At 58.4% G+C, this 55283-nt stretch carries 58 protein-coding genes and 1 other RNA gene (2 of these 59 cut by a window edge); 32 read left to right on the forward strand and 27 right to left on the reverse strand.

The genetic code is table 11. The features are described 5' to 3' along the window. The 3 genes from rnr to F3I47_RS19620 form a co-directional block, all read left to right on the forward strand. Positions 1–2269, forward strand: the 3' portion of a protein-coding gene (gene rnr, locus F3I47_RS19610; RefSeq protein WP_009087461.1) for a ribonuclease R. The gene continues 224 nt to the left of window position 1, outside the view; the window shows 2269 of its 2493 coding nt (coding positions 225–2493); the start codon falls outside the window, past its left edge; the stop codon is at positions 2267–2269. A gap of 71 nt (positions 2270–2340) precedes the next feature. Continuing rightward, positions 2341–3075, forward strand: coding sequence for a 23S rRNA (guanosine(2251)-2'-O)-methyltransferase RlmB (gene rlmB / locus F3I47_RS19615; RefSeq protein WP_009087460.1), 735 nt, complete (start codon positions 2341–2343; stop codon positions 3073–3075). 95 nt (positions 3076–3170) lie between these two features. Next, complete coding sequence (locus F3I47_RS19620) at positions 3171–4799, forward strand: isovaleryl-CoA dehydrogenase (RefSeq protein WP_150030244.1); 1629 nt, start codon at positions 3171–3173, stop codon at positions 4797–4799. Here F3I47_RS19620 and bsmA read toward each other — a convergent pair. Next, complete coding sequence (bsmA, locus tag F3I47_RS19625) at positions 4773–5099, reverse strand: biofilm peroxide resistance protein BsmA (protein ID WP_009087458.1); 327 nt, start codon at positions 5097–5099, stop codon at positions 4773–4775. The two genes, F3I47_RS19620 and bsmA, sit on opposite strands and share 27 nt — an antisense overlap. 56 nt (positions 5100–5155) lie before the next feature. Beyond that, positions 5156–7087 carry a methyl-accepting chemotaxis protein gene (locus tag F3I47_RS19630; protein WP_150030243.1) on the reverse strand — a complete coding sequence of 644 codons (1932 nt, stop codon included), beginning with the start codon at positions 7085–7087 and terminating at the stop codon, positions 5156–5158. A 158-nt stretch (positions 7088–7245) separates the two neighbouring features. On the opposite strand from F3I47_RS19630, the gene yjfP reads away from it, so the two are divergent. Further along, entirely contained in the window at positions 7246–7995 is a 750-nt protein-coding gene (gene yjfP / locus F3I47_RS19635; RefSeq protein ID WP_150030242.1) for an esterase, read from the forward strand. A gap of 49 nt (positions 7996–8044) precedes the next feature. Here the strand turns inward: yjfP and F3I47_RS19640 are convergent, their stop codons facing one another. Further along, positions 8045–8251 carry a hypothetical protein gene (locus tag F3I47_RS19640; protein WP_140029567.1) on the reverse strand — a complete coding sequence of 69 codons (207 nt, stop codon included), beginning with the start codon at positions 8249–8251 and terminating at the stop codon, positions 8045–8047. Positions 8252–8655: 404 nt separating this feature from the next. On the opposite strand from F3I47_RS19640, the gene rpsF reads away from it, so the two are divergent. From rpsF to rplI, 4 genes are read left to right on the forward strand one after another with little or no spacing between them, the layout of a single operon-like run. Beyond that, on the forward strand, positions 8656–9051 hold the full coding sequence (rpsF, locus tag F3I47_RS19645) for a 30S ribosomal protein S6 (RefSeq protein WP_009087450.1): 396 nt from the start codon (positions 8656–8658) through the stop codon (positions 9049–9051). 6 nt (positions 9052–9057) lie between these two features. Continuing rightward, positions 9058–9375 carry a primosomal replication protein N gene (priB, locus tag F3I47_RS19650; protein WP_009087448.1) on the forward strand — a complete coding sequence of 106 codons (318 nt, stop codon included), beginning with the start codon at positions 9058–9060 and terminating at the stop codon, positions 9373–9375. 4 nt (positions 9376–9379) lie between these two features. Beyond that, entirely contained in the window at positions 9380–9607 is a 228-nt protein-coding gene (rpsR, locus tag F3I47_RS19655; protein WP_002210155.1) for a 30S ribosomal protein S18, read from the forward strand. Between the two features lie 39 nt (positions 9608–9646). Then, positions 9647–10096, forward strand: a complete 450-nt coding sequence (rplI, locus tag F3I47_RS19660; protein ID WP_058956512.1) for a 50S ribosomal protein L9 — start codon at positions 9647–9649, stop codon at positions 10094–10096. Between the two features lie 67 nt (positions 10097–10163). Here the strand turns inward: rplI and F3I47_RS19665 are convergent, their stop codons facing one another. Next, positions 10164–10835 (reverse strand): LysM-like peptidoglycan-binding domain-containing protein, encoded by a 672-nt coding sequence (locus F3I47_RS19665; protein WP_150030241.1) that lies wholly within the window; start codon positions 10833–10835, stop codon positions 10164–10166. Between the two features lie 220 nt (positions 10836–11055). Between F3I47_RS19665 and fklB the strand changes: the two genes are divergently transcribed. Then, positions 11056–11676, forward strand: a complete 621-nt coding sequence (gene fklB / locus F3I47_RS19670; protein ID WP_009087442.1) for an FKBP-type peptidyl-prolyl cis-trans isomerase — start codon at positions 11056–11058, stop codon at positions 11674–11676. A 44-nt stretch (positions 11677–11720) separates the two neighbouring features. Here the strand turns inward: fklB and F3I47_RS19675 are convergent, their stop codons facing one another. After that, positions 11721–13664 (reverse strand): bifunctional 2',3'-cyclic-nucleotide 2'-phosphodiesterase/3'-nucleotidase, encoded by a 1944-nt coding sequence (locus F3I47_RS19675; RefSeq protein WP_150030240.1) that lies wholly within the window; start codon positions 13662–13664, stop codon positions 11721–11723. A gap of 292 nt (positions 13665–13956) precedes the next feature. Between F3I47_RS19675 and cysQ the strand changes: the two genes are divergently transcribed. Continuing rightward, positions 13957–14700 carry a 3'(2'),5'-bisphosphate nucleotidase CysQ gene (gene cysQ, locus F3I47_RS19680; protein WP_046102601.1) on the forward strand — a complete coding sequence of 248 codons (744 nt, stop codon included), beginning with the start codon at positions 13957–13959 and terminating at the stop codon, positions 14698–14700. A gap of 60 nt (positions 14701–14760) precedes the next feature. Here cysQ and F3I47_RS19685 read toward each other — a convergent pair whose 3' ends face one another. After that, complete coding sequence (locus F3I47_RS19685) at positions 14761–15321, reverse strand: YtfJ family protein (protein ID WP_150030239.1); 561 nt, start codon at positions 15319–15321, stop codon at positions 14761–14763. A 315-nt stretch (positions 15322–15636) separates the two neighbouring features. Between F3I47_RS19685 and F3I47_RS19690 the strand changes: the two genes are divergently transcribed. Continuing rightward, positions 15637–15843 (forward strand): DUF1107 domain-containing protein, encoded by a 207-nt coding sequence (locus F3I47_RS19690; RefSeq protein ID WP_003855513.1) that lies wholly within the window; start codon positions 15637–15639, stop codon positions 15841–15843. Between the two features lie 50 nt (positions 15844–15893). Here F3I47_RS19690 and F3I47_RS19695 read toward each other — a convergent pair whose 3' ends face one another. Then, complete coding sequence (locus F3I47_RS19695) at positions 15894–17222, reverse strand: hemolysin family protein (protein WP_009087434.1); 1329 nt, start codon at positions 17220–17222, stop codon at positions 15894–15896. A gap of 516 nt (positions 17223–17738) precedes the next feature. Between F3I47_RS19695 and F3I47_RS19700 the strand changes: the two genes are divergently transcribed. From F3I47_RS19700 to F3I47_RS19710, 3 genes are read left to right on the forward strand one after another with little or no spacing between them, the layout of a single operon-like run. Beyond that, positions 17739–19454, forward strand: coding sequence for an autotransporter assembly complex family protein (locus F3I47_RS19700; RefSeq protein ID WP_181161960.1), 1716 nt, complete (start codon positions 17739–17741; stop codon positions 19452–19454). Then, positions 19451–23218: a translocation/assembly module TamB domain-containing protein gene (locus tag F3I47_RS19705; RefSeq protein WP_150030238.1), complete on the forward strand. Its 3768-nt coding sequence runs from the start codon at positions 19451–19453 to the stop codon at positions 23216–23218. The genes F3I47_RS19700 and F3I47_RS19705 overlap by 4 nt, the downstream gene beginning before the upstream one ends. Before the next feature lie 2 nt (positions 23219–23220). Further along, on the forward strand, positions 23221–23574 hold the full coding sequence (locus tag F3I47_RS19710) for a gamma-glutamylcyclotransferase (protein ID WP_009087429.1): 354 nt from the start codon (positions 23221–23223) through the stop codon (positions 23572–23574). Between the two features lie 60 nt (positions 23575–23634). On the opposite strand, the gene ppa is transcribed toward F3I47_RS19710, so the two are convergent. The 3 genes from ppa to F3I47_RS19725 form a co-directional block, all read right to left on the reverse strand. Then, positions 23635–24165, reverse strand: a complete 531-nt coding sequence (ppa, locus tag F3I47_RS19715; RefSeq protein ID WP_009087427.1) for an inorganic diphosphatase — start codon at positions 24163–24165, stop codon at positions 23635–23637. A 100-nt stretch (positions 24166–24265) separates the two neighbouring features. Further along, entirely contained in the window at positions 24266–24715 is a 450-nt protein-coding gene (locus tag F3I47_RS19720) for a DUF441 domain-containing protein (RefSeq protein WP_046102597.1), read from the reverse strand. Between the two features lie 59 nt (positions 24716–24774). Then, positions 24775–25185, reverse strand: coding sequence for a lysozyme inhibitor LprI family protein (locus F3I47_RS19725; protein WP_150030237.1), 411 nt, complete (start codon positions 25183–25185; stop codon positions 24775–24777). A 171-nt stretch (positions 25186–25356) separates the two neighbouring features. Here F3I47_RS19725 and F3I47_RS19730 point away from each other — a divergent pair, with 171 nt between their 5' ends. Next, positions 25357–26916 carry a methyl-accepting chemotaxis protein gene (locus tag F3I47_RS19730; RefSeq protein WP_009087420.1) on the forward strand — a complete coding sequence of 520 codons (1560 nt, stop codon included), beginning with the start codon at positions 25357–25359 and terminating at the stop codon, positions 26914–26916. A gap of 45 nt (positions 26917–26961) precedes the next feature. On the opposite strand, the gene fbp is transcribed toward F3I47_RS19730, so the two are convergent. Next, positions 26962–27969 carry a class 1 fructose-bisphosphatase gene (gene fbp / locus F3I47_RS19735; protein WP_009087416.1) on the reverse strand — a complete coding sequence of 336 codons (1008 nt, stop codon included), beginning with the start codon at positions 27967–27969 and terminating at the stop codon, positions 26962–26964. Positions 27970–28137: 168 nt separating this feature from the next. Here fbp and mpl point away from each other — a divergent pair, with 168 nt between their 5' ends. After that, positions 28138–29490: a UDP-N-acetylmuramate:L-alanyl-gamma-D-glutamyl-meso-diaminopimelate ligase gene (gene mpl, locus F3I47_RS19740; RefSeq protein ID WP_009087414.1), complete on the forward strand. Its 1353-nt coding sequence runs from the start codon at positions 28138–28140 to the stop codon at positions 29488–29490. Positions 29491–29581: 91 nt separating this feature from the next. On the opposite strand, the gene yjgA is transcribed toward mpl, so the two are convergent. Next, entirely contained in the window at positions 29582–30124 is a 543-nt protein-coding gene (gene yjgA, locus F3I47_RS19745; RefSeq protein ID WP_009087413.1) for a ribosome biogenesis factor YjgA, read from the reverse strand. 115 nt (positions 30125–30239) lie between these two features. Between yjgA and pmbA the strand changes: the two genes are divergently transcribed. From pmbA to F3I47_RS19800, 11 genes are all read left to right on the forward strand, one after another. Continuing rightward, positions 30240–31580, forward strand: coding sequence for a metalloprotease PmbA (gene pmbA / locus F3I47_RS19750; protein ID WP_150030236.1), 1341 nt, complete (start codon positions 30240–30242; stop codon positions 31578–31580). Between the two features lie 63 nt (positions 31581–31643). After that, on the forward strand, positions 31644–32030 hold the full coding sequence (cybC, locus tag F3I47_RS19755) for a cytochrome b562 (RefSeq protein WP_046102594.1): 387 nt from the start codon (positions 31644–31646) through the stop codon (positions 32028–32030). A 294-nt stretch (positions 32031–32324) separates the two neighbouring features. Next, positions 32325–32660, forward strand: coding sequence for a glycine dehydrogenase (locus F3I47_RS19760; RefSeq protein ID WP_009087405.1), 336 nt, complete (start codon positions 32325–32327; stop codon positions 32658–32660). Positions 32661–32673: 13 nt separating this feature from the next. After that, positions 32674–33030 carry an SFCGS family glycine-rich protein gene (locus F3I47_RS19765; RefSeq protein ID WP_009087404.1) on the forward strand — a complete coding sequence of 119 codons (357 nt, stop codon included), beginning with the start codon at positions 32674–32676 and terminating at the stop codon, positions 33028–33030. Between the two features lie 2 nt (positions 33031–33032). Continuing rightward, on the forward strand, positions 33033–33332 hold the full coding sequence (locus tag F3I47_RS19770) for a DUF4312 family protein (protein WP_009087401.1): 300 nt from the start codon (positions 33033–33035) through the stop codon (positions 33330–33332). Positions 33333–33466: 134 nt separating this feature from the next. Beyond that, a complete protein-coding gene (locus F3I47_RS19775; protein WP_009087399.1) occupies positions 33467–34243 on the forward strand; it encodes a DUF4311 domain-containing protein in 777 nt (258 codons plus the stop codon). An 11-nt stretch (positions 34244–34254) separates the two neighbouring features. Next, positions 34255–34896, forward strand: a complete 642-nt coding sequence (locus F3I47_RS19780; RefSeq protein WP_009087397.1) for a DUF4310 family protein — start codon at positions 34255–34257, stop codon at positions 34894–34896. 43 nt (positions 34897–34939) lie between these two features. Next, the gene (locus F3I47_RS19785) at positions 34940–36070 is read left to right on the forward strand and encodes an amidohydrolase/deacetylase family metallohydrolase (RefSeq protein ID WP_150030235.1); all 1131 of its coding nucleotides are present in this window, start codon (positions 34940–34942) and stop codon (positions 36068–36070) included. Then, complete coding sequence (locus F3I47_RS19790; RefSeq protein ID WP_150030234.1) at positions 36054–37175, forward strand: DgaE family pyridoxal phosphate-dependent ammonia lyase; 1122 nt, start codon at positions 36054–36056, stop codon at positions 37173–37175. Before F3I47_RS19785 ends, F3I47_RS19790 begins: the two co-directional genes overlap by 17 nt. Next, positions 37172–37912 (forward strand): KDGP aldolase family protein, encoded by a 741-nt coding sequence (locus F3I47_RS19795; protein ID WP_009087391.1) that lies wholly within the window; start codon positions 37172–37174, stop codon positions 37910–37912. The genes F3I47_RS19790 and F3I47_RS19795 overlap by 4 nt, the downstream gene beginning before the upstream one ends. A 122-nt stretch (positions 37913–38034) precedes the next feature. Next, the gene (locus F3I47_RS19800; RefSeq protein ID WP_150030233.1) at positions 38035–39945 is read left to right on the forward strand and encodes a transcription antiterminator; all 1911 of its coding nucleotides are present in this window, start codon (positions 38035–38037) and stop codon (positions 39943–39945) included. An 18-nt stretch (positions 39946–39963) separates the two neighbouring features. On the opposite strand, the gene F3I47_RS19805 is transcribed toward F3I47_RS19800, so the two are convergent. Beyond that, positions 39964–40863 carry a LysR family transcriptional regulator gene (locus F3I47_RS19805; RefSeq protein ID WP_009087386.1) on the reverse strand — a complete coding sequence of 300 codons (900 nt, stop codon included), beginning with the start codon at positions 40861–40863 and terminating at the stop codon, positions 39964–39966. A gap of 129 nt (positions 40864–40992) precedes the next feature. Between F3I47_RS19805 and F3I47_RS19810 the strand changes: the two genes are divergently transcribed. Further along, positions 40993–41697: a pirin family protein gene (locus F3I47_RS19810; protein ID WP_046102590.1), complete on the forward strand. Its 705-nt coding sequence runs from the start codon at positions 40993–40995 to the stop codon at positions 41695–41697. A 52-nt stretch (positions 41698–41749) separates the two neighbouring features. Here the strand turns inward: F3I47_RS19810 and dolP are convergent, their stop codons facing one another. Genes dolP through F3I47_RS19830 form a run of 4 tightly spaced genes read right to left on the reverse strand, consistent with a single transcriptional unit; the run spans position 41750 to position 45325 of the window. After that, the gene (dolP, locus tag F3I47_RS19815) at positions 41750–42322 is read right to left on the reverse strand and encodes a division/outer membrane stress-associated lipid-binding lipoprotein (RefSeq protein WP_009087383.1); all 573 of its coding nucleotides are present in this window, start codon (positions 42320–42322) and stop codon (positions 41750–41752) included. Positions 42323–42336: 14 nt separating this feature from the next. Continuing rightward, positions 42337–42924, reverse strand: coding sequence for a DnaA initiator-associating protein DiaA (gene diaA, locus F3I47_RS19820; protein ID WP_003855538.1), 588 nt, complete (start codon positions 42922–42924; stop codon positions 42337–42339). A gap of 14 nt (positions 42925–42938) precedes the next feature. Then, positions 42939–43334: a YraN family protein gene (locus F3I47_RS19825; protein ID WP_150030232.1), complete on the reverse strand. Its 396-nt coding sequence runs from the start codon at positions 43332–43334 to the stop codon at positions 42939–42941. Beyond that, on the reverse strand, positions 43292–45325 hold the full coding sequence (locus tag F3I47_RS19830; protein WP_150030231.1) for a penicillin-binding protein activator: 2034 nt from the start codon (positions 45323–45325) through the stop codon (positions 43292–43294). The genes F3I47_RS19825 and F3I47_RS19830 overlap by 43 nt, the downstream gene beginning before the upstream one ends. A gap of 62 nt (positions 45326–45387) precedes the next feature. On the opposite strand from F3I47_RS19830, the gene rsmI reads away from it, so the two are divergent. From rsmI to F3I47_RS19845, 3 genes are all read left to right on the forward strand, one after another. After that, positions 45388–46254, forward strand: a complete 867-nt coding sequence (rsmI, locus tag F3I47_RS19835; protein ID WP_150030230.1) for a 16S rRNA (cytidine(1402)-2'-O)-methyltransferase — start codon at positions 45388–45390, stop codon at positions 46252–46254. 33 nt (positions 46255–46287) lie between these two features. Next, positions 46288–46666, forward strand: an RNA gene (gene rnpB / locus F3I47_RS19840) — RNase P RNA component class A. Positions 46667–46972: 306 nt separating this feature from the next. After that, the gene (locus F3I47_RS19845; protein WP_370462025.1) at positions 46973–47203 is read left to right on the forward strand and encodes a flagellar biosynthetic protein FliR; all 231 of its coding nucleotides are present in this window, start codon (positions 46973–46975) and stop codon (positions 47201–47203) included. A 61-nt stretch (positions 47204–47264) separates the two neighbouring features. On the opposite strand, the gene F3I47_RS19850 is transcribed toward F3I47_RS19845, so the two are convergent. From F3I47_RS19850 to F3I47_RS19895, 10 genes are all read right to left on the reverse strand, one after another. Next, complete coding sequence (locus F3I47_RS19850) at positions 47265–48239, reverse strand: glutathione S-transferase family protein (protein ID WP_140029554.1); 975 nt, start codon at positions 48237–48239, stop codon at positions 47265–47267. A 76-nt stretch (positions 48240–48315) separates the two neighbouring features. After that, on the reverse strand, positions 48316–48726 hold the full coding sequence (locus tag F3I47_RS19855) for a DoxX family protein (RefSeq protein WP_009087370.1): 411 nt from the start codon (positions 48724–48726) through the stop codon (positions 48316–48318). A 202-nt stretch (positions 48727–48928) separates the two neighbouring features. Next, positions 48929–49213: a YqjK-like family protein gene (locus F3I47_RS19860; protein WP_009087368.1), complete on the reverse strand. Its 285-nt coding sequence runs from the start codon at positions 49211–49213 to the stop codon at positions 48929–48931. After that, positions 49213–49608: a phage holin family protein gene (locus tag F3I47_RS19865; protein WP_009087366.1), complete on the reverse strand. Its 396-nt coding sequence runs from the start codon at positions 49606–49608 to the stop codon at positions 49213–49215. The genes F3I47_RS19860 and F3I47_RS19865 overlap by 1 nt, the downstream gene beginning before the upstream one ends. A 2-nt stretch (positions 49609–49610) precedes the next feature. Further along, positions 49611–49916 (reverse strand): YqjD family protein, encoded by a 306-nt coding sequence (locus tag F3I47_RS19870; protein ID WP_009087364.1) that lies wholly within the window; start codon positions 49914–49916, stop codon positions 49611–49613. A 35-nt stretch (positions 49917–49951) separates the two neighbouring features. Further along, positions 49952–50326, reverse strand: coding sequence for a DUF1090 domain-containing protein (locus F3I47_RS19875; RefSeq protein WP_009087362.1), 375 nt, complete (start codon positions 50324–50326; stop codon positions 49952–49954). Positions 50327–50517: 191 nt separating this feature from the next. Next, positions 50518–50865 carry an EnvZ/OmpR regulon moderator MzrA gene (gene mzrA / locus F3I47_RS19880; RefSeq protein WP_150030229.1) on the reverse strand — a complete coding sequence of 116 codons (348 nt, stop codon included), beginning with the start codon at positions 50863–50865 and terminating at the stop codon, positions 50518–50520. Then, complete coding sequence (locus F3I47_RS19885) at positions 50865–51539, reverse strand: DedA family protein (protein ID WP_009087358.1); 675 nt, start codon at positions 51537–51539, stop codon at positions 50865–50867. Before F3I47_RS19885 ends, mzrA begins: the two co-directional genes overlap by 1 nt. 321 nt (positions 51540–51860) lie before the next feature. After that, complete coding sequence (gene exuR / locus F3I47_RS19890; protein ID WP_009087356.1) at positions 51861–52637, reverse strand: transcriptional regulator ExuR; 777 nt, start codon at positions 52635–52637, stop codon at positions 51861–51863. An 87-nt stretch (positions 52638–52724) separates the two neighbouring features. Then, the gene (locus F3I47_RS19895) at positions 52725–54029 is read right to left on the reverse strand and encodes an MFS transporter (RefSeq protein ID WP_046102587.1); all 1305 of its coding nucleotides are present in this window, start codon (positions 54027–54029) and stop codon (positions 52725–52727) included. 399 nt (positions 54030–54428) lie between these two features. Between F3I47_RS19895 and uxaC the strand changes: the two genes are divergently transcribed. Continuing rightward, positions 54429–55283, forward strand: partial view of a glucuronate isomerase gene (uxaC, locus tag F3I47_RS19900; RefSeq protein ID WP_009087351.1) — the 5' portion only. It continues 561 nt past the right edge of the window; 855 of the gene's 1416 nt are visible here — the first part of the coding sequence; its start codon is at positions 54429–54431; the stop codon falls past the right edge of the window.

Raw genomic sequence — 55283 nt, forward strand, 5'->3', positions numbered from 1 at the left:
TTATGCCCTGCCAGAACGCCTCGATCTCCTGCGCGGTAAAGTTATCGGCCATCGTGATGGCTACGGTTTCCTGCGGGCGGAAGGTCAGAAAGATGACCTCTATCTTTCCGCTGAACAGATGAAATTCTGCATGCACGGTGACGTGATCCTGGCGCAGCCGCTGGGTGCCGATCGCAAAGGCCGTCGCGAAGCGCGCGTGGTCCGGGTGCAGGAACCCCGCAACAATCAGATCGTTGGCCGCTACTTTACCGATGCCGGTGCCGGCTTCGTGGTGCCGGATGACAGTCGCCTGAGTTTCGATATTCTCATCCCCCCAGAAGAGACGATGCAGGCCCGTATGGGTTCCGTGGTGGTGGTGGAGCTGGTGCAGCGCCCGAACCGTCGCAGCAAAGCGATCGGTAAAGTGATTGAAATCCTCGGCGAAGATATGGGCACCAGCCTGGCCGTGGATATGGCGCTGCGCACCCATGAAATTCCGCACACCTGGCCGCCGCAGGTAGAAGCCCAGATCAGCCAGCTGAAAGAAGAGGTGCCGGAAGAGGCGAAAAAAGGCCGCGTCGATCTGCGCAAACTGCCGCTGGTCACCATTGATGGTGAAGATGCCCGTGACTTCGATGATGCCGTCTACTGTGAGAAAAAGCGCGGGGGTGGCTGGCGTCTGTGGGTAGCGATTGCCGATGTGAGCTACTACGTTCGTCCGGGCACGCCACTGGATGATGAGGCGCATCAGCGCGGCACCTCGGTCTACTTCCCGTCACAGGTGGTGCCGATGCTGCCGGAAGTGCTGTCGAATGGCCTCTGTTCGCTTAACCCGCAGGTGGATCGCCTGTGTATGGTGTGCGAGATGACCATTTCGACCAAGGGTAAACTGACCGGCTTCAAACATTATGAAGCGGTGATGAACTCCCATGCGCGTCTGACCTATAACAAGGTCTGGAATATCCTGCAGGGCGACAAAGAGCTGCGTCAGCAATACGCGCCGCTGGTTAAAGATCTTGAAGAGCTGCATAACCTCTATCAGGCGCTGGATGCTGCACGCGAAGAGCGCGGCGGTATCTCGTTTGAGACGGAAGAGGCGAAGTTTATTTTCAACGCCGAGCGCCGTATTGAGCGGGTGGAACGCGTCTCCCGTAATGACGCCCACAAGCTGATCGAAGAGTGCATGATCCTGGCGAACATCGCCTCGGCACGCTTTGTGGAGAAAAATCAGGAACCGGCGCTGTTCCGCGATCACGATCGTCCGACCGACGAGAGCATTAAGAGCTTCCGTACCGTGCTCAATGAGCTGGGACTGAGCCTGCCAGGCGGCAACAAACCGCAGCCTGTTGACTATGCGGCGCTGCTGAAGCAGGTGGCCGATCGTCCGGATGCGGAAATGCTGCAGACCATGCTGCTGCGTTCCATGAAACAGGCGGTGTACGATCCGGAGAACCGCGGCCACTTCGGTCTGGCCCTCTCCTCCTATGCTCACTTTACCTCGCCGATCCGTCGCTACCCGGATCTGACGCTGCACCGCGCCATCAAATATCTGCTGGCAAAAGAGCAGGATGAAGGCAAAGGGCTGGTTCAGCGCGCCATTAAGTACCTGATGCCGAAAGATCGCAGCGTTGCCAAAGATCTGACGACCGCGACCGGGGGCTATCACTATGACATGCCGCAGATGCTGCAACTGGGCCTGCACTGTTCCCTGACTGAGCGCCGCGCAGATGAAGCGACGCGCGACGTGGCGGACTGGCTCAAGTGTGACTTCATGCAGGATCAGGTCGGTAACGTGTTCAACGGCGTCATCTCCAGCGTCACCGGATTTGGCTTCTTTGTGCGCTTAAACGATCTCTTCATTGATGGTCTGGTGCATGTCTCCTCACTCGACAATGACTACTACCGTTTTGACCCGGTAGGGCAGCGTCTGATTGGTGAATCGGGCGGGCGCACCTATCGCCTGGGTGACACCGTGGAAGTGCGGGTGGAAGCCGTGCATATGGACGAGCGTAAAATCGACTTTGCCCTGATCTCCAGTCAGCGGCAGGTGCGTGGCGAAGGAAAAACCGCGCGCGACCGCGCAAAACGTGACGATAAAGCGCCAGCGAAGCGCCGTCGCGATGCGAGCCGTAAGTCTAACTTCGAGCCGGACGCCGCCTTCCGGGGAGGCAAAGGCAAATCTGCCGGGGCAAATAGCGAGAAAAAAAGTAAAAACGTCTCGGAAAAAACCCGTAAAATCGCCGCCGCCACAAAGGCGAAGCGCGCCAGAAGAAAGGCCGAGTCTGACTGAGGCGCGTCACCGCCTTTTCTCTCCGGAGAAAGGGCGGTTATTCTTTTCATTTCCAACCACTGAGCAGATTGATGAGCGAAATTATTTTTGGTATCCATGCCGTGCAGGCGCTGCTGGAACGTGCTCCACAACGTTTTCAGGAAGTCTTTATCCTCAAAGGCCGCGACGATCGTCGCCTGCAACCCGTGGTCGCCGCGCTGGAAGCTCAGGGGATCGTCATTCAGCTGGCGGAGCGTAAATGGCTCGACAGTCAGGTCGAAGGCGGGGTGCATCAGGGCATCGTGGCACGGGTGAAACCCGGCCGTCAGTATCAGGAGGGCGATCTGCCGGATCTGCTGCAGAGCCTGGACAAACCGTTCCTGCTGGTGCTGGATGGCGTCACCGACCCGCACAATCTGGGCGCCTGTCTGCGCAGCGCGGATGCGGCCGGTGTGCACGCGATTATCGTGCCGAAAGATCGTTCTGCCCCTCTGAACGCCACCGCCAAAAAAGTGGCCAGCGGCGCGGCGGAAAATGTGCCGTTGATCCGCGTCACCAACCTGGCGCGTACGCTGCGTCTGCTGCAGGAGTACAACATCTGGGTTGTCGGCACCGCAGGTGAAGCTGACCATACCGTCTTCCAGAGCAAAATGACTGGCCCGATGGCGCTGGTGATGGGCGCAGAGGGTGAGGGCATGCGTCGCCTGACCCGTGAACATTGCGATGAGCTGATCAGCATTCCGATGGCGGGCAGCGTTTCGTCGCTCAACGTCTCGGTGGCCACCGGCGTCTGCCTGTTTGAAGCGGTGCGCCAGCGCAACGCCTGATCCCCGATGTGATCCTCGCCACAAATTAGTTTCTGTACCAGGCATAACCCTGCGTCCTTCGCATACTTACGGAGTGACATCCGCGAGGAGTGGTTATGACCTGGACAACACACACCGTTTTTAATCAGCCCCATCCTCTCAGCAACAGTAATCTGTTTCTTTCCGATACGCCGCTCAGCGAAGCCCTTTCCCGTGAGGGGGCCGGATGGGATCGGGAATGGCTGACCTCCGTTGGCTCACAGCTCGGCGGGGCCGAGTCGCTGGAGCTTGGCCGGCTTGCCAATACTGAACCCCCTGAGCTGCAGCGCTATGATGCCCGTGGCGTGCGGCTGGATGAGGTCCGTTTTCACCCCGCCTGGCACCTGCTGATGCAGGGCGTCTGCGCCAGCCGCCTGCACAACCTCAGCTGGCAGCCTGCGGTTCGGGAACAGGCGAGCGTGGCGCGCGCCGCGCGCTTTATCCTGCATGCACAGGTTGAAGCGGGCACGCTCTGCCCGATGACCATGACACACGCCGCCATTCCGCTGCTGCAGACCTGTCTGCCCGCCGCATTTGAGGGCTGGCTCGATCCGCTGCTCAGCGACCGCTACGATACCCATGCGCAGCCTGGCGACCAGAAACGCGGCCTGCTGATCGGCATGGGAATGACAGAGAAGCAGGGGGGCAGCGATCTGCTTACCAGCACCACCTTTGCAGAACCGCTTGAGGCGCGCGGCCCCGGCGAAGCCTGGCGGCTGACCGGCCATAAATGGTTTTTCTCCGTGCCGCAGAGTGATGCGCATCTGGTGCTGGCGCAGACGCCCGCCGGATTAAGCTGCTTCTTCCTGCCGCGACTGCTGCCCGACGGCACCCGCAATGCCATTCAGCTTGAACGGCTCAAAGAGAAGCTGGGCAATCGCTCGAACGCCAGTTGCGAAGTGGAGTTTCGCGAGGCGACGGGCTGGCTGCTGGGAGAAGAGGGTGAAGGGGTGCGGCTGATCCTGAAGATGGCCGGGATGACGCGCTTCGACTGCGCACTCGGCAGTCACGGGCAGATGCGGCGGGCCTTCTCGGTGGCACTCTGGCATGCCCACCAGCGTCAGGTGCAGGGGAAAAATCTGGTGGATCTGCCGCTGATGCGGCAGGTGCTGGCTCAGCAGGCGCTGCAGCTGGAGGGGCAGACTGCGCTGCTGATGCGCCTGGCGCGCGCCTGGTCCCAGCCGGCGAAACCGCATGAGGTCACCTTTGCCCGCTTATTTACCCCGGCCGCTAAGTATCAGATCTGCAAAGCGGGCGCGCCGTTTGTGGCGGAGTCGATGGAGGTGCTGGGCGGGATTGGCTACTGCGAAGCGAGTGAGCTGCCGCGTCTCTATCGTGACATGCCGGTCAACAGTATCTGGGAGGGGGCGGGCAACGTGATGTGTCTGGACGTCCTGCGCGTGCTCGCCCGCCAGGCGGAGGTGACTGAGATGCTGAATCAGGAGTTTGAGGCGGTAAAAGGATGTAACCGGCATTTTGATGCGCGCTGGCGTCAGCTGCGGCTGAGACTCAGCCACATCCCTGAAGAGCAGGCGCGCGAGGTCACCCGCACGCTGCTGCTGCTGGCGACGGGCGCTCAGCTGCTGAAATATGCCGAGCCGCCGCTGGCCGATGCCTGGTGCCAGCAGTGGCTCGACCCGCGCGGTTCACGCCCGCTGGAAGCCGCAGTGACCGATCGTTTACTGGCCCGCGCCTGTGGCCGGTGACGCACCATAAAGAATCGCACTGGCGTACCACAAGCCAGGCATCACCGTTTCACTTAGCGCCACGATCTGATAGTAAACCGCTCCGGCCTGATTGGCCCGGGCGGCCACCGCCCGCTGGGCGTCATCCGGCGAGCCATGCACGTTCACGGTGATATTACCCAGCTTCGGTAAGCCGCCACTCTGCGACCGTGAAATCTCCTGTGCCTGCTGCGTTGGGGCAGGCGGCGCTTCTGGCGTTGTCTGAAGGGCGGAACAGCCTGCCAGAAGCAGGCTCAGGATCAGTAAGTAAGCGGAACGCATAGCAAAACCCTTTTTCAGGACGAGACAGTAAGTGTATGTCATCGTGCTGAAGGCGGTCAGGCTTTAAGGCTGAATACGCTGACCAGTTGGGTGAGATGATGACCTTTATCACTCAGCGTCTGCGCACTGTTTTCCGCCTGCGCCACCAGCTCGCTGTTCTGATGGGTCGCCTGACTGATCTGATTCATCGCCAGATTAACCTGACCAATGCCCGCCGCCTGCTGCTGCGCCGCCACGTTGATCTCGCCCATCAGCGCCTGCACCTGCTCGATGTGCGTCACAATGTCACTCATCGCATCGCGCGTCTGTTCAGAGAGCTGATGTCCCTGTGCCACGTTGCCGATGGAGGTGGCAATCAGCCCATCGATCTCTTTGGCCGCCTGCGCTGACCGCTGTGCCAGTGCCCGCACTTCTGCCGCGACCACGGCAAAACCGCGACCCTGTTCACCGGCTCGCGCCGCTTCAACGGCGGCATTCAGCGCCAGGATGTTGGTCTGGAAGGCAATCGACTCAATCACATGGGTAATGTCCGCAATGCTTTGTGACGACACTTTAATCGCTGACATGGTGTTCACCGAGCGCTCCACCGTCTGGCTGCCGTGGCTGACGATTCCGCTGGCTTCCGCCACCAGGGACATCGCCTGACGCAGGCTGTCGGCGGTGTGTTCCACCGTTGCGCCAAACTGCTCCATGCTGGCGGAGGTCTGCTCGACGCTGCTGGCCTGACGTCCAATCTGCTCGCTGATGTTATGGCTGCTGACGGCGATGGTATCCGTACCGTCACTGATCTCCTGTGCGGCAACGCGCACCTGGCTGACGATTTTTTCCAGACCGTTTCCAATGCCGTTAATTGCCACGATCAGCTGGCCTACCTCATCAGAGCGGGTGGTCTTCAGGTTGACCTGCAGATTACCGGCGGCATACTGCTCCGCCAGATGGATCACCTGCTGCAGCGGATGGGTAATGGCCCGGCGGCTGTACCATACAAACCCCAGCGCAAAGATCACCACCAGAATCAGTCCGGTCATCAGGAACAGGTTACGGCTGTGGGTAATCGGAGCCAGCAGGCTGGCACGGTTAACTTCGCCGGTGATCACCCAGTTCCAGCCCGGCAGCTGCTGCCAGGCCAGGATTTTCTGCTCACCGTCAATTTCCACCTGCTGCATGCCCTGTGGCTGCGTCAATAGCGGCTGCAGGATAGCGCTATCCCAGCCGGGCTGTTTTCCTTCGTTGTGCTGGTCAAACAGATAGTTGCCCTGCGTCTTACCGGGCGTGCCGTTGAGCACAAAGAAATGACCGCTGTCACCCAGCCGGCGAGCCAGGATTTTTTCGCGCATCAGCGCATACTGCTTGTCAATGCCGACGCCGACGAAGAGGATGGCAACGACCCTGCCACTCTCATCCTTTACCGGCTGGTACTGCGTGATATAGCGGTGGCCGAACAGCGTGGCCAGGCCCTGATATGTCCTGCCTTCGTGAACGCTTTTCCAGGCGGCGCCGGTGCGATCAAGCTGAGTACCGATAGCCCGACTGCCATCCTCCTTTTTCAGCGAGGTGGAGATGCGGATAAAATTATCGCCATCGCGCACAAAAATCGTCGCCACCGCCGCGGTGCGGTCAGTGAAATCGTCGACGGCGACCTGATCGAGGTTCAGCGTTTTTAATCCGGCGCGCAGCACGGGCGTTGAAAATGCGCCTACCTGAATTCTGGCGCTGTCATCAAGGCTGAAACGCCTGGGTAAAAAGCTGATAAACAGATTGGTATAGTGGCTCACCTCTTCGGTGAGGGTGGCGTTGAACATGGAGGCCATTTCATTAATGCCCTGCACCTGATTGTGCATGTCATCGATGGCGAGATTTTCCAGCTGGCGTGAGGCGTTGTGGCTTTGAGTCAGGGTGAGTACCAGCAACAGCAGCGCAACGCTGAGAGACGTCAGTACAGACAGCTTAACTCCAAGACTCAGGCCGCTGAGAGAGAGACGCGTCATAAATTACCTTTGAACAAGTTATGGGGGTACACCATCAACGGCAGGGAGGGGGAAAAGTTTAGGGCGAAATCCGGCCGCTAAGCGCAGCGGCACGTTTCGTTAAATCATCCACAGCACGTACACTGAAGCGGCACGCTTTCACCCCATCAGGAGAGACGATGATCGAACTCATGACAGAAACGCTGGCCGGTATTGAATGCCTGCACGCCACGCCTGCCGGACAGCGCCAGGCACCGCTGCCCACGGTGCTGTTTTATCACGGCTTTACCTCGTCGAAAGAGGTCTACGCCTACTTTGCGGTGGCGCTGGCGCAGGCAGGTTTTCGCGCGGTGATGCCCGATGCGGCGCGACACGGCGCGCGCTATGACGGTGATGCCGGGACACGCCTGGACCGCTTCTGGGAGATCCTGAAGCAGAACATTGATGAGCTGCCGCAGCTGGAAGCGGCGCTGCGAGATGAAAATCTGATCGCCGGTTCGCGTTTTGCGGTGGCGGGGGCCTCAATGGGCGGCATGACCGCCCTGGGGGCCATGGCGCGCTACCCACAGATTCACAGCGTCGCCTGCATGATGGGATCGGGCTATTTTATGCAGCTCAGTCACTCACTGTTTCCGCCGCGGCTCCCCGATACGCCCGACCGGCAGGCGAAATTTGCTGCCCGTATGGCGCCTCTGGCGGAGTATGACCCCTGCAACCGGCTCACGGCACTGGCAGACCGGCCGCTGCTGCTGTGGCATGGCGAGGCGGATGAGGTGGTGCCCTGGGCGGAAACCGAGCGGCTGGAGAGGGCCCTGCGTGACAATGGCCTGGATCAGCATCTGACGTCGCTGTCGGAAAAGGGGATTGGGCATAAGATCACCCCCTCCGCCCTGACGGCGCTGGTCAGCTTCTTTCGTCATCAGCTGTAAACGATGAACGGGCGGAGCAGGATGCCGCCGCCCGTGACGCGACCGGTACTTACCAGCGCGCAGCCGATTTCTCAGCTGGACTGGCAGGCGCGCTGACCGGGTTTCGTTCCGGCCTGTCCAGCCGGTTAACGTAGACATAACCGGATGCCGCTTCACTGCTGTGACTTCTTATCTGCTGCGCACAGTCAGCATGGCTGGCAAGGGCGGGTGGAGACAGGAAGAGACCCAGGAAAGTGGCGATGACGAACGTTTTCATGCCCGACTCCTCACTTCAGGGAAGACACTCTGTGTGACGCCAGCGACCCTGTCGTGACGTCTGCTTTAATTTTAGCCACTGCCCCTGCGAACGCCAGATCGTCCCGCTGAACCTCTCTGTCAGCGTTTTTGAACGATTCCGCGTTAACCCGCTGTTTTTACACTGTTCCCTGCCTGACCCACCGACACCGCGTCCCCAGCCGCATTTTATTGAAATGTGTGCTTGAGTTTAGCCACGGTCGCCAGTATGATTACGCGTCAATTTTTCAGCCGCATTCTCAGGCTGTGTCCCACAAAGGCTCGTTACGGCGAACGGTTGTGGGACACAGCCTATAACGTTCCTTGCTTCCATGGGCCGCGGCTGACCCCGACAGGAGGCTGAATAATCCGTAAGGAGCAATTTCGATGCGTCATTACGAAATCGTATTTATGGTTCATCCTGACCAGAGCGAACAGGTTCCTGGCATGATCGAGCGTTACACTGGTGCTATCACTGGTGCACAGGGCACGATTCACCGTCTGGAAGACTGGGGCCGCCGTCAGCTGGCTTACCCGATCAACAAACTGCACAAAGCTCACTACGTTCTGATGAACGTTGAAGCGCCGCAGGAAGCGATCGATGAGCTGGAAACGAACTTCCGCTTCAACGACGCCGTTATCCGTAGCATGGTTATGCGCGTTAAACACGCGGTAACTGAAGCATCACCGATGGTTAAAGCGAAAGATGAGCGTCGTGATCGTCGCGAAGATTTTGCTAACGAATCCGCTGATGAGTCAGATGCTGGGGATTCTGAAGAGTAATCCATCGTGACGGTTAATCGACTGCGCTTGTCCGGCACTGTGTGCAGGACGCCGGTTCGAAAAATTAGCCCGTCAGGAATTCCTCACTGTCAGTTTGTGCTAGAGCACCGCTCAGTGCAGGAGGAGGCCGGGTTTCACCGGCAAGCCTGGTGTCGTATGCCGGTAATTATCAGCGGCAGCACCCATCAGGTGATTACTCAACATATAACGGTCGGCACGCAACTCACACTGGACGGTTTCATTAGTTGCCATCAGGCACGCAATGGCCAGAGCAAAGTGGTGTTCCATGCCGAGCAGATTGAATTGATAGATTCTGGAGACTAGCCTAATGGCACGTTATTTCCGTCGTCGCAAGTTCTGCCGTTTCACCGCGGAAGGCGTTGTTGAGATCGATTACAAAGACATCGCAACGTTGAAAAACTACATTACCGAAAGCGGTAAAATTGTCCCGAGCCGTATCACCGGTACTCGTGCAAAATACCAGCGTCAGTTGGCTCGCTGCATCAAGCGCGCGCGTTATCTGTCTCTGCTGCCGTACACTGATCGTCATCAGTAATCGGCAACTGTCCATTAACGACTTTAAGAGGATAAGGTAATGCAAGTTATTCTGCTTGATAAAGTAGCAAACCTGGGCAGCCTGGGTGATCAGGTTAACGTTAAAGCGGGCTACGCTCGTAACTTCCTGGTTCCACAGGGCAAAGCTGTTCCTGCTACAAAGAAAAACGTTGAGTATTTCGAAGCACGCCGTGCTGAACTGGAAGCCAAACTGGCTGACGTTCAGTCTGCAGCGACTGCACGCGCTGAGAAAATCAATGCACTGGGCACCGTGACCATCACGTCTAAAGCAGGCGATGAAGGTAAGCTGTTCGGTTCAATCGGTACCCGCGACATCGCTGATGCAGTTACTGCTGCTGGCGTTGACGTAGCGAAGAGCGAAGTTCGTCTGCCGAACGGCGTTCTGCGTACTACCGGTGAGCATGAAGTAGACTTCCAGGTCCACAGCGATGTATTCGCTAAACTGACCGTGAAGGTTGTTGCTGGTTAATTTTATTAACTGAGCACAACAAAATCGCCGGCCCTGTGCCGGCGTTTTTGTTTTTATGCTTGCTCAGCTACTGCGCGCGGATAAAGCTGCCGTCTGTCTGACGGGTAAACAGCACCGGGCCCTCTGCGCCCTCCACCGTCAGTCCCGTTACCACACCCTGTGCATCCTGTCGGATTTTGACCTGCTGACCACTTTTCAGTGAGCTGAGGGGCTGATCGTTGCCTTCCACCCGCGCCATCGCAAACACATCATTGACCGGCAGGCTGTTGTCACGAAACAGCTGCGCCAGCGTCTGGCCGGATGCGATGGTCAGACTGCGCCACGCGCCCTGAGAGTCTGCTTTTGGCGTCTGCTGTGATGAGGAGGCCTGCCCGGAGCGGGTGTTATCGTAGATATCCGCCTGCATCGGCACCTCTTTCTCTGCGGAAGGCGTAACCGGCTGCTCGACCGGATAGCGCGGCGTCGTGGCAGGCCAGAGAAACGCTACCAGCATAACCAGCAGCGCCGCCACAATGCCGCGACGGTGCGGTGCGGGCAGCGGTGCCATCCAGCGGATGTCGTCGGTAAAATGCCAGATTCGCTGAAGCCATGTCGGCAGGCGGGATGACGTCTCAGAAGCCATGCGGGGTTCCTCCTCTCCGGCAGGCTGCGCTGGCCTGCGTGCGGCCAGCCAGGTCTGCAGCCGGGATATCATATGTGTTGCGCGCGTCCGGCGGCGTCGTGGGGCGATCTGGCCCATAGTTGCTCTCTTCTTCGTGTGCCACAGACGGGGGGGATTCCGTCGTTAGTTATAGTATGGGCAATACTGGCGCGAAGTGCCTGCCAGCATTGATAAATCTGACGGCTCTATTGTTTCTCTTTCGCCGGGAAAAGTCATCTGCGATGCAGGGCATTTTACGCCAGCGGCCTGCGCTGCTATGCTGCCGGTTCGAATTTATCCGAGAGTGAAAGGAACGAAGATGACTACCCCTTCTTTCGACAGCGTCGAAGCACAAGCAAGTTACGGTATTGGTTTACAGGTTGGCCAGCAGTTGCTGGAATCTGGTCTGCAGGGGCTGCAGCCAGAAGCACTGCTCGCGGGCCTGCGCGACGCGCTGGAAGGGAACTCGCCTGCCGTACCGGTTGATGTCGTTCATCGCGCACTGCGTGAAGTTCATGAACGCGCTGAAGGCGTACGTCGTGAGCGCACCGAAGCCATGGCAGCAGAAGGTCAGGCGTTCCTGCAGGAACATGCGCAGCGTGAAGGCGTGAACAGCACCGAATCCGGTCTGCAGTTCAGCGTGATTACTCAGGGCGAAGGTCCTATCCCATCGCGTCAGGATCGCGTACGCGTGCACTACACCGGCAAACTGATCGACGGCAGCGTGTTCGACAGCTCGGTGGCGCGTGGCGAACCGGCAGAGTTCCCGGTGAGCGGTGTGATCCCAGGCTGGATCGAAGCCCTGACCCTGATGCCGGTTGGCTCAAAATGGGAACTGGTGATCCCACAGAACCTCGCGTATGGCGAGCGCGGTGCGGGTGCCTCCATCCCACCATTCAGCACCCTGATTTTCGAAGTGGAACTGCTGGAAATTCTGTAATTGCCAGACGCTGCAACCGCCCGGTTGCAGCGTTTTCTCCTGCCTTACTTCTGCTGTAAATTCACCTGCCACAACGCGAAGCCAGTCGCATCGGTCCCTTTGGGCTGAAGCGGATATTGCGCATGCTGCTTAATAAACCCGGTGGCTTTCTCACCCGGTGCTGTCTCAAACCGGATGTCCAGCGGCGTGGATGCGTTAATCGGGGCCAGCCGCCAGTTATTGTCCGCTTTTGGCTGGACTTCCCCGTGCGCCTTAGTCTCTGCACTGATATAGGCTGCCACCACCGAACGGTTCTCATCCGGCGAGGCAAAGGCGACATAGTTATCGCCGGTGCCGGCAAATTTGCCGCCATAAGCACGATAGTTGTTCGTCGCCACCAGGAAGGTCGCCTGCGGGTCGATCGGCTTACCCTGCCAGCTCAGCTGACGGATACGGGAGGCATCAGGATGGATCAGCTGGCACTCGCTGTCGTAGCGCGCTGGCTGGGTGACATCGATCTGATAGGTGACCCCGTCGATCACATCAAAGTTATAGGTGCGGAAATCCCAGTTAATCAGCGACTGTGTTTTCGTACTGTGCGGATCGATCTGGTTAAACTGGCCTGCAGAGCACTCCAGCCACTCTTTAACCTGCGCCCCGCTGACCTTCATGACCACCAGCGTGTTGGGGTAGAGATAAAGATCGGCGGCGTTGCGGAAGGTCAGCGGCCCTTTCTCCACTTCGACATAGCTGGCCGGATCGTTTTTACGCCCGCCCGCCTTGAAAGGCGCCGCCGCTGAGAGTACCGGCAGACGGCCCAGATCGGGATCGCCCTGAATGAAGTGCTCGACATAGGCGCGCTGAGCGTTGTTGACGATCTGCACGGTGGGATCGTCCTGTACCAGCGACAGGTAGCTATACATCACGTCGGCGGACTTGCCGATGGGTTTCGCCACAAAGTCCCGCGTGGCGCGGTGATCCTCAGCCAGGACCTTCACCAGCGCGGGATCTTCTGCGGCGAGAGACTTTTTCGCTGCGATGTCATAGATCGGGCGCGCCTCAGCTTTGCCGCTCGTGACCTGCCACCTGCCGTTGTCATTGTTCAGCACCAGGTCGACCACGCCCAGGTGATCGCCCCACATGCCGGGCATCACTGCAGGCACACCGTTCAGGGTGCCGTTCTTAATGTCTGCGCCTTTAATCGCGGCAAAATCTTTACCGGGGAAGACGGCGTGGGCATGGCCAAACAGGATGGCGTTGATGCCTTCAACCTGACTGAGATAGTAAACCGAGTTCTCCGCCAGGGTGTGATACGGCTCGCTGCTCAGACCGGAGTGCGGAATCGCGATGACCAGATCCGCGCCCTGCGCACGCATCTCCGGCACATAGCGGCGCGCCGTTTCCGTGATGTCATCGACCCGCACCTTGCCCTGCAGATTGGCTTTATCCCACACCATGATCTGCGGCGGCACAAAGCCGATATAGCCAATCTTCAGGGTCCGGGTTTTGCCTTCACGATCAACCAGCGTGGTGGATTTGATGAGGTAAGGCGTAAACAGCGGCTTGCCACTCTTCACGTCAATGACGTTGGCATTGACGTAGGGAAAGCGGGCACCGGCCAGCGCTTTCTTCAGGTAGGGCAGGCCATAATTAAATTCATGATTGCCGAGGTTGCCGACGCTGTAATCCAGGGTGTTGAGCGCCTTGTAGACCGGGTGGATCTCCCCCTCACGCAATCCCTTTGCCGCCATGTAGTCGCCCAGCGGACTGCCCTGAATGATATCGCCGTTGTCGACCAGCAGGCTGTTTTTCACCTCCTGACGCGCGGCGTGGATCAGCGTGGCGGTGCGCACCAGGCCAAACTTTTCGGTTGGGGTGTCTTTGTAGTAGTCGAAATCCATCATGTTGCTATGAAGATCGGTGGTTTCCAGTATGCGTAGATCGACCGTTGCGGCCTGTGCGGCGGCGGAAACGCCAAGTGCCAGTAAGACTATGCCGGGCTTAAACATGCCTGCTCCTGCTGCAAAATAATTGGGGATCTCAAAATAATGTAAAAGCCTGCCGGTGGGTCATTTTAAATCGTGATGGATATAACGTTTTGGCGCATCGGAGGCGGCACCGGATTCCGGCGGGCGCGCAAAGTGGCGCAGGCGTGGCGATAAACGGGTAACTATGATATTGATATATCTATAAATTGGCGCGCTGGTCAGCCTGTAAATGGGCAGGTCAGGCGAAACTGCTAAAATGTCACTGTCTGACGGAAAGCTGATCCTGCAGCAGAAAGACACAACGAGGTGAAAAATGTTAGAGCAAATCTGCCAACTGGCACGCGAAGCAGGCGACGCGATTATGCAGGTCTATAACGGTGCCGCGCCGCTTGACGTTTCTCACAAATCGGATGATTCGCCGGTGACCGCCGCGGATATCGCTGCGCACGAGGTCATCCTCTCTGGCCTGAAGCAGTTAACCCCCGATCTGCCGGTGCTGTCAGAAGAAGATCCGCCCGCCTGGACAGAGCGTCAGCACTGGCAGCGCTACTGGCTGGTCGATCCCCTGGATGGCACCAAAGAGTTCATCAAACGCAACGGCGAATTTACGGTGAACATTGCGCTGATTGAGGCGGGCAAGCCGATTCTGGGCGTGGTTTATGCCCCCGCGCTGGGTGTGATGTACTCTGCGGCGGAGGGGAAGGCGTGGAAAGAGGAGGGCGGTCATCGTGAACAGATTCATGTGCGTGACGCACGACCTCCGCTGGTGGTGGTGAGCCGTTCCCATGGCGACGATGAGGAGATGAAAGAGTACCTGAAGCAGCTGGGCGAGCATCAGACCGTTGCAACCGGCTCCTCACTGAAATTCTGCCTGGTAGCGGAAGGGAAAGCTCAGCTCTATCCCCGTTTCGGACCCACCAATATCTGGGACACCGGTGCAGGTCATGCGGTGGCGATGGCTGCAGGTGCGCATGTGCATGACTGGCAGGGTAAAACCCTGGATTACGCGCCGCGCGAATCTTTCCTGAACCCCGGCTTCCGCGTGTCGCTGTTTTAACGCGGGCTGAGCGTCTGCCTTCTGACGCCCCGGCGAGCTTCGCGCCCGCCGGGGCGTCTGCTATTCCGCCTTCAGCAGTGAGGTGACCAGAGCAATCACGTCTGTCACTTCATCCTGCGTCAGCGGGCCATCCTTCACAAATTTCACCGTGCCCTGTTTATCCAGCACGACGATGGCGGAGCTGCCCGGCTGCAGCTGCCAGGCGTGCTGCACATTGCCCTTGCTGTCGACGATAAACTGCGACCAGGGATACTGCTGCTTATTGGTTTCAATGCTGCTGCGCACAAACATGCCGGTGCCGGGGATCGCATCATCGGTGTTAACGATGGTAGTGGTCTGATAGCGGTCATGCGGCAGCTTCGCGGCCTTAATCGCCTCTATCAGCGCGGCGTTCATCTCTTTGGCGGAGGAGCGCCCGGCAATGTGCTGAATCACGCGAACTTTTCCACTCAGCTGCGCGCTATTCCAGTTTTTATAGCTAAACTTCTCCTGCTGCAGTATCAGCTCGCCTTTGTCGTTGACGCCCGTGGCGGGCACTCGGGAATCGAGCCTGAGGTCGTGGGCCATGACGCCCGCCAGCATGAGTAATGACAACGCCACGGCTGCCAGAATATTTCGCATCGCACTTTCCTTAAGTGATCAGACCAGTCAGTCATTTTACTGCAATAGTAAGCAGGGATGATGCGCCTGTCGTGGAAAGGTGTCAGGTTTGTTATGCCCGCCACAATTCCTTAACCAACGAAGGTTTATACTGTGTCATATGAGAGTCATAACAGACTGTTCTGTAATGATGTGTCAACTCAGTAAAAAAATTCATTTTTCGGAACACCAGTAGTGTTCGGTGTTCTATAGTTATCGCGAATTCGCGCTTCATGGGCTGGTACCTACTTTGGAAACGGCGAAGCGTGCTTTAAAAATGTACAGGAGTCAGTCAGTATGAAAATCTTCCAGCGCTATAATCCGCTGCAAATAGCGAAATATGTCAAAACGCTGTTCAAAGGAAGGTTGTATATCAAGGACGTTGGCGCGTTCGAGTTCGATAAAGGGAAGGTGTTAATCCCGCGCGTCAAAGACAAACAGCACCTGAGCGTGATGTCAGAAATTAACCGCCAGGTCGTTCGTCTCAAGCTTGAGTTCAACTAATCAAAAGGGCGCCGATGGCGCCCTGAGTGTTTTGTAAGCCAGACCCTTCGCTATCCCTGCTCGTCTTCGCTTTTTGTCATGCTCAGCACCGGCGGTCGTTCATCGATGCGGGTGACCAGCAGCTGATCGATGCGGTAGCTGTCAATATCCACCACCTCGAACTTGTAGCCGGCAAACTTCACAAAGTCGGTTCGCTTCGGGATCTTGCGCAGCATATACATCATAAAGCCGCCGATGGTTTCGTAGTTGCCTGACTGCGGGAAATCGTCGATGTCCAGCACGCGCATCACGTCATCAATCGGCGTGCCGCCTTCGACCAGCCACGAGTTCTCATCACGCGCGACGATCTGCTCTTCCATGCCCTGACCGACCAGATCTCCCATCAGCGTGGTCATCACGTCGTTCAGGGTAATGATGCCCACCACCAGCGCATATTCGTTCATGATTACCGCAAAATCTTCACCGGCGGTTTTGAAACTTTCCAGCGCTTCGGAGAGGGTCAGCGTATCCGGCACAATCAGCGCAGAACGAATCTGCAGGCCGCTGTTCAGCGCCATACTCTGGTTGCCCAGCACGCGCAGCAGCAGCTCTTTGGAGTCGACATAGCCGACGATATGGTCGATATCCCCGCTGCAGACTAAAAACTTGGAGTGCGGATGTTCGGCGATTTTGCTCTTAAGGCTGGCCTCATCTTCATGCAGATCAAACCAGACGATGTTCTCACGCGAGGTCATGGAAGAGGGAACGGTTCGTGACTCCAGCTCAAACACGTTTTCAATCAGCTCATGCTCCTGCTTACGCAGCACGCCCGCCAGCGCACCGGCTTCCACCACCGCGTAGATATCATCGGAGGTGATGTCATCTTTACGCACCATTGGCAGCTTGAAGAGGCGGAAGAAGACGTTAGCCAGACCGTTAAACAGCCAGACCAGCGGACGCATCACCAGCAGGCAGAAACGCATCGGGTTGATGATGCGCAGCGCGATGGTTTCGGGGGCGACCATTCCAACCCGCTTTGGGGTCAAGTCGGCGAACAGGATAAACAGGCTGGTCACGATGGTGAAGGAGCAGATAAAGCTGAGCTGCTCAGCCAGTTCCGGCGGGACGAAGCGGCTGAAGAGGCCGCTGAAGACCGGTGAAAAGGCAGCGTCACCGACGATACCGCCGAGGATGGCGACGGCGTTAAGGCCAATCTGGACGACGGTAAAAAACATACCCGGCGTTTCCTGCATTTTCAGGACGCGCTGCGCGTTAACGTTGCCTTCATCGGCGAGCAGTTTCAGTTTGATCTTGCGGGCGGCTGCCAGCGAGATCTCCGACAGAGAGAAAAAAGCACTGACGACAATCAGTAAAAGAATGACAAGTAAGCTATCTAACATAAGTGATCCAAAGGGTTATCCACTTGTCATTTTTGGCCTGGGCAGCGTGAGCAAGCGCGAACGGGGCGATTACTCGTTAAACAGGGCTATCCGTGCCAAAAATGTCTGCGCCAGTTCGACAGGCTGAACGCTGCCGGGGCAGAAATGAAAACAGGCGGGATGCCTGTGGCTGCAGATTATAGCAGGAGCGCTTATCAGCCCGCCAGAGGGCAAACCGCCGGTTCGGGCGGCATTCACGGTCAGGGCGGTCAGTAGCCCGCTCAGATTTCTCTGAGTGACTCCATCAGGCAGGGTCATTCCCCGCCGCAGGAGTTGTATCGATCTTCTCATTTACCGACAATAGCCCGGATATTTGACTTAGATGTTACTGCTACGCCGCCATTTGGCATAAAGTGCGGCTATGATAGGGGTGTTGCCGTTGCGGTAGTGCGGGCAAAGATGATTAATAAGCGCCCCGCGGAAAAGGGGCCGGCATGATTAACAGGAGTACAGGTGCCACGATTTCATATTTATTGCATGGCTGGCCTGCTGCTTGCTGCGCCTGCCCTTGAGGCGGCGACTGTGCGATTACAGGTAGACGGCTTAACCGGGGATCTGCAGCGAAATGTCAGAGCACGCCTCTCCACCATCGGCAGCGATGAAGTCTCAAATGATGGTCGCTTTCGTGCACGCGTCTCTGTCGCGATAAAAGAAGGCCTGCGCGCGCTGGGTTACTACGAACCTGAGATCGACTTTGAATCCCGTCCTGCCCCCGCGCAGGGGGGACGGCCGGTGCTGATCGCGCACGTGAAACCGGGTCCGCCGGTTAAAATCGGCGGCAGCACCATCGTGCTGGAAGGGGATGCCCGCAATGATGCCGACTACAAAGAGTGGATAGCCCAGGGGCGTCCCAAAGTCGGCACGCAGCTTAACCACGGGCAGTACGATCGCTTTAAAAGCGGCTTCTCGAATCTCGCGCTGCGCAACGGCTATTTCGATGGCACCTTTAAAAAAAGCCAGCTGGGGGTGTCGGTCGAGCGGCATGAAGCGTTCTGGGATATCGACTACGACAGCGGCGAGCGTTACCGTTTTGGCGACGTGACGTTTCAGGGCTCGCAGATTCGTGAAGCGTACCTGCAGAACCTGGTGCCCTTTGAAAAGGGCGACTACTACAGCTCGCGCGATCTGGCTGAACTGAACCGTCGCCTCTCCGCCACCGGCTGGTTTAACTCCGTGGTCGTTGCACCGGAGTTCAGCAAAGGCCGGAAAACAAAAGTGCTGCCGCTGAATGCCGTGATGTCGCCGCGCACCGAAAACACCATCGAAACCGGGGTCGGCTACTCCACCGACGTCGGCCCGCGCCTGAAAGGCACCTGGAAAAAGCCGTGGGTTAACGACAGAGGCCACAGCCTGGCGGCCAGCGCCTACATTTCCGCGCCGGAACAGCAGGTCGATCTCAGCTACAAAGTGCCCCTGCTGAAAAGCCCGCTGGAGCAGTACTACACCTTCTCCGGCGGCCTGAAGCGCACCGACCTCAATGACACCAAAGCCGACACCACGACGCTGGCGATGTCGCGCAACTGGGACAGCAGCAGCGGCTGGCAGAAAGCGGTCAACCTGCGCTGGAGCCTGGATCACTTTACTCAGGGCAGCGTGACCAATACCACCATGCTGCTCTATCCCGGCGTCAGCGTAAACCGCACCCGCTCGCGTGGCGGCCTGATGCCAACCTGGGGCGATTCTCAGCGCTACTCAGCGGACGTCTCCGATACCACCTGGGGTTCAGACGTTGACTTCCTGATTCTGCAGGCGCAGAACGTCTGGATCCGTACCCTCGGCGACAGCCACCGCTTTGTGGCGCGCGGCAATCTTGGCTGGATCGAAACCAACGACTTTGAAAAAGTCCCGCCGGATCTGCGCTTCTTTGCCGGTGGTGACCGCAGTATTCGTGGCTACAAATATAAGAACATCTCACCGCGTGATGAGGATGGCAAACTCACCGGTGCGTCAAAACTGGCCACCGGCTCGCTGGAGTATCAGTACAACGTCAGCGGCAAATGGTGGGGAGCGGTATTTGTCGACTCCGGTGAAGCGGTCAACGACATCAAACAGAGTAACGTGAAAACCGGTGCGGGCGTCGGCGTGCGCTGGTCGTCACCGGTGGGTCCCATCAAATTAGACATCGCCAGACCTATCGGAGATGACGATGCACATGGACTGCAATTTTATATAGGACTGGGGCCAGAACTATGAAGCTGTGGAAAAAGGTCCTCATCGGCATCCTGATCTTTCTGGTGCTGCTGCTGGGTGGGGTGGCATTTTTAATCGGCACCACGCCGGGGCTGCATCTGGTGCTGAATGGCGCGTCGCGCTGGGTACCGGGCCTGTCAATCAAACAGGTCGAGGGCGGCTGGCGTAACCTGACCCTGAGCGGTCTGCGTTACGAAATGCCTGGCGTCAGTGTGGATGCCGGACAGATCCATCTGGCGGTGAACCTTAACTGCCTGCTGCATTCGTCGGTCTGCGTGAATGATATCTCCCTGCGTGATATCAGCGTGGTGGTCGACAGTAAAAAGATGACGCCTGCCGCGCCAGCGCCGGAAGAGGAGAGCGGCTCGACCAACCTCAGCACGCCCTATCCGATTACGCTGCGCCATCTTGGCCTGCACAATATCAATGTCAAAGTGGATGACACCGCGATTTCGCTGCTCGACTTTACCACCGGTCTGCAGTGGCAGGATCGTGCGCTGACGCTCAATCCTACCCATATTCAAAGCCTGCTGATTGCGCTGCCGAAAGCAGCCAAAGTCGTGAACGAACAGGTGGTGGAGCCGAAAGTTCAGCAGCCGCATCCGGCTGAGAAACCCTTGGGTGAAACGCTGCAGGCGATGTTTGCACAACCGCTGCTGCCTGCGCTGCCCGATTTCCGTCTGCCGCTGGATATCGACATTCAGCAGATCCTGGGAGAACAGCTGCGCATCACCGGCGACACCGATATTTCGGTCAGCCGCCTGCTGATGAAAGCGAAAACTGCCGACCGGCAGATGCAGCTGACCACGCTGGAGGTTGACTCTGACCTCGGCAATCTCAGAGGCAGCGGGCAGGCGACGCTGGCCGATAACTGGCCGGTCGATTTTGCCCTGAATGGCACGGTCAACACCGATCCGGTCAAAGGCGAAAAGATTGCGCTGAAACTTAACGGCGCGATGCGCGACGAGCTGAAGCTGGCGCTGAACCTCTCCGGCCCGGTGGATGCACAGCTCAGCGCCGCGACCCAGCTGGCGGTGGCGGGGCTGCCGCTGTCGCTGCAGCTGACCAGCCCGAAACTGCGCTGGCCGCTGACAGGCCCGGTCGCCTATCAGGCCGATAATCTGGACTATCAGTTCAAAGGCAAAGCCACCGACTATGTGATGTCACTGCAGACCGCCGTGAAGGGGGAGTCGGTGCCACCGGCGACCGTCTCACTGACCGGTAAAGGCAACGTTGAGCAGTTCAGTCTCGATCGCCTGCGCGTGGCTGCGCTGCAGGGCAACATCGACCTTACCGCGCTGGTGGACTGGAGCAAGGCGATCAGCTGGCGCAGCGAACTGACGCTGGCGGGGATCAATACGGCTAAACAGTATCCCGACTGGCCGGCGCGACTGGATGGCAAAATCACCACCCGCGGCAGTCTCTATGGCGGCAGCTGGCAGCTGAGCGTGCCGCAGCTGCAGCTGAAAGGGAATGTGAAACAGAACGCCGTCACCGCAGATGGCTCCCTGACCGGCAACAGCTACAACCAGTGGACGGTGCCGGGCATTAAGCTGGCACTGGGACGCAACCAGCTGGATGTCAAAGGGTCGCTGGGCGACCGTCTGGATCTGGATGCCAGCATCAATGCGCCGCAACTCGACAATGAGCTTCCCGGTCTGGGCGGCGTCGTCAACGGGGCCATCAAAGCGCGCGGCACCCTGAAGGCACCGCAGCTGCTGGCCGATCTCAATGGCCGGGGCCTGCGCTGGCAGCAGATGCGGATTAATCGCGTTACGCTCAAGGGCGACGTGCGCTCTGACGAACAGGTGGCGGGCAAACTGCAGCTGCGCGTCGAACAGCTGCAGCAGGATGCGCTGAACATCAGCCTGCTGACCCTGAATGCTGACGGCAATGAGCAGCAGCATCAGCTGAAACTCAACGTGCAGGGCAAACCGGTCTCCGGCCAGCTGGCGCTCAACGGCAGCTTTGATCGCCAGACGCAGCGCTGGCGAGGGTCACTGAACGACACCCACTTCGATACGCCGGTGGGCGAATGGCGACTGACCCGTGCGATGGCCATCGACTATCTCAACAGCCGTCAGACGGCGACCATCGGACCGCACTGCTGGCAGAACCCCAATGCCCGCCTCTGCGTACCGGAACCGGTTGAAGCGGGCCCGGAGGGGCATGCCCATGTGGTGCTGAACCGCTTTGACCTGGCGATGGTGAAACCCTTTATGCCGGATGCCACCCAGCTCAGCGGCCTGTTCAGCGGCGACGTGCGCGTCAACTGGACGGCTGACGGGGCGCTGCCGACCGGAACGGTCGCGCTGAAGGGCAACGGCGTCAAGGTGGTGCAGGATGTGCAGGGCAATAACCTGCCGATCGCCTTTGATACGCTGAACCTCAATGCCGCACTGCGAAACGGTCGCGCGCAGCTCGACTGGCTGATCCGCATTGCCGGTAACGGGCAGCTGGATGGCAACGTGCAGATCGACGATCCGCAAAGCCGCCGCACGCTGGGCGGTAACGTCAACATCCGCAACGTCTCACTGGCGATGCTCAACCCGGCGCTGATGCAGGGCGAGAAGATCAAAGGCAGCCTCAACAGCAGCCTGCGTCTTGGCGGCAGCGTGCAGCAGCCGCAGGTCTATGGCCAGCTTGGCCTGACCGGGGTGGATGTGGATGGCAACTTTATGCCGGTTGACCTCACGGCCGCCAGCCTCAACCTGGTGTTCAATGGCATGAGCTCCACCCTGAACGGGCTGGTGCAGACCAGCCAGGGCAACATCAACCTCAGCGGTAATGCGGACTGGAGCCAGCTCGACAACTGGCGCGCCCGCGTCGCCGCGCAGGGCAGCCGGGTTCGCGTCACGGTGCCGCCGATGGTGCGCATGGATGTCTCGCCGGATCTGGTCTTTGAAGCGACGCCTGCCGCCTTTAACCTCGATGGACGGGTCGATATTCCGTGGGCGCGCATCACGGTGCAGGAAGTACCGGAGAGCGCCACGGGCGTTTCGTCGGATGAGGTGATGCTGGATAAACAGCTGAAGCCGATTGCGCCACAGACCGCGGCGATTCCGATCAACAGTAATCTGGTGATCCATGTCGGCAACGATGTGCGCCTCTCCGCCTTTGGTCTGAAAGCGCGACTGAATGGCGACCTGAAGCTGGTGCAGGATCGGTCGGGCCTCGGCTTGAACGGTCAGATCAACATCCCGTCCGGCCGCTTCCACGCTTACGGTCAGGATCTGATCGTGCGTAAAGGTGAACTGCAGTTCGCCGGCCCGCCGGATCAGCCCTACATCAACCTGGAGGCGATTCGTAACCCGGATGCCACCGAAGATGGCGTCACCGCGGGTCTGCGCGTCACCGGCCTGGCGGATGAGCCGAAAGCGGAAGTCTTCTCCGACCCGGCGATGTCGCAGCAGGAGGCGCTTTCTTACCTGCTGCGCGGTCAGGGACTCGGCAAAGATGGCGACAGTAATGCCCTCACTTCTGCGCTTGTGGGCTTAGGGGTTGCACAAAGTGGGCAGGTTGTGGGTAAAATCGGGGAGACTTTCGGTGTCAGTAATCTGGCTCTTGATACTGCGGGTGTTGGCGACAGCCAGCAGGTGCAGGTCAGCGGCTATGTACTGCCGGGTCTGCAGGTAAAATACGGTGTTGGCATATTTGATTCACTGGCGACGTTAACCTTGCGTTACCGCCTGATGCCCAAACTCTATCTGGAAGCCGTGTCCGGTGTGGATCAGGCTCTCGATTTGCTCTATCAGTTTGAGTTTTAGCAATGCGAATAATTGTCTACGGCAGTTTACGGCGCAAACAGGGAAACAGTCACTGGATGACGAATGCGCAGTGGCTGGGTGATCACCAGATTGAAGGCTTTGAGCTTTACAGTCTGGGCCATTATCCCGGCGTTATTGAGGGCAACGGCGCGGTACAGTGTGAAGTGTACCGCATTGATGCCTCAACCCTTGCGGAGCTGGATGCGCTTCGCACCAAAGGGGGAGAGTACAAACGTTTTCTGACTCAGACGCCGTTTGGCAGTGCATGGCTTTATGTCTATCAACGCTCAGTGGCAGGACGCCAGCGCATTACGAGCGGCGACTGGCTGAAGCGCGATGCGGAGCCAGAGGCCTGAACAAAAACACCGTCCTGATGGACGGTGTTTTTTTTTTCGACTCACAAACGGGCAGCAGGCTTATTTCTTCTGTGCGCGCTCGAAAGAGGAGATGATTTCGGCTTTCGCGGCTTCGGCGTTGTCCCAGCCATCCACTTTCACCCATTTGCCTTTTTCCAGATCTTTGTAGTGCTCAAAGAAGTGGGTGATCTGCGCACGCAGCAGCTCTGGCAGGTCGTTCACATCTTTGATGTGATCGTACTCTTTAGAGAGTTTGGTGTGCGGCACGGCAACCAGTTTGGCATCTTCGCCAGACTCGTCGGTCATTTTCAGTACGCCAACCGGACGGCAGCGGATCACGGAGCCCGGTACCAGTGGGTACGGGGTCGGAACCAGTACGTCAACCGGGTCACCATCCAGAGAGAGGGTGTGGTTGATATAGCCGTAGTTGCACGGATAGAACATCGCGGTAGACATGAAACGGTCTACAAACAGGGCACCAGACTCTTTATCAACTTCATATTTGATCGGATCAGCATTCGCTGGGATCTCAATGACAACGTAGATATCTTCTGGCAGGTCTTTACCTGCTGGCACCTGGTTCAAACTCATCGGGTATTCCTTCAGTAGTCGTATGTTGAGTGTCGGCTATTATAGCCAACTGACTCTGAAAGTATGCCCTCTTTTTGGCGTTTCGGAATGCGCCCTAAGGCTACTTCGCCGACACAAACAGCGAAACGATTCCTGCGGCTATCAGTGGCCCTACCGGCACGCCACGGAAGAACGCCACGCCAATCACCGTACCAATCAGCAGGCCCCCGATAACCGACGGCTGAACGCTCATAAAACTGACGCCACGACCGCCGAGCCAGGCCACAAAAATGCCCACCAGGATAGCCACAATCGACTTCCAGCTGGCAAAGGATTTGATCAGCGCAGCGGCCGGCAGAGAGCCGCTGGCCAGCGGGGCCATCACGGCCACCGTCAGGATAATGATGCCTAAGGTAATGCCCTGTTTTTCCACGTAGGGAAAGAACTGTGCCAGCGGGGTTACTTTGATTGCCAGCAGCACCAGAATCGACAGGGTGACCGCGTTGTTGTGCACGAAATAGCTCAGCACGGCGAGGCCAATCAGAATAAGCGTTGAAGCGTAAGCGGCCATGGTTTCTCCCTGAAGGTCATTGAACGCGCCAGCCTCAGCCAGCGCAAAATCGGGTCAGATCAGCAGTCGTCGGGGTTAGCGCAACTGCCCCTTGCCATCGCCTGCAGCATCTGCGCCTGATTGCGCACCAGGCTCAGACGCTGGGCGCTCAGCGCCACACTGCCCAGAGAGCCCTGTGAACTGAGCTGGCTGTAGCCCGCCTCAAGCCAGCTGTCCCGATAGCTCAGCCAGGCGCGCTGAGCAGCACGCAGTTTATCCCGGGGTTCGCCGGTGAGGGTTTTCATCAGCCTGCCGTACTCCTTATTCATCGCCTGATCCCAGGCCTGAGTGGCGGCAGCGTAACACTGGTTCATGTCCAGCGTGGTCCGGGCGTTATTCAGGCAGCGGTCGAGCGAGGCATCTGACGGCAGATCCCCCGCTATCGTCACCGTGCTGGTCAGCAGCAGCGTCAGAAACAGGCCTGCTTTCATCGTGTTTCTCCGGGTCGGGGGTAAGCGGCGATTAGCTTGATTGATGTTTCCGTGATGATCAAGCTGTTAACACTCAATCAGGGTTAAAGTTTCGGTCCGTTACTGCCGATATCTGTTCCGTTTTAGGGCCGCTGGACATTTCGCCTATTCTCATAAACGGAAACGATCAAGATGAAACAGTTATCACTTCGCACGGGGTTGCTGGCACTGCTGGCATTTATGACACTGCTGCTGTTGGCGGTGAGTTTTATGGGTATTGTGGCAATTAACAAAGGGAACCGCTCGCTGGATGTTATCAACCGCATTCAGGGGATCGAGCTGAACAGTCTTTATCAGAGCAATGCAGATTTAATGCGGGCCCGCGCGAACGCGGCGCTGGCGGTACGAAAAATTGAAATCGGCATGCTGGAAGAGGGCGCCGCCGTCACCCGACTGTCGCAGGCGGATGTCGACTCCTCCCAGCAACAGCTCAAGCGCTTTATCGATGCCGGAACGGTGACGGCACACGGTAAAATGCTGGCGGATGCGATTTCAGCCAGCTACAAGGCCTATCTCGACCAGGGCATCAAGCCGATGATGAGCGCCCTGGACAAGCAATACACCGACGAGTATTACCAGCTGCTGGAAGGCAACCTGGCGACGCTGGCGGCCAGCTACAACAAGGCGGTCACGGACTTCAGCCAGTTCGCCGATCAGGTCACGGCGGCGCAGCTGGTGCAGGCGGCCCATAACGAAACCAAAATGAAAATCCTGATCGCCGTGGCGGTGGCCTTAACCCTGCTGCTGCTGGTGCTCGCCTGGCAACTGCTGCGCCGGATGCTGCTGCAGCCGCTGGATAGCGCGATTGTGCATCTTGAGCAGATCGCAGCGGGCGATCTCTCTCAGGTGCTGCCGCCGTCCAGCAACAACGAGCTGGGACGCCTTAACCATGCGCTGACCGGGATGCAGCAGTCGCTGCGTCACTCCGTCAGTCAGGTGCGTGAGGCGAGTATGCAGATCGACCTCGGCAGCCGTGAACTGGCCGCCGGCAACGTCAACCTGTCACAGCGTACGGAAGAGTCTGCCGCTTCGCTTGAGCAGACGGCGGCCAGCATGGAGCAGCTGACGGCAACGGTGCGGCTTAACGCCAGCAACGCCCAGCAGGCCCATCAGCTGGCGAATGCGGTCTCCGATACCGCCGACCGCGGCGCAGAGGTAGTCTGCTATGTGATGGAAAAAATGCATGAGATTACCGACAGCGCCAATCGCATCGGCGATATTCTCAGCGTGATCGACGGCATCGCGTTCCAGACCAACATCCTGGCGCTCAACGCTGCCGTTGAAGCGGCACGTGCGGGCGAGCAGGGCCGTGGCTTTGCGGTGGTGGCGAATGAAGTGCGTACGCTGGCGCAGCGCAGTGCTAATGCAGCCAAAGAGATCCGCACGCTGATCAGCGATTCACAGTCGCGGGTCAAAGAGGGCAGTGAGATGGCGACGCGTGCCGGGGAAACCATGGATGAGATTTCCGGTGAGGTGATGCGCGTGACCTCACTGATGAAGGAGATCTCCATGGCGTCTGACGAGCAGAGTCGTGGCATCGAGCAGGTGAATCTGGCGGTCACGCAGATGGACGTGGCGGCGCAGCAGAATGCGGCGCTGGTGGAGCAGGCGAAGGCCGCGACCGAGTCGCTGGAAGCGCAGTCCGATCAGCTTCAGGCAACCATGGCGCAGTTCAGACTGCAGCCAGCGTGATAAAAAAAGGGCGCGATGATCGCGCCCTTTTTTATCTCTGCCGGATTAGCCCTGACGGCAATCCGGGAACTCAGCCAGGAAACGCTCAACGTCGTTGACCATCGCCTCGTTGCCGCAGTAGAACGGGCAGCGCTGATGCAGCGTGACCGGTGGAATGTCCAGAATACGTCTCTGACCGTCGCTGGCTTTACCGCCTGCCTGCTCCGCCAGGAACGCCATCGGGTTGCACTCATAGAGCAGACGCAGCTTGCCCTGAGGATGGCTGGCGGTGCTGGGATAGAGGTAGATGCCGCCTTTCAGCAGATTACGATGGAAATCCGCGACCAGCGATCCGATGTAACGTGAGGTGTAAGGACGGTGCGTTGGCAGATCCTCTTCCTGACAGAACTTCAGATATTTCTTCACGCCCTGCGGGAAACGAATGTAGTTACCTTCGTTGATGGAGTAGGTGTAACCGGTCTCCGGGTAGGTCATACGTTCATGGCTGAGGCAGAAGACACCCAGCGACGGATCGTAGGTAAAGGCATGCACGCCTGCACCGGTGGTGTAAACCATCATGGTGGAGGAGCCGTAAACCACGTAACCGGCCGCGACCTGTTTGTTGCCGGGCTGCATGAAATCCGCTTCAACCACCGGGGTGCCCGGTTCGCTGACGCGATGATAGATAGAGAAAATGGTGCCGACAGAGACGTTAACGTCGATGTTAGACGACCCATCCAGCGGGTCCATTAACACCACATACTTGCCGTTCTCCTCACCTTCGAAGATGACGAACTCGTCTTCTTCCTCAGACGCGATACCGGCGACAATGCCACGCGCTTTCAGTGCGGCCTTCAGTTTTTCGTTGGCAAACAGATCGAGCTTCATCTGCTGTTCACCCTGAACATTTTCCACACCACTGGCACCGAGGATATCCACCAGACCGGCTTTATTGATGTCGCGGTGGATAATTTTGGCACCCAGCTTGATAGCTGAGATCAGCGCCGTCAGTTCCCCTGTGGCGTGCGGAAAGTCGTGCTGCTTCTCGACGATAAATTCGCCCAACGTTTTCATAACACATTCCCTGAATCTGCGATGGAGTGGCAGCACGCGTAACAGTCTGCCAACGGATGCGTACGCAGTTTAGCCGATTGAACTTCAAAAACCATAGTCCTAATCCGTTTCTTCCGTCTGCGAGCAGGGTTACACTGTGCGCCGAACTTTAGAGTAATGGATCACGTTATGCGCATTCACATCCTCGGGATTTGTGGCACTTTTATGGGCGGTCTGGCCGTGCTGGCCCGTTCACTTGGTCATCAGGTGACCGGTTCAGACGCCAACGTTTACCCGCCAATGAGCACATTGCTCGAACAGCAAGGCATTGAATTAACAGAAGGTTACGATGCGAGCCAGCTCGACCCGGCCCCTGACCTGGTGATTATCGGTAATGCGATGACGCGCGGTAATCCCTGTGTGGAAGCGGTGCTGGAACGCAACATTCCTTACCTCTCCGGCCCGCAGTGGCTGCACGATTTCGTGTTACGCGACCGCTGGGTGCTGGCGGTGGCGGGAACCCACGGGAAAACCACCACAGCCGGCATGGCAGCGTGGATTCTCGAGGCCTGCGGCCTGGAACCCGGCTTCATTATTGGTGGGGTGCCAGGAAACTTCGATGTCTCGGCAAAATTAGGAAAAAGTCCATTCTTCGTCATTGAGGCGGATGAGTATGACTGCGCCTTTTTCGACAAGCGTTCCAAGTTTGTCCATTACTGCCCGCGTACCCTGATCCTCAACAACCTTGAGTTCGATCACGCCGATATCTTTGACGACCTGCGGGCGATCCAGAAGCAGTTCCACCATCTGGTCCGGATCGTGCCGGGCCAGGGCAAAATCCTGCTGCCGGAGCATGACGCCAACATCAGGCAGGTGATGGCGATGGGCTGCTGGAGCGAGCAGGAGAGCGTGGGCGACCACGGGCGCTGGCAGGCGAAGAAGCTGACGCCCGATGCCTCGCACTGGGAAATCTGGCTCGACGGCGAGAAGGTCGGCGAGGTGAACTGGGCGCTGGTCGGCGAACACAATATGCATAACGGGTTGATGGCGATCGCCGCCGCGCGTCATGTAGGTGTGAAACCGGAAGATGCAGGCCAGGCGCTGAACAGCTTTATCAATGCGCGTCGCCGGCTGGAGCTGCGTGGCGAAGTGAACAGCATCAAAGTGTATGATGACTTTGCGCACCATCCGACCGCGATTCTGGCAACGCTGGCGGCCCTGCGCAGCAAGGTTGGCGGCAGAGCGCGCATTCTGGCCGTTCTGGAGCCGCGCTCGAATACCATGAAGATGGGCGTCAGCAAAAACGATCTGGCGCCGTCACTGGCGCGGGCGGATGAGGTCTTTTTGTTCCAGCCGCACCACATTCCGTGGCAGGTTTCTGACGTCGCCGAAGCGTGCATTCCGCCTGCGCACTGGAGCGCAGATATCGATACGCTGGTCGAGATGGTGGCGAAAGCCGCACAGCCAGGCGACTCGATTCTGGTGATGAGCAACGGCGGGTTTGGCGGCATTCACCAGAAGCTGCTGGACAGACTGGCCTGAGATGACGGGCGCCCGTAACGGGCGCTCATTTTCCGGTGACGTTCTGACGTGCTTCCTGCTACCGGCCACAACAGACCGGCTATCCGGGCTATCAGGCTTCGGCCAGTTCGCGCAGGTACTGGAAAATCTGACGGGCTGACTTCGGCGGCTTGTTGCCCGCTTTCTCTTTCTGCGCGTTGCGGATCATACTGCGCAGCTGCTGACGGTCGGCGTCAGGATAGAGCGCAATCACGTCGCTGATCGCCTCATCGCCCTGTTCAATCAGACGATCGCGCAGCATTTCCAGTTTATGGAACAGCGCAACCTGCTGGTTGTGGCGGTTCTTGAGCTTGTCCAGCGCAACGCGGATCGGCTCGACATCAATACTGCGCAGCAGTTTACCGATCAGCTGCAGCTGACGGCGACGGCCCTCTTTCTTAATACGCTGCGCCAGTTCGATCTCGGTGCGCAGGCGCTCATCCAGCGGGATCTTATCCAGCGAGTTTTTACCCAGTTCTACCAGTTCGGCGCCCAGGCGTTTTAACTCTTCGGCATCGCGTTTAATTTCACTCTTACTGACCCAGATAATCTCTTCATCTTCCTGTTCGTCATTATCTGGCACATCGTCGAGCCACTCATCGGGCTGTCTGGTCATTTCCGGGCTCCCAAAAAAAAGAGGCTAATCCTACCAGTTTATCGGGTGACTGCGAAATTGTTCTCTGACTCTGATAGACTCAAATCATTCACACATAAGATTAGACGGCAGGTCGATGAACGTATCTACTCAGGTTGCAGAACAGCGAAAAGTACTGGAGCAGGCGATTGCGCAGGCACTTGAACTGGCTAAAGCAAGCACTGACAGCGCGGAAGTAGCGGTCAGTAAAACCACCGGCATCGGGGTCAGCACCCGCTATGGCGAAGTGGAAAACGTCGAATTCAACAGCGACGGTGCGCTGGGCATCACCGTCTATCATCAGAACCGTAAAGGCAGCGCCTCATCGACCGACCTCAGCCCGGACGCGATCAAACGTACCGTGCAGGCGGCGATCGATATTGCGCGCTACACCTCGCCCGATCCCTTTGCCGGCCCGGCGGATGCGGCGCTGCTGGCCTATGATGCGCCAGATCTGGATCTCTACCACCCGTGGGAGATTGATGCCGACCGCGCCATTGAACTGGCCGCGCAGGCCGAAGAGGCTTCACTGCGCGCAGACAAGCGTATCACCAACACCGAAGGCGGCAGCTTTAATAGTCATGTCGGCATTAAGGTGTTCGGTAACAGCCATGGCATGCTGCAGAGCTACTGCTCAAGCCGTCACTCGCTCTCCAGCTGCGTGATCGCCGAGCTGGATGGCAACATGGAGCGCGACTACGCCTACACCATCGGCCGCGCGTTTGAGGATCTGAAAAGCCCGGAGTGGGTCGGCGCAGAGTGCGCGCGTCGCACGCTCTCCCGTCTTGCCCCACGCAAACTTCCGACCATGAAAGCGCCGGTGATTTTCGCCTCTGAAGTGGCGACCGGCCTGTTTGGTCATCTGGTCGGGGCGATCAGCGGCAGCAGCGTTTACCGGAAATCAACCTTCCTGCTGGACGCGATGGGTCAGCAGATCCTGCCGGAGTGGCTCACCATCAGTGAGCAGCCGCACCTGCTGAAAGGGCTCGCCTCGACGCCATTCGACAGCGAAGGGGTGCGCACCCAGGCGCGCGACATTATCCAGGCGGGCGTCCTGCAGACCTGGCTGTTAACCAGCTACTCCGCCCGTAAACTGGGCCTGACCAGCACCGGTCACGCGGGTGGCATTCACAACTGGCGCATTGCCGGTCAGGGCCACAGCTTTGACGATCTGCTGAAGCAGATGGGCACGGGTCTGGTGGTCACCGAACTGATGGGACAGGGTGTCAGCGCCATCACCGGTGACTACTCGCGCGGTGCGGCCGGTTTCTGGGTCGAAAATGGCGTGATTCAGTATCCGGTCAGTGAAATCACTATCGCCGGTAATCTCAAAGAGATGTGGCGCAATATGGTGACCATCGGCGACGATATCGAAACCCGCAGCAATATTCAGTGCGGTTCAGTCTTACTGCCTGAAATGAAGATAGCGGGACAATAACGACGCATTCCTGAAGCAGCCTGTTGGCTGCTTTTTTTTCGTCACAATAAAAAGGAAGTAATGATGCGTAAGCAGCTAATTGCAATGTTGTCGGCTTCTCTGATGTTCTCCAGCGTCAGCCTCTGTGCGGCGGATCTGGAGCAGGATATGGACACGCTGAATGCGAACCTGAAAATCGTCAAAAAAACGGACGATGCCCGGGAGATGCAGCAGGCATTAACCCGGATGCGTGCGGCAGCGCAGGATGCGAAGCAGTCCACGCCCGACAAGCTGGAAGGTCAGCCTGCTGACAGCGCGCAGATCAAAGATTATCACGCCGGTCTCGACTCTCTGATTGCGCAGATCGACGTGGTCAGCACGCTGGCGAAAGCGAACAACGTGGAGGGCGCAAAGCGCGAAGCCGCGAAGTTTGATGAGATCCGCAATACCAACCATAAGAAATTCCGCTAATCAGACCGCCGGTCAGCCCGACCGGCGGTTTTTTCCATCACTTCTGCTTATCACCGCGCCTTAAAACGTATCGGACCTGCCGCGATGTTGCACAACATCAAGATCCGGCACGGTTAAATTCATTATTTTGCGCACAAAGAGTCATTTTTCGCACGAAGTGTGCACTCTGCGATCTGACGCACAGCCTTCACCTCAATTTCCGCTTGCTGCTGGAAATGTTGCCTCTCCACAGCGGGAGCCGGGACGGTTAATTTATTTTCAACGCGAATTATCCGGTTCAACAGGAGTAACAAGGTGAGCAATAACGGCATCCCGGTGTATGAAGCGCCACCGGAGAAAGTGCAGCAACTGGCAGAACGTGTCATGACGCAAATTGCGGCGATCTATCAGCAGCATGGTATCCAGCCCAACGCGGTTCAGCAGCAGATGCTGGAATCCCACGTCCGGGCCATGGCATCACGCTCTCTGAGTGGCGAGCCGCTGCCGGAAGTGGAAGCGGAGCTGTTTGAGGATATTCCGCCGGAAACCGTCGCGCTGGCGCAGCAGGTGGTGGATCTGTTTGGCAATCTGCCGCGTGAAGAGGCCTGGCTGCTGTCGGTTCACATTGAAGTCGCACGATCCAACAACTGAAGAGGAAAAGAACATGGTGACAGTCGTGATTGGCGATCGTTTAGGGAAAGGGCAGAAAGTGGCCGCAGGTATCGAAAAAGCGGGTGGCCGTGCGGTGGTGGTGCCGGGTGTGGCGGCGGACATGAAACTGGGTGACGTCATGAAGGCAGAAAACGCCGACTTCGGCATCTCGTTCTGCGGCAGCGGCGGCGCAGGCGCCATCACCGCGCAGAACAAATATGGCTACAAAGCGAAGCATGGCATGCGCTCTATCGATGAAGGGGTAACCGCCATCAACGAAGGGGCTACTGTACTGGGCTTCGGCTTTATGGACAAAGAAGAGCTGGGTGAGCGGCTGGTGCAGGCCTGGAACAAGAAGCACGGCAGCTGATTATGAAAGAACACTACGTTACCCAGGTGACGGTCGAGGGCAAAGGCGACACCAAAGCGAAAGCCTTCGCCGATGCCCTGAGTCGTGTGCAGAACCAGGTTCTGCGCGCGACACAAAAAATTCTGCTGCGCATTGAACCTCAGGATGTCCGGGTGCTGCGCGCGCAGGAGAGCGTCAGAACCGAGAAGTTTCTCTTCTTCTTTCTGGCGCGCCAGCGGCGGAACTACAGCGTCACGCTGGAGATCACCGTCAGCGTCACCGTTTTCGACACCGAACAGGTGACGTTTACGGCGGCATCATAAAACAGCGCCTGTTAACGTCAGCCTGTCTGTAGCCCGCTCCTCTGCTGTCTCGCACGCGCGTCGGGCAGGCCGGAGTGAGGCGGCGGCGGCTGAAGTCTGACGGGATTAAAAAAACGACAACAAGGTACAACAACATGTTTTTAATCATTTTGTTTAAGTCGTTGATCATTGGCGGGCTGGTGGGCGTCGGCGTCGGCGCGGGTGCCGCACGCATGTTTCATGCGCCAACCACCCAGGGGATGGGCGCCTTTCGTACGCTGGGCGAGCTGAACTCATGCGAAGGCGATCCCGCTTCCCACTTCTCCTTTGGTCTCGGCTTCTTTTTCAACGCCTGGGCATCCTCTGTTGCAGCCGGTTCATTCACCCAGGATGTGGATCACCGCATCATTCCAAACTGGGGTGCGGCGGCACTGATGGTCAAAAACCGCAACGTGGCGGAAACGCTGCACAATCCGAAAAAAATGGCCATCGCCTGCGGCATTATCGGCATGGTCGTGGTCGCCTTCCTCAACTCCACCGCCTCGGCCGTTCCGGCGGCGCTTCAGGTCACGGCCGTTAAAGTGCTGGTGCCGGCGGCTAACCTGCTGGTTAACACCGTCATGCCGGTCATCTTCTGGCTGGCGGCCATCGACGCGGGCAAAAAGTCAGGCTTCTGGGCCACCATTTTTGGCGGTCTGGCACAGCTGATCATGGGCAACGCCGTGCCGGGCCTGGTGCTGGGTATTCTGATCGGCAAAGGGGTCGAAGAGAGCGGCTGGAACCGGGTCACCAAAGTGATGATGACCGCCATCGTCCTGCTGTTTGTGCTGAGCGGCTTCTTCCGCGGTTTCGATATGAAACTGCTGCAGTCCTTCCAGCTTGGCATTCCCGGCTGGCTCGACATGATCCATAACTCCGTCAGCGGCAAATAGGAGGCGATGCAATGAACGAAAATAAAGGCTTCTGGTACGCCGACTGGTCTTTCCCGATCTTTGTTGGCCTGCTCTCCGCCGGCGTGTTTGCCGGAACCCACATGTACTACCTCTATGGCATCGGCGCGTTCAACGAAGTGGCGTTTGTGTCGATGCTGCGCTCTGGCATGGAGACCGGCGTCTACGGCGCGGTCGCCGCCTTTGGTGCCAGCTTCCTGTTCGCCCGCATTATCGAAGGGTCGCTGGTGGGGATTCTGGATATCGGCGGCGCGATTCAGACCGGTGTCGGCCTGGGCGTTCCGGCCCTGCTGCTGGGCGCAGGTATCGTCTTCCCGGTGGCGAACTTTGCCGCCTCGCTGGCGACGGGTCTGGTGATTGGGGTGGCGATTGGCTACGTCATTATCCTGGCGCGTAAATTCACCATCAATCAGAGCGACTCCACCTACGGCGCAGACGTCATGATGGGCGCGGGTAATGCCTCCGGACGTTTCCTTGGCCCGCTGATTATCCTGTCAGCCATGACGGCGTCGATTCCGATTGGTCTGGGTTCACTGCTGGGGGCGCTGCTGTTCTATCTCTGGAACAAGCCGATCACCGGTGGCGCCATCCTCGGCGCCATGATCCTCGGTGCGATTTTCCCGATCGCGCTCTGATCTCACCGGCAGCCCGGTAGCGGGCTGCCGTTAAGGAGAAACCATGTACGACTTGATTATCCGCGCGGCACGACTCAGCGATGAGCAGGTGGTCGACATCGCGGTGCAGGATGGCCGCATCGCCGCCGTTGGCCGGGTGCAGGGCAGCGCACACCAGGAACGCGATCTGGCGGGTCGCTACTACCTCAGCGCAGGCTGGATCGACTCCCACGTTCACTGCTATCCCAAATCCCCCATCTACCATGATGAAGCCGATGCGATAGGCGTGGCCCACGGCGTGACGACGGTGGTCGATGCGGGCAGCACCGGTGCCGATCATATTGATGACTTTTACCAGCTGACCCGCGCGGCGCAGACCCAGGTGTATGCCCTGATCAACATCGCCCGCACCGGTATCGTCACCCAGAACGAACTGGCCGACATGAGGCAGATCGATGGCGAGGCGGTGCAGCAGGCGGTGGCCCGGCTGCCCGATTTTATCGTGGGCCTGAAGGCGCGCATCAGCAGCAGCGTGGTGGGTGAAAACGGTATCCAGCCGCTGATCCGCGCGAAGGTGATTCAGCAGCAGAGCGGCGGGCTGCCGCTGATGGTCCACATTGGCAATAATCCGCCCAATCTTGACCAGATTGCGGATCTGCTCACCACGGGCGACATCATCACCCACTGCTTTAACGGCAAACCCAACCGCATTCTGACGCCGCAGGGCGAACTCAAGGCCGCCGTTAAACAGGCTATCGCGCGCGGCGTGAAGCTTGATGTCGGCCACGGCGGTGCCAGTTTCAGTTTTGAGGTCGCCCGGGTGGCGATAGCGCAGGGCATTCTGCCCGATACCATCAGCTCTGACATTTACTGCCGCAACCGTCTGGCTGGCCCGGTTCACAGCCTGGCCCATGTCATGTCGAAATTCTTCAGCATCGGCATGACGCTGCCGCAGGTGATTGACTGCGTGACGGTCAACGCGGCGGCAGGGCTGCGGCTGCCGCGCAAGGGGCAGCTGAAAGTCGGCTATGACGCCGACCTGACCATTTTTAGCGTCAAAGAGGAAAACCGGCCCTTCATCGATTCAGAAGGTGAAACGGTAACCGGTGAGAAGCATCTGGTCCCGCTGGCGGCAGTCGTCGCGGGTCAGTGGATCGCGACAGAAGAAGGAGCAGCACATGACCTCGGTTTATGAAAAGTATGGCCTGAAGCCGGTGATTAACGCCTCTGGCCGTATGACGATTCTCGGCGTCTCCACGCCGTCGAGCGACGTGATCGACACGGTGAAATATGGCCTCGATCACTACTTCGAAATGAAAGACCTGGTCGATAAAACCGGGGCTTACATCGCCGGTCTGCTGAAGGTGGAGAACGCGGTGGTGGTCTCCTGTGCCTCGGCAGGCATCGCCCAGAGCGTGGCGGCGGTCATCGTAAAAGATGACGACTGGCTGCTGGATAACCTGCATGCCGCGCCGCTCAGCGTCCCGCATCAGATTGTGGTGCCGAAAGGGCATAACGTGAACTACGGCGCACCGGTCGGCAGCATGGTGGCGCTGGGAGGCGGCCAGCTGGTGGAGGCGGGTTACAGCAATGAGTGCTCGCCCGCGCAGCTGGCGGCGGCGATCACCCCACAGACCGCGGCGATCCTCTATGTGAAATCGCATCACTGTGTGCAGAAGAGCCACCTTGATGTGGCGCAGGCTGCCGCCGTTGCGCGCCAGCACGGCGTCCCGCTGATTGTCGATGCGGCCGCGGAAGAGGATCTGCAGTGCTACTACGAGGCGGGCGCCGACCTGGTGATCTACAGCGGTGCAAAAGCGCTGGAAGGCCCGACCAGCGGCCTGGTAATTGGCCGCCACCACTACGTTGAGTGGGTCAAACGCCAGACCAACGGGATTGGCCGTGCAATGAAAGTCGGCAAAGAGGGCATTCTCGGCCTGACCCACGCGATTGAAAACTATCTGACTCAGCCAAAAATCAGCGGCGCGCAGATGGTGGAAAAAATGACACCGTTCATCGAACAGCTGAACCATCTGAATGGCGTCACGGCCCGCGTGGTGTGGGATGCCGCCGGACGTGACATCGCCCGTGCAGAGATCAAATTTGACGAAGCGGCGATCGGGCAGCGCACCGGCGATCTGGTGCAGGCGCTGAAAAAGGGCGACGTCGCGATCTATTTCCGTGGCTACAAAGCCAATGAAGGGATCATTGAGGCGGACGTACGCAGCGTCAGCGCCGATCAACTGCACACCATTTTCACCCGTATTCAGACGCTGTTAACCGGAGAGAAAACCGCATGACGCTGACCCCCAACTTCTATCAGGATCGTCTCTGCCTTAACGTACTGGCGGGATCAAAAGAGAATGCGCGCGCCATCTGGCAGGCGGCCGAAGGGCATGTGCTTGTCGGCGTGCTGTCAAAAAACTACGCCAGCAATGACGCTGCTATCGCCGACATGAGCGAGTACGCTGCGCTGATCGACAACGCACTCTCAATTGGTCTGGGCGCGGGCGATCCCCGCCAGTCACAGATGGTGAGTGAGCTGGCGGAGGTGCTGCAACCCCAGCATGTCAATCAGGTCTTCACCGGCGTGGCCACCAGCCGGGCGCTGCTGGGCCAGTCGCAGACCGTCGTCAACGGTCTGATCTCACCCACCGGCACGCCGGGTAAGGTAAAAATCTCGACCGGCCCGCGTAGCGCAACACAGCCTGACGGGATCGTTCCGATCGAAACCGCGATTGCCATGCTGCAGGATATGGGCGGCAGCTCGGTGAAATATTTTCCGATGGGCGGTTTACAGGCGGTGGATGAGTATCGCGCCGTGGCAGACGCCTGCGCAAAAATGGATTTCTGGCTGGAGCCCACCGGCGGCATCGATCTGGAGAACGTTGGCGAGATCGTACGCATTGCGCTGGAAGCGGGCGTCAGCAAAGTGATCCCGCACGTCTACAGTTCGATCATCGACAAAGCGAGTGGTGAAACCCGGATCGAGGATGTGCAGCGGTTGCTGGCGATCTGTAAAACGCTGCTGCCCTGAGGATCGCGCCGCGCGGCAGGCCGATCGGGTGGCAGGCCGCGCACGCAACATGGACGTTGCGTCACGATCCCCGTAGGCTGAGTTTCCGTTTCCCTGATTTTCTCTGTAAACAGGTAACTGTCGTGAGATTTCCCAATCAGCGCCTTGCGCAACTGTTTGATGCCCTGCAAAACGAAACGCTGCCTCAGGATGAACTGGCGCGGCGTTTTGCCGTCTCGACCCGCACCGTTCGCACCGACATCACGGCGCTGAATGCGCTGCTGGCTGAACATGGTGCGCAGTTCGTCCTGAGCCGCGGCGAGGGCTATCAGCTGAAGATTGAGGATGCTCAGCGCTTTCAGCATCTGCAGCAACACAGCGCCTCACCGCTGCGGATACCGCGCACGTCGCCCGACCGCATTCGTTATCTGCTGACCCGGTTTCTCACCGCGGCCTACTCGCTGAAACTTGAAGAGCTGGCCGAGGAGTGGTTTGTCAGCCGCGCCACTCTGCAGAACGATATGGCGGAAGTGCGCGAGTGGCTGGGACGCTATCACCTGACGATTGAAAGCAAGCCTCACTACGGCATGAAGCTGTTCGGTAGCGAAGTGGCGATCCGAACCTGCCTGACCGATCTGCTGTGGCAAATCGATCAGTCACAGCCGGAGAGTCCGCTGCTGACCATTGAAGCGCTCAACAGCGGTATGCTGGAAACCCTCCAGCCGCTGCTGCAACGCTGCTTTGCTGAACACAATATCCGCCTCAGCGATGAGGGAGAACGTTATCTGCGGATCTACTGTGCGGTGGCGGTGCGCCGTATCAGCGAAGGCTATCCGCTTAACGATCCGGGCGCCGAGGAGATTGGGGATGACGTGCGCGAAGCGGCGCACCAGCTGATTACGCTGATGCGCCCGCTGGTCAGTAAACCGATCTCACCGGCTGAAGAGAACTGGCTGCGGGTCAACATTGCGGCACGGCGTATTCAGGCTATCGCCCCCAGCGCCATCAATGCGGATGACGCCGATGCGCTGGTGGATTACCTGCTCAGCTTCATCAACACCTACTACAACTTTAATCTGCAGAACGATCAGCAACTGCGTGCCGATCTGCTTACCCATATCAAGACCATGATCACCCGGGTGCGCTACCAGATCCATATTCCTAACCCGCTGCTCAGCAACATCAAGCAGCACTACCCCATGGCCTATGATGTCACCTTAGCGGCGGTGACCAGCTGGGGGAAATATACCCCTTACGTCATCAGCGAGAATGAGATTGGCTTTCTGGTGCTGCACATCGGTGTCGGGCTGGAGCGCCACTATGACGTGGGCTATCAGCGTCATCCCCAGGTGCTGCTGGTCTGCGACAGCGGTAACTCGACGCTGCGGATGATTGAGGCGATGCTGCTGCGCAAATACCCGCAGCTGAAGGTAACGGCACGCCTCTCTCAGCGTGAATATGAGGCGCGCAGCCGCATCGATGAGGACTTTGTGATCTCGACCATCCGGCTCAGCGAAAAAGAGAAACCGGTGGTGGTGATGTCACCGTTTCCCACCGGGTTTCAGCTGGAGCAGATCGGCAAGCTGGTGCTGGTGGATCGTACCCGTCCCTATATGCTGACGAAATATTTTGATGCTCAGCACTTTCATATCGTCGACAGGCCAATGACCCAGTCTGAACTGTTCCGGCAGTTGTGCGATCAGCTGGAGGCGGAGGGGTTCGTGGACGCTGCTTTCTATCCATCGGTGGAGGAGCGCGAAGCGATTGTCAGCACCATGCTCGGCGAAGGCATTGCGCTGCCGCACTCGCTGGGTCTGCTGGCGAAGAAAACCGTGGTCTACACCGTGCTGGCCCCGCAGGGCATCGCCTGGGGCGACGACACCGCCTATGTGATTTTCCTGCTGGCGATCAGCAAAAGCGAATATGAAGAGGCGATGGCGATCTACGATCTGTTTGTCACGTTTCTGCGGGAAAGGGCGATGATCCGCCTGCGGGAGAGCACTGACTTCAGCAGTTTCAGAGCGGTGGCGATGGATTGCCTGAGCCGCTCTTAACGCGAGGCTCTGCCGCCGTCAGTTTTTCTTCGCCAGCAGGCGCGGGATCTCACGCAGGCACCAGGCTTTGGCCTCGCCCATGCTGTCCCGCCGCCACGCCATAATAATGTCGACCTCGCGGGTATATTCCGGACTCACGACCCGCAGGCGGCCTTCCGCAATATCCTGCTCCACCAGCGGATAGGGCATGGTTCCCACGCCCAGACCCGCCAGCAGCGCACGGCGCTTGTCGTCCATGCTGCTGACGGTCAGGCGCTGCTGCTTATCCAGCAGCTGCACGGTCAGCACCGGGCGCTCACGCGCGGTATCCGCCACCGCAATGCCGCGGTATTTCACCCGCGTCACTTCAGACTGCGGTTCCGGCTCGTTATGGATCGGATGGTCGGCACTGGCGACATAGACGCTCATCATGGTGTAGAGCTTGCGGGTGTTGATCTCGGTTGAGGCGCGGAAGTGCATATCGGGGGCGATGACGATATCGGCCCGTCCCTGTTCCAGCCGCTCCCATGCCCCCGCCAGCACTTCGGTGACCAGCGAAAACTGGGTATTGGCTTTGTCGGCCAGGCGCGTCACCAGCGGAAAGAGGGCGTCGATGGGCACCAGCGCTTCGGTCACGATGGTCAGATGGGTTTCCCAGCCACGCGCCAGCGCTTCGGCATCGGTGGTGAGTTTGTCGGCCGCTTCCAGCAGCACCCGGCCACGCTCCAGCAGCATGCGTCCCACGTTGGTAAATTTGGTGCGGTGGCCGGAGCGGTCAAACAGCACCACATCCAGCTCCTCTTCCAGCTTCTGCATGGTATAGCTGAGTGCAGAGGGCACGCGGCCCAGCTCATCGGCCGCCGCCGCAAAACTACCACGTCGATCAATCGCATCCATTACGCGTAACGATTCAAGGGTTAACGCACGCTCTTTAGCCATCCCGTTTCTCTGTCAGGAAATTTGAACATGCCCGGCAGATTAACTGGCTAACAATCCGGCGTCCAGACTTTTACCATGTGTGCATAGAGTCCGTGACCGATCCTCGTCACCGGATGCCGGAGGTAAATAATGATAACGACACGCAGTGCGTCCGCATGTGGCCAGGCCGACTTTGGCTGGTTGCAGGCCCGCTACAGTTTCTCTTTTGGCCACTATTTTGATCCAAAACTGATGGGCTACGCGTCACTGCGCGTACTGAATCAGGAAGTGCTGGCACCAGGGGCCGCCTTTCAGCCGCGCACCTATCCGCAGGTCGATGTGCTTAACATCGTGCTGCAGGGCGAAGCGGAGTATCGCGACAGCGAAGGCAACACGATCAGCGTGCAGGAAGGGGAGGCGCTGCTGCTCTCAGCCCAGCCGGGGGTCAGTTACACCGAAATCAACCTGAGCAAAGAGCGCCCGCTGACCCGTATGCAGCTGTGGCTGGCCGCCTGCCCGGAGCGTGAGAATCCGCGGATGCAGAAACTGGCCCTGATGGCGGGCCGTACCTCTCAGCTGATCGCCTCGCCGGATGGCGTGGATGAGAGCCTGCAACTGCGTCAGCAGGTGTGGATCCATCAGGTCGAACTGGCGCCGGGCGAGCAGCACGCGCTGCATCTGCAGGGGCCGCGCGCCTATCTGCAGTCGATTCACGGTTCGCTGGAAGCCCGATCGGGTGCGGCGCATCGGGAAGCGCTCGGGTGCGGCGACGGTGCCTTTCTGCAGGAAGAGTCGCTGCTGACGCTGACGGCGAAAACGGCGACCCGGGCACTGGTCATCGACATCCCGGTCTGATCCTCAGGCAATAAAAAAGGCGGCCATGGCCGCCTTTTTTGCCTCTTACGCGTTACTTCAGCAGGGTAAAGGCGGTGGTGACGTGCTTCACGCCACTGACGCGGCTGGCGATATCGGCCGCCGCCTGCCCTTCCTGTTGCGTCACCAGACCCAGCAGGAACACTTCGCCATTCTCGGTGGTCACCTTCACGTTGGAGGATTTCACCTGATCGCTGCCCAGCAGCTGCGAGCGGATCTTGGTGGTGATCCAGGTGTCTGACGAGGTGGTGCCGAGCGTCACTTTCTGACCAATGCGGATCTCGTTATAGACTTCGGTGGCGCCATCCACGCCCATGGTGATCTGTTTGGCACGATTGGCGATCTCCTGCGACGGCGCCTGACCGGTCAGCAGGACTTTGCCCTGATAGGCGGTGGCGATGACGCGGGCATCGGTTTTGATCTGCTGATCTTTCGCCAGCGCATTGGTGACGCGCAGCTCCAGCGTGCCGTCATCCACCTGCGTGCCGACCGTACGCGGGTCGGTGGCGGTTTTGGTGGCAACCGCTGCGCCACCGGCAACCACGGCGACACAGCCCTGCAGCAGCATGGCGGTTAACAGAATAGCGATAGCGTTCAATGCTTTCATTCGTGCTCCTTCGGTCATTCCTGATGGGGAAAGAGGGTGTTATCGATCAGATCGCATAAGCAGTTAACGGTGAGCATATGCATCTCCTGAATCCGGGCACTGCGGTGTGAGGGAATGCGGATTTCCACATCCTGCGGGCCCAGCAGTCCGGCAAGCTCACCGCCATCATACCCGGTAAGCGCAACGATCGTCATATCGCGTGTTACCGCGGCTTCAACGGCCTTCACAATGTCGCGGGTGTTGCCACGGGTTGAGATGGCCAGCAGCACATCGCCTGCGTGGCCCAGCGCGCGCACCTGCTTGGCATAAATTTCATCGTGCAGGCGATCGTTACCAATCGCGGTCAGCATCACGTTGTCTGCACTTAACGCCAGCGCCGGCAGGCTGGGGCGCTCGGTTTCGAAACGGTTGATCATGCTGGCGGCGAAGTGCTGGGCATTGGCGGATGAGGCGCCGTTGCCGCAGCTCAGGATCTTATTGCCATTCAGCAGAGATTGTACCAGCGTCATGGCCGCACGGGAGATGGCATCGGGCAGCGCCTCAGCGGCAGCAATCTGGGTCTGAATACTTTCAGTAAAACACGCTTTAATTCTTTCCTGCACACAACCACCTGGTTCTAAACGTCTGCATTAAAGGCATCCGGCAGCCACTCGAGCGCCGTGCCGGTAATGGCGATGATGTCGAAACGGCAATTCACCGTTGCAAAACTGCCGCCGCGTTGCGCCAGCCAGAGAGCGGCAGCGCGCAGCAGCTTCTGCTGTTTGCGGCGGGTGATGCTGGCGAGTGCGCCACCGTAGCGCGCATCGCGGCGGTAGCGAACTTCGACAAACACCCAACAGTGCCCGTCACGCATTATCAGGTCAAGTTCACCCCCGCGAAAGTGAACATTGCTGGCGACCCATTTCAGGCCCGCCTGCTCCAGATAGCGCCGGGCATCTTCTTCATACCGGGCGCCAGTCTGACGGCGGGTCAGTTGGCCGGTGCGATTTCGCCCCGACGATACTGGTTCCATGTCAACTTCCTGTTGATCACACAATCCGTGTTGGCGCTGAGCTTACCGGTGTTGCCATCCAGCGTATAACCCGGTGACTGACGCATCTGGTTAAAGTGATTGGCCAGCGTCCAGGCATCCATCCCCATGGCATAGAGGCGCACCAGCGAGTAGTCATTGTTGAATGACTTCGAGGTCTGCTGCATCAGGCCCGGATTGCTGCCGGAGAGCAGAGGAATATCGCTGAACTGCAGGCCATCCATCTCCAGACGGAAATCGGGACCGGCACCCGCCTGCGCGCTGCGCGAGCTGGCATAAAGCGAAATGTTGCTGCGGCTGCCGGTGCGCATGGCGATCATCGGCTTAATCAGCTGCAGCTCATCCTGGGTGGAAACGATATAGACCGCATCGACGCCTCCGCCGCTGCTGGTGCTGACGGCCTCTGGCGTGCTCTGCTGCGGCGCCGGAATGGTCAGACCGGCAATGGACACACCCTGCTGCTGCTGGGCAGGGGCCGCATTCACCGGCGTGCCTGACAGGCTGATGCCCGCGCCACTGTTGATGCCCTGCTTCAGCTCAGCGGTCGAGCCAAAGCGCTGCTGCATCACGGTACCGCCACCCAGCGTCTGCCACTCCTGCGCGAAAGCATTGGTGACGCGATCGCCCAGACCGCTGCGCGGAACCAGCAACAGCGGCTCGCGTTTGCCCTGATCCCAGATATGGTGCGCGGCATCGCGCGCTTCGTCTTCAGGAGAAAGCGCAAAGTAGCAAATATTCGGATGGTTCTGGATCGTTTCCGGCTCGTTAAGCGCCAGAACATTGAGTGGCGTCTGACTGTTAGCCACTTTCTCCACGTTGCTCTTCAGCAGTGGCCCCACCACGAGGGTGGCGCCATCCTGCTGGGCCTGCTGCATCACCTGCTCAATCGGCTGGCTGCTGGTGTCATAGACCTTAATCTGAGCGTTGCTGGCCGGTTCGGCGGTGGCGGCAGGCTGAGACTGAGGCTGCGCCTGCGGGGTAGCCTCTGCCGCCTGCTGTTGCGGCGCGCTGATCGGGTCGGAAGCCGAGCCGGCGACAGCTGCCGGTTGCGTGCTGGCCGTGCCATCCGTCGCGGCGGGCTGTGCGGCCGCCGGTTGGGCGGCAGGGGCGGCGACGCCATTCTTCGCGTCAGTAAAGCCTTTCTGAATCGCATTCGCGAAGACCTGCGCCTGACCATTCATGGGCAGCAGCAGCGCGATAATGCTGGTTGAGGCTTTGGTGTAGTTCTGCATCTGGCTCAGCTGCGTCGGCAGCGTTTTGGCCGCCGGATTCTGCGGATAGCGGGTCTGCCAGTCTTTGATGCCCGACTTGAGCATCCCGGCATCCTGGGTGTTAGCCCGCCAGACGGCAAGCAGGTCGAGCCAGCCCTGCAGCACGTTTTCATCGGCGTTAATGACCAGGTTGCTGGCCTCCTGCGGCGACATCTGCGTCAGCGCCTGCCAGGTAGCATCGATGTTGGCCTGATGGTCGCTGCCGGTCAGCAGCGGCTCCTGCGCAATGTAGGTGCGCAACAGGGAGAGAGAAGGGCGCCCCTGTGCACTGGCGATCTGCAGGCTGTAAAAACGCGCCAGCTGATCCTTCGATAATGCACCGGTTTTCACGTCAGCCAGCAGGGGCTCAGCCTCTTTGATCTTCTGCTGGGCAATCAGCAGCTGCGCTTTCAGCAGCAGCGATTCCTGCTGCTGCGTCTCAGAGAGCTGCTGCGGCAGCTGACTCAGTTGCTGGGTCGCTTCAGGATACTTTCCTTCCTTCAACAGGGCGCGGATTGCGAGTAATTGCCAGTCGGTCTTGCTATCATCGCTGCTTTGCTGCGCCTGCTGCAGATAGTAAGCGGAGCTGGCTGTGGCAGGCCCCTGAATATTGACGGTTGAGGTTTGCGGCCCCTGACCGCTACACGCGGCTAAAATCAGCCCAGCAAGAATGACAGGCAGAAAGCGTCCTGCTTTATGACGAACGACTTTTGAAGGAAGCATACTGTATCCAGTGATGTTTTTTTCAAGATGCTCAATATTAAATCGGCAATTCGGATGAAACAATGAAACAACTCGATCGGGCAGAGATTTCTGCCAGCACGCTCTACATCGTTCCAACCCCGATTGGTAATTTGGGTGATATCACCCAGCGGGCGCTGACGGTGCTTTCGTGCGTCGATCTGGTCGCTGCGGAAGATACACGTCATACCGGGCTGTTGCTACAACATTTCGCCATCAATGCGCGACTCTTCGCACTTCACGATCACAACGAACAGCACAAGGCTGAACTGCTGATTGCGAAGCTGGAGGAGGGTCAAAGCATAGCCTTAGTTTCGGATGCTGGCACGCCGCTGATCAACGATCCGGGCTACCATCTGGTGCGCCGCTGCCGCGAAGCGGGCATCCGGGTGGTGCCGCTGCCAGGCGCCTGTGCCGCCATTGCGGCGTTGAGTGCCGCCGGGCTGCCGTCCGATCGTTTCTGTTACGAAGGGTTTCTGCCGGCCAAAACCAAAGGGCGTTGTGACGCTCTGCGCGCGCTGGTGCAGGAGCCGCGCACGCTGATTTTCTATGAGTCCACCCACCGCCTGATCGACAGCCTGCAGGATATGGTGAGTGAGCTGGGCGGGGATCGCTATGTGGTGCTGGCGCGTGAGCTGACCAAAACCTGGGAGTCGATCCACGGCGCGCCGGTGGCCGACCTGCTGGCGTGGGTAAAAGAAGATGAGAATCGCCGCAAAGGCGAGATGGTGCTGATCGTTGAAGGCCATAAGGCCGATGACGAAGACGCGCTTCCGGCGGATGCGCTGCGAACGCTGGCGCTGCTGCAGAAAGAGCTGCCGTTAAAGCGGGCGGCTGCGCTGGCGGCTGAGATCCACGGCGTAAAGAAAAATGCGCTTTATAAGTATGCGCTGGAGCAGCAAGAGGCGTGACAAACGCGGGCGAATGCCCTATTATCCCGCGCCGAAGCTGACCAGACAGTCGCCGCTTTGTCGTCGTCCTCACTTGTGGGGAGACGGGCAGAGGGGAGGAAAGTCCGGGCTCCATAGGGCAGGGTGCCAGGTAACGCCTGGGAGGCGCAAGCCTACGACCAGTGCAACAGAGAGCAAACCGCCGATGGCCCAGAAATGGGATCAGGTAAGGGTGAAAGGGTGCGGTAAGAGCGCACCGCGCGACTGGCAACAGTTCGTGGCACGGTAAACTCCACCCGGAGCAAGGCCAAATAGGGGTTCACAAGGTACGGCCCGTACTGAACCCGGGTAGGCTGCTTGAGCCAGTGAGCGATTGCTGGCCTAGATGAATGACTGTCCACGACAGAACCCGGCTTAACGGTCAGCTTCGACTTCTTACTAAAAAACCCCGCTCCGGCGGGGTTTTTGCTTTCAGGCGACGTGCATTCGGTGATGAATGACTGTCCACGACGCTTTTCATGAAAGGAGCGCGGCTTAACGGTCAGCTTCGACGTCTTACTACAAAACCCCGCTCCGGCGGGGTTTTTGCTTTCTGGCGCTGTCGGTCAGCCCCGGCTAGCGCTCGCCCTCCATACCCGCTTCACCGGACTGACTGAGCGGGGCCTGTTCAGTCAGCGGGCGATAGACCAGCGCGATTTATCGGTTACCCGAGGCTGCGGGCCTGATCTTCAGCAGTGGATTGCAGATTGGGATGCCGGTGGTGACGTTGCTGCTGGCGCTGAACCTGACGCTGGGCTTACTTAACCGCCTGACACCGCAACTCTCTATCTTTGTTATTGGCTTCCCCATCTCCATCACCCTGGGATTGGGGGCGCTGCTGCTGATGATGTATAACCTGCCGACCCTGTTTCAGGAGCAGATGAATGAGATCTTCAGCGCGGTGAACAACATTCTGGTGGGGTTTCGCTGAGGGCGCGGGACGTCGCCGGGGTGAGACTCAGCCCCGCGCCACGGCGTGGGGCTGATGCCGCTTAATCGCGACCGTGCGGCTCATCCCAGTCAAACGCCGGGCCGAGAGAGATAACGCCGTGCGGGTTGATGGTTTTATGGCTGCAGTAGTAGTGATGACGAATATGCGGCAGGCTGACCGTCTCCGCGATGCCCGGCATCTGATAGATGTCGCGCAGGAAACCGCTGAGATTCCGGAAGTCACCAATCCGGTGACGATCGCATTTGAAATGCGTGACGTAAACCGGATCAAAACGCACCAGCGTGGTCCACAACCGCAGATCCGCTTCGGTCAGCTGATCGCCGGTCAGATAGCGGTGCTGGCCCAGAATCTGCTCCAGGCGCGACAGCGAATGGAACAGGGCGGTGACGGCCTCGTCATAGGCGCTCTGTGAGGTCGCAAACCCCGCTTTGTAGACGCCGTTGTTCACCGTGTCGTAGATCCAGCCGTTCAGCTCATCAATCTTCTCACGCAGGGCAACCGGGTAGTAATCCCCGGCGCGCGCACCCACCGCATCAAACGCACTGTTGAACATGCGAATGATATCGGCAGACTCGTTGCTGACGATGGTGTTCTGCTGCTTGTCCCACAGCACCGGCACCGTGACGCGACCGCTGTAGTGCGGATCGGCGTGCAGATAGAGCTGATAGAGGAAGTCATTCTGATAGAGTTTGTCGCCGGTTGCCTCCGGAAACGTATCGTCAAACGTCCAGCCATTCTCCAGCATCAGTGGATGCACCACCGAGACGTCGATCAGGTTATCCAGCCCCTTCAGCTGACGCATCAGCAGCGTGCGGTGCGCCCAGGGGCAGGCCAGCGAGACATAGAGATGATAGCGGTCGCGTTCGGCGGTAAACCCCGCTTTGCCTGTCGGGCCTGCGCTGCCATCGGCGGTCACCCAGTTGCGGAAGGCGGACTCTGAGCGCTTAAAGCGTCCGCCGGTCGATTTGGTGTCGTACCAGGTGTCATGCCAGACACCATCAATTAGCTGTCCCATAATGGCTCCAAAGCAAACAGGGCGGGGAAATGTCCCCGCCCTGCTAAGTATATGTGGCATTACACGTTATGTGAGATTAGTGCGCAATCGCCTGCGGTTTTCTTTTGCTGATCAGGCGATCAATGCTGTATGCGCCCGGACCCACCAGACCCAGCACCAGGAAACCCCCGGCGATAGAGAGGTTCTTCATGAACATCAGCTGGTTCACGCCTTCGGCAAAGTTACTGTGAAACAGGAACGCGGTCAGGATGGTGAAGCCGGCAGTGAACAGCGCGGTAAAACGGGTCAGGAAACCAAACAGGATAGCCAGACCGCCGCCAAACTCCAGCAGGATAACCAGCGGCAGCATAAAGCCGGGCACGCCCATCGCTTCCATATATTGCTGGGTGCCTGCATAACCGGTGATTTTGCCCCAGCCCGCGGTAATGAACAGGATTGGCATCAGGATGCGAGCCAGTAACAGACCAGTATCTTCGAATTTTTTCATCATTTACTCCAGCGTTATCAGTAGTGCAGGGCAGGCTGCCCGCAGGGTTTGTGCCCGCTGAAAGCAGTGATACCTTTCATTGGGTTGATAGCTGGAGATGATAATCGCGGCGTGAAAAGGTTGTAAGCAGGAAAAACTGTCAATGTTTTTCAGAAAATCTGATGAAGAAGGCCGGTCTTTTCAGGACCGGCTTTTCAGAGAGTTAACGCGGAGGCAGGGCGGACTTAATCATGCGCCAGGTGCTCCAGGCGCCAAATCCTCGCTTGGCCCAGCGCAGCAGCCGGTTGGGACTGCGTATTGAGTAGACGGCCAGCGCGCTGCTGCCAATCGCCAGATAGCGACGTAAGCTCAGGAACGTGAACCAGCCCCGATCGTACTGGGCGGTACTTTCCAGCCAGTCGCGCCGCGCCGCGCTTAAATCCAGCCGCTGCTGCTGCACATGCTTAAGCAGTTCATGGATGCGTTCTTCACGCTCGCGGCGGCTCATCAGCGCTGCTCCTCAAGCAAATTACGGTCAGTCTCCAGCTCTTTACGCGTGTGGCGTAACAGCGTGGACTGACGGGATTTGTGAAGGGTCCAGAGTCCGAAGATAACCGCCAGCAGGAACAGGGTCCCGGTGGTGATCCCGATGGCCATCAGGCGATACTGTGCATCCACTGCCCAGATAATCAGCACCATCAGGCTCATCAGACCAAACGCCGTGAACAGCATGGTCAGACCCACCATCAACAGCAGCTGTATCAGGTTGGCTTTCTCATGCTCCAGTTCCACCACTGCCAGACGAACGCGCGTCTCGACCATGCCAACCAGCGTGGTGACAATACGCTGGCCGATGTTAATGACCCCTTTAGCCGGGCCGTGGTTCTGCTGTGAATCAGCCATAATCAGCGACGCGAAATGAGCATGCCCAGTGCGACGCCAATCGCTGCACCGATACCCACACCATGCCAGGGATTTTCACGCACGTAGCCTTCCGCCTTCTGCGCCGCTTCACGGGTTGTCGCCGCGAGGCGCTCGCCTGATTCACCCAGGCGCTCACGTGAGCTGTCCAGCGCCACACGCGCTTTATTACGAAGCTTATCCAGCTCCCCTTTCGATTTTTCAGTGCTGCTGCTCAGCACCTCTTCCAGGGTATCAGCCAGATTTTTCAGTTCAGCACGCAGATGTTCCGATGATGTGTCTTTAGACATAAAATACTCCTTTAACATCAGTAGATTAATTCCGATTAATAGGGCTCCGCCTGTAACTTTTTCAGCTCCCGGCGCGCTTCATCCAGTTTTTGTTGTCGCTTCGCAATCTTCTCCCTGTCGTGGCCCTCATCACGCTCTTCCCTGAGTTCGTGCTCGCGCTCAGCCACTTTCTGCTTCTGCGCGTTAATTCTTTCCAGATGGGCGGCTTCCAGCTTTTTGTCGCTACAGTCCGCCTGGACTTCGGTCAGCGCCCGCTCAAGGCCATTGACCCGGCGCAGATTGTTATGCTTCTGCGCCATCTCAATTTCGTGCTTAATGTCCTGCTCTTTCTGCTCGCACAGCGATTCGGCGGCCAGCAGTGAGCCAGACAGCGAAAAGAGGGCGACGCCCAGTAATAGGTGATATTTCATCCGTTTGGGTACCTTCCTTTGCGACCTGATTGTTCAGCAGCGGGATCATAGGCAAATCGCGGATGCTGAGAATCGACTCTCCGTTAAGCATAGACACGCAACGTAAAAAGTTCAAAGAAGACCGGGAGATAGAGAGTCTGTCAGGCCGCCACGCGATGCCGCGACGGCCTCAAAAGCAGGGACGGGGCGTATCAGGCCAGGGAAAGGTGCTGACCGTGATCGTGCTGCGCCACGATAAAGCCCTGTGGCAGCAGGCGGCGTAACACCTTTTGTGCCGCCAGACTCTGTTCTTCGCTGTCAAAGTGAATAATCAGTGCATCGCCCGCCGGGGTAATGCTTTTAATACGGATACCCTGCGCGCTGAGCTGCTGATAGAGATAAAAGCCATCGGGCAGAGTCGCACCCGCATGGGAAACCCGGATCTGCACCACCGTCTCGTGCTGCATCAGGGCGGGAACCACGCAAAGCGCGATCAGCGCCAGCGCGCCCGCCATCAACCACGGCATCCACCGTTTTGGAATCGCCTGCAACGCTTTCATTACTCGGCTTTCCCGTTCTGATTCGCCTGGCGTTTACGCCACAACACCACCAGCGAGCCCACCAGCCCGAAGACCAGCAGCGCCAGCGGCAGCATCATCAGGAAGAACATCATCTCATCTTCATAGCGCCGGAAAATCGGTGTTTTACCCAGTGCAAAGCCGATAACGGTCAGAATCACCACCCAGAGCAGCGCGCTGACCCAGTTGAAAAACTGAAAGCGGGCGTTGCTCAGACCGGACAGGCCGGCGATGGTAGGCAGCAGGGTGCGCACAAAGGCGATAAAGCGGCCAATCAGCAGGGCAGAGAGGCCGTGGCGGTGAAACAGGCTGTGCGCGCGCAGGTGATACTGGGCGGGCAGATGGGAGAGCCATTTCTGTACCGTGGGGGTATTGCCGAGCCAGCGACCCTGGATATAGCTCACCCAGCAGCCCAGACTGGCCCCGGTGGTTAAAACCAGAATCGTTAAGGGGAAACTCATGGTGCCTTTGGCAATCAGCACGCCGACCAGAATCAGCAGACTGTCACCCGGCAGAAACGCGGCAGGAAGCAGGCCATTTTCCAGAAACAGAATCATGAACAGCACGCCGTAAATGGCCCATACCAGCGTGGGGTCGGAAAGGGTCTCGTAATCCTGTTGCCACAGGGCATGCAGCAACGCTTGCAGAATATCCATCAATCATTCCTGAACATCATTGTTAAACATGTCCCACAGGGACTTAAACGCAGACCGGCATGTCGTTATAAATTTTAGGAGCGCAGCCTGGGCGGGATTTTCCGGATCCTTCCAGAATTGATTGTTAAATCAGCGATTTTATAACCCCCTGTCTCAAAGGGTAATAAAAGGGCGATAACTGTAACAAAAATCCCCTGTCTGAGACAGGAAAACTCGCTGACGAACAGGAGTTTTACCTTGTGAAACGGCGTGTAAAAAGGAGCTTTACATGACCTGACACTATTGCAGATTAACTGACCCTCACCGGCGCGTTCAGGCTGTTTAGCGGGCGTGGCTGGAGCCGTCAGGGAGGATGACCGGATTCTCACCGAACATGTATCGGTCGACATTAAATTCAAAATCATCCGCCGTCGCGTTAAACAGCATCTGTTTAGTATTTTCCAGATGTTGCCACATCGCCAGTTTGCTGGCGGCGGGATCTTTACGCATCAGGGCTTTGAGGATCTGATCGTGGTCGTCGCACCAGCTGAGAATGCTGCGCTGGTCGATGTGTTCGTGAAGTTTCAGCCAGTAGGGATTGTGCTGACGATGCAGCCACATTTTTTCAACGATGGCGGCTAACGCGCTGTTCTGCGTGGACTGGGCGATGCGGACATGGAACTGCATATCCCACTCTGAATCGCGGAAGTGATCTTCCTTACGGGCGTTCTCCTGAATCGCCATCAGGTCGATGATGTCCTGTCGCGTCACCTGCGTGGCGGCAAACTCCGCCACGTTACTCTCAATCAGCTGACGTGCCTGCAGCAGTTCAAACGGACCGAACGTCGCGAACTCCAGCTGGCTGCTGGTCGGCGCGATGCGATTCTGCTGCTGGCTGGCAATGACGTGGATGCCCGACCCTTTACGGACCTCCACATAGCCTTCCACTTCCAGCATGATGATCGCTTCGCGCACCACGGTGCGGCTCACTTCCATCTCTTCGGCAATCAGACGTTCAGCGGGCAGCTTGTCACCGACCGGGTAGATCCCGGTTTCAATACGGCTTTTCAGCTCGCTGGCCAGCTTCTGGTAGAGTCGACGGGATTCGGTGAGGTCCATGGCACAGTCCTGATAGCAAAACAGATAAGTTGTTATACCACTTCAGGCGGCGGGAGGAAATGGGCTGGCGTATGCCAGCCCGGTGGGTTAGCTGCGAACGGCATTCGCAGGCGGCAGGGCGGCCTCAGCGGTCAGTTCGGCAACCGGTTTGTTTTTCAGGACGGTCCAGATCACCACCGCACCCAGCAGGTCGAACACCGCCAGCGCGGCAAACAGCGGGCTGAAGCCCAGCGTATCAGCCAGTGCGCCGACCACCAGCGCAAACATCGTACTGGCGGTCCAGGCTGCCATGCCGGTCAGGCCATTGGCCGTGGCAACCTCATTGCGGCCAAAAACGTCAGAGGAGAGGGTAATCAGCGCACCGGAAAGCGCCTGATGAGCAAACCCGCCCACACAGAGCAGCGCGATGGCGACATAGGGGCTGGTGAACAGGCCGATGGTGCCAGGCGCAATCATCAGGACCGCGCCCATCGTCACCACCAGCTTGCGGGAGACGATCAGGTTGACGCCAAACCAGCGCTGGAACAGCGGCGGCAGGTAGCCACCCAGAATGCAGCCGAAGTCCGCAAACAGCATCGGCATCCAGGCGAACATCGCAATCTCTTTGAGGTTAAAACCGTAAACCTTGAACATAAACAGCGGGATCCAGGCGTTAAAGGTGCCCCACGCCGGTTCGGCCAGAAAACGTGGCAGGGCAATCCCCCAGAACTGGCGGTTGCGGATAATCTCCAGCGCCGACATTTTGCGGGTGTTACCGGTCTGATGCTGCGCCTCCTGACCGGAGATAATGTAATGGCGCTCCTCCTCACTCAGTTTCTTCTGCTGTTTCGGGTGTTTATAAAACAGCAGCCAGCACAGCGCCCAGACCATGCTCAGCACGCCGGTGATGATAAAGGCCATCTGCCAGCTGTGCGCCATAATAGCCCAGACCACCAGCGGCGGAGCCAGCATCGCGCCGATGGAGGAGCCGACGTTGAAGTAGCCGACCGCCACCGAACGCTCTTTGGCCGGAAACCATTCGCTGCTCGCCTTCAGGCCCGCCGGGATCATCGCGGCCTCAGCCGCCCCGACGGCGCCGCGCGCCAGAGCAAAGCCGCCCCAGCTGCCCGCCATCGCCGTGGCCGCGCAGAAGATCGCCCACAGCACGGCAAACACCGCATAGCCAATTTTGGTGCCGAGCAGATCGAGCACATAGCCTGCCACCGGCTGCATCAGTGTGTAGCAGGCCGAATAGGCCGCCACGATATAGGAGTACTGTTGCGTGGTGATATGCAGCTCGGTCTGTAGTGTCGGTGCCGCCACCGCAATCGTGTTGCGGGTCAGATAGCCCAGTACCGTGCCGAGCGTCACCAGCCCAATCATGTACCAGCGTAACCCTTTGATCTTACGCATCATCTACCTCTTCCAGTTCTGTATGCGGTCATGCCGCTGTTGTTATCTGGAGCGGGACAGCACGTGATACTGCTCGGCTCACGCCCGCAGGTTCTGTGTCAGCAACCCCGTTTTTACCCTGCCATGTGTGGGTCATCTGCGACCTCACGATGGGGCCAGAGCCTAACTTGTTATACAACTTTAAAAGTTGAGAGCCATCACAAAAACCCTTTCTGCGCTGTGGGATACTGGAAACCTGACAGATGACAGCCATTTAGCGCGCTGTGGGCGACAGAAAAGTCCATGAAGGCGGTGAGTGGCCGCGGTTTATGTGAGCAGGATCGCAAATAATTCCGTCACGGACCATAATTGGTATGATAACTTTGAGCCATACGTGGTTCAGCTGATGAGGATGTCTCTATGTCGCGTTTTATGACCGAGGATTTTTTACTGGATAGTGAATTCGCCCGTCGTCTCTACCACGACTATGCGAAGGATCAGCCGATTTTCGACTATCACTGCCACTTACCGCCGCAGCAGATTGCCGAAAATTATCGCTTTGCCAACCTTTATGACATATGGCTGAAGGGCGATCACTATAAGTGGCGGGCGATGCGCGCCAACGGTGTGGCTGAAGCGTTCTGTACCGGGAACGCCAGCGATCGCGAGAAGTTTGATGCGTGGGCGCGGACCGTACCGCACACCATCGGTAATCCGCTCTATCACTGGACGCACCTGGAGCTACGTCGTCCTTTCGGCATCACCGATACCCTGCTGTCTGAAAAAACCGCCGACAGCATCTGGCATCGCTGCAACGAGCTGCTGGCGCAGGACGCCTTTACCGCGCGTGGCATCATGCAGCAGATGAAGGTAAAAATGGTCGGCACCACGGACGATCCGCTGGATGACCTGCGCCATCATCGCGCCCTGGCAGAAGATGCCAGCTTCAGCGTGAAGGTGCTGCCGAGCTGGCGGCCGGATAAAGCCTTTAACATTGAAGCCGAAACCTTCCTGCCGTGGATCGGAGCGCTGGAGCAGCTGACCGACATCAGCGTGCAGCGTTTTGATGACCTGCGCCGGGCGCTGCATCAGCGGCTGGATCACTTCGCGGCGCACGGCTGTAAGGTGTCCGATCACGCACTGGATGTGGTCTGTTATGCCGACGCCGATGACGTCACGCTGGATAACATTCTGGCGCGCCGCCGTAGCGGCACCACGCCTACGCCACACGAGACGGCACAGTTCAAAACCGCAGTGCTGGTCTGGCTGGGCAGC

This window comes from Pantoea sp. M_10 (assembly GCF_008631515.1).
Taxonomy (GTDB): Bacteria; Pseudomonadota; Gammaproteobacteria; order Enterobacterales; family Enterobacteriaceae; genus Pantoea; species Pantoea anthophila.

What these genes read in the sequence shown, in the direction of transcription:
- rlmB (WP_009087460.1), top strand. Translation starts at nt 2,341, where the DNA reads ATGAGCGAAATTATTTTTGGTATCCATGCCGTGCAGGCGCTGCTGGAA.
- F3I47_RS19620 (WP_150030244.1), top strand. Translation starts at nt 3,171, where the DNA reads ATGACCTGGACAACACACACCGTTTTTAATCAGCCCCATCCTCTCAGC.
- bsmA (WP_009087458.1), bottom strand. Translation starts at nt 5,099, where the DNA reads ATGCGTTCCGCTTACTTACTGATCCTGAGCCTGCTTCTGGCAGGCTGT.
- F3I47_RS19630 (WP_150030243.1), bottom strand. Translation starts at nt 7,087, where the DNA reads ATGACGCGTCTCTCTCTCAGCGGCCTGAGTCTTGGAGTTAAGCTGTCT.
- yjfP (WP_150030242.1), top strand. Translation starts at nt 7,246, where the DNA reads ATGATCGAACTCATGACAGAAACGCTGGCCGGTATTGAATGCCTGCAC.
- F3I47_RS19640 (WP_140029567.1), bottom strand. Translation starts at nt 8,251, where the DNA reads ATGAAAACGTTCGTCATCGCCACTTTCCTGGGTCTCTTCCTGTCTCCA.
- rpsF (WP_009087450.1), top strand. Translation starts at nt 8,656, where the DNA reads ATGCGTCATTACGAAATCGTATTTATGGTTCATCCTGACCAGAGCGAA.
- rpsR (WP_002210155.1), top strand. Translation starts at nt 9,380, where the DNA reads ATGGCACGTTATTTCCGTCGTCGCAAGTTCTGCCGTTTCACCGCGGAA.
- rplI (WP_058956512.1), top strand. Translation starts at nt 9,647, where the DNA reads ATGCAAGTTATTCTGCTTGATAAAGTAGCAAACCTGGGCAGCCTGGGT.
- F3I47_RS19665 (WP_150030241.1), bottom strand. Translation starts at nt 10,835, where the DNA reads ATGGGCCAGATCGCCCCACGACGCCGCCGGACGCGCGCAACACATATG.
- fklB (WP_009087442.1), top strand. Translation starts at nt 11,056, where the DNA reads ATGACTACCCCTTCTTTCGACAGCGTCGAAGCACAAGCAAGTTACGGT.
- F3I47_RS19675 (WP_150030240.1), bottom strand. Translation starts at nt 13,664, where the DNA reads ATGTTTAAGCCCGGCATAGTCTTACTGGCACTTGGCGTTTCCGCCGCC.
- cysQ (WP_046102601.1), top strand. Translation starts at nt 13,957, where the DNA reads ATGTTAGAGCAAATCTGCCAACTGGCACGCGAAGCAGGCGACGCGATT.
- F3I47_RS19685 (WP_150030239.1), bottom strand. Translation starts at nt 15,321, where the DNA reads ATGCGAAATATTCTGGCAGCCGTGGCGTTGTCATTACTCATGCTGGCG.
- F3I47_RS19690 (WP_003855513.1), top strand. Translation starts at nt 15,637, where the DNA reads ATGAAAATCTTCCAGCGCTATAATCCGCTGCAAATAGCGAAATATGTC.
- F3I47_RS19695 (WP_009087434.1), bottom strand. Translation starts at nt 17,222, where the DNA reads ATGTTAGATAGCTTACTTGTCATTCTTTTACTGATTGTCGTCAGTGCT.
- F3I47_RS19700 (WP_181161960.1), top strand. Translation starts at nt 17,739, where the DNA reads ATGGCTGGCCTGCTGCTTGCTGCGCCTGCCCTTGAGGCGGCGACTGTG.
- F3I47_RS19705 (WP_150030238.1), top strand. Translation starts at nt 19,451, where the DNA reads ATGAAGCTGTGGAAAAAGGTCCTCATCGGCATCCTGATCTTTCTGGTG.
- F3I47_RS19710 (WP_009087429.1), top strand. Translation starts at nt 23,221, where the DNA reads ATGCGAATAATTGTCTACGGCAGTTTACGGCGCAAACAGGGAAACAGT.
- ppa (WP_009087427.1), bottom strand. Translation starts at nt 24,165, where the DNA reads ATGAGTTTGAACCAGGTGCCAGCAGGTAAAGACCTGCCAGAAGATATC.
- F3I47_RS19720 (WP_046102597.1), bottom strand. Translation starts at nt 24,715, where the DNA reads ATGGCCGCTTACGCTTCAACGCTTATTCTGATTGGCCTCGCCGTGCTG.
- F3I47_RS19725 (WP_150030237.1), bottom strand. Translation starts at nt 25,185, where the DNA reads ATGAAAGCAGGCCTGTTTCTGACGCTGCTGCTGACCAGCACGGTGACG.
- F3I47_RS19730 (WP_009087420.1), top strand. Translation starts at nt 25,357, where the DNA reads ATGAAACAGTTATCACTTCGCACGGGGTTGCTGGCACTGCTGGCATTT.
- fbp (WP_009087416.1), bottom strand. Translation starts at nt 27,969, where the DNA reads ATGAAAACGTTGGGCGAATTTATCGTCGAGAAGCAGCACGACTTTCCG.
- mpl (WP_009087414.1), top strand. Translation starts at nt 28,138, where the DNA reads ATGCGCATTCACATCCTCGGGATTTGTGGCACTTTTATGGGCGGTCTG.
- yjgA (WP_009087413.1), bottom strand. Translation starts at nt 30,124, where the DNA reads ATGACCAGACAGCCCGATGAGTGGCTCGACGATGTGCCAGATAATGAC.
- pmbA (WP_150030236.1), top strand. Translation starts at nt 30,240, where the DNA reads ATGAACGTATCTACTCAGGTTGCAGAACAGCGAAAAGTACTGGAGCAG.
- cybC (WP_046102594.1), top strand. Translation starts at nt 31,644, where the DNA reads ATGCGTAAGCAGCTAATTGCAATGTTGTCGGCTTCTCTGATGTTCTCC.
- F3I47_RS19765 (WP_009087404.1), top strand. Translation starts at nt 32,674, where the DNA reads ATGGTGACAGTCGTGATTGGCGATCGTTTAGGGAAAGGGCAGAAAGTG.
- F3I47_RS19770 (WP_009087401.1), top strand. Translation starts at nt 33,033, where the DNA reads ATGAAAGAACACTACGTTACCCAGGTGACGGTCGAGGGCAAAGGCGAC.
- F3I47_RS19775 (WP_009087399.1), top strand. Translation starts at nt 33,467, where the DNA reads ATGTTTTTAATCATTTTGTTTAAGTCGTTGATCATTGGCGGGCTGGTG.
- F3I47_RS19780 (WP_009087397.1), top strand. Translation starts at nt 34,255, where the DNA reads ATGAACGAAAATAAAGGCTTCTGGTACGCCGACTGGTCTTTCCCGATC.
- F3I47_RS19785 (WP_150030235.1), top strand. Translation starts at nt 34,940, where the DNA reads ATGTACGACTTGATTATCCGCGCGGCACGACTCAGCGATGAGCAGGTG.
- F3I47_RS19790 (WP_150030234.1), top strand. Translation starts at nt 36,054, where the DNA reads ATGACCTCGGTTTATGAAAAGTATGGCCTGAAGCCGGTGATTAACGCC.
- F3I47_RS19795 (WP_009087391.1), top strand. Translation starts at nt 37,172, where the DNA reads ATGACGCTGACCCCCAACTTCTATCAGGATCGTCTCTGCCTTAACGTA.
- F3I47_RS19805 (WP_009087386.1), bottom strand. Translation starts at nt 40,863, where the DNA reads ATGGCTAAAGAGCGTGCGTTAACCCTTGAATCGTTACGCGTAATGGAT.
- F3I47_RS19810 (WP_046102590.1), top strand. Translation starts at nt 40,993, where the DNA reads ATGATAACGACACGCAGTGCGTCCGCATGTGGCCAGGCCGACTTTGGC.
- dolP (WP_009087383.1), bottom strand. Translation starts at nt 42,322, where the DNA reads ATGAAAGCATTGAACGCTATCGCTATTCTGTTAACCGCCATGCTGCTG.
- F3I47_RS19825 (WP_150030232.1), bottom strand. Translation starts at nt 43,334, where the DNA reads ATGGAACCAGTATCGTCGGGGCGAAATCGCACCGGCCAACTGACCCGC.
- F3I47_RS19830 (WP_150030231.1), bottom strand. Translation starts at nt 45,325, where the DNA reads ATGCTTCCTTCAAAAGTCGTTCGTCATAAAGCAGGACGCTTTCTGCCT.
- rsmI (WP_150030230.1), top strand. Translation starts at nt 45,388, where the DNA reads ATGAAACAACTCGATCGGGCAGAGATTTCTGCCAGCACGCTCTACATC.
- F3I47_RS19850 (WP_140029554.1), bottom strand. Translation starts at nt 48,239, where the DNA reads ATGGGACAGCTAATTGATGGTGTCTGGCATGACACCTGGTACGACACC.
- F3I47_RS19855 (WP_009087370.1), bottom strand. Translation starts at nt 48,726, where the DNA reads ATGAAAAAATTCGAAGATACTGGTCTGTTACTGGCTCGCATCCTGATG.
- F3I47_RS19860 (WP_009087368.1), bottom strand. Translation starts at nt 49,213, where the DNA reads ATGAGCCGCCGCGAGCGTGAAGAACGCATCCATGAACTGCTTAAGCAT.
- F3I47_RS19865 (WP_009087366.1), bottom strand. Translation starts at nt 49,608, where the DNA reads ATGGCTGATTCACAGCAGAACCACGGCCCGGCTAAAGGGGTCATTAAC.
- F3I47_RS19870 (WP_009087364.1), bottom strand. Translation starts at nt 49,916, where the DNA reads ATGTCTAAAGACACATCATCGGAACATCTGCGTGCTGAACTGAAAAAT.
- F3I47_RS19875 (WP_009087362.1), bottom strand. Translation starts at nt 50,326, where the DNA reads ATGAAATATCACCTATTACTGGGCGTCGCCCTCTTTTCGCTGTCTGGC.
- mzrA (WP_150030229.1), bottom strand. Translation starts at nt 50,865, where the DNA reads ATGAAAGCGTTGCAGGCGATTCCAAAACGGTGGATGCCGTGGTTGATG.
- F3I47_RS19885 (WP_009087358.1), bottom strand. Translation starts at nt 51,539, where the DNA reads ATGGATATTCTGCAAGCGTTGCTGCATGCCCTGTGGCAACAGGATTAC.
- exuR (WP_009087356.1), bottom strand. Translation starts at nt 52,637, where the DNA reads ATGGACCTCACCGAATCCCGTCGACTCTACCAGAAGCTGGCCAGCGAG.
- F3I47_RS19895 (WP_046102587.1), bottom strand. Translation starts at nt 54,029, where the DNA reads ATGCGTAAGATCAAAGGGTTACGCTGGTACATGATTGGGCTGGTGACG.